This is a genomic window from Pseudomonas sp. NPDC086112 (genome assembly GCF_044746425.1).
Classification (GTDB): Bacteria; Pseudomonadota; Gammaproteobacteria; order Pseudomonadales; family Pseudomonadaceae; genus Aquipseudomonas.
Genome location: NZ_JBIVCD010000007.1, coordinates 132,858 through 182,851, shown reverse-complemented (window position 1 = coordinate 182,851; position 49,994 = coordinate 132,858). Strand labels below are relative to the sequence as shown.

The following is a 49,994-nucleotide window of genomic DNA, read 5'->3' as shown; positions in this document are numbered from 1 at the left end:
CGCCGAACTAAGTTTCAGCAATGCCTGCAAATTTCTCACGCAATTTGTCTAGAGCGCGTTTGTAACGCATTTTTGTTGCACTCAAACCCATGTGCATTATGTCTGCGATCTCCTGAAATTCCAGCTCTGCGACAAATCGTAGCACCAGAATTTCCCGGTCGATCGGGTTCACATACACCAGCCAGCGATCAAGTCCACCCTTTTCCTCGGGTTTCGGCATCTTTTCTTCAGATGCTTCCTCGAGGGGGTCCAGACTCAAAGCGTCCATCAAGCGACGCTTTCGCCGTTCTTTCCGATACTGCGTGATGCACTCGTTGTACGTGATGCTATATAGCCACGTCTTGAACTTCGATTTCCCCTCGAAGTTCTTCAGGCCGTAGAGCACCTTCAACATCACTTCCTGACAGACATCGTCTGCATCACGATCGTTCCCAAGATACCGTGCACAAACGTTAAATAATGTTCGCTGGTAACGCCGCATCAGTTCTTCATAAGCGCGCGTTACGTGAAACAGCTCGGTATGCGAGCGCGCGACCAACTCCTCATCAGAGAGCTCGCGGGGGTCGTAGCGCGTGGAGAGCGATTGAGCTTTATTCAAAACAAGTCTGGCCGACAGTCAGGTCAATGTCCGCCGCAGTCCTTCAGGACATTTTGCGGCGGCATACATTAGCAGGATTTGCCGGGTTAGCGGCTACTCACATGCTGCTCCAAGAGAATCCGATTCGAGAGAGAGACTAGCTCACCCTCGTCGGTCAGCACGGTGGTTTTAACCGTGCCGATCTCTTCGATCTGACCTTCGACCTCGCCAACTCGCACTTGTTGCCCAACCTGATACAACTCACGCACATAGATTCCCGCAAGAATCTGACCGGCAATTTCCCGGCTTCCCAACCCCATGGCCAGCGCAACCGCCAGACCAACGGTAATCAAGACGATCACGATCACATGGTTGAGCAGGTCAGTCTTGACCTCCAACTGGCTGATCGCAACCGAAATACTGATGATGATCACCAGGCCCTGGGCAATTCGCCCCAGGCCCGCGGCGTAATCAAGCCCTACGCCTTCAGCCGCGCCACGCACCAGCCCATTGGCCAGTTGCGCCAGCAAGACACCCACCAGCAGTACCAGCGCAGCGCCGAATACTTTCGGCAAATACAGCGCCAACATGTCCAGCGTAGCCGAAACTCGCTCAAGTCCAAGGGATTCTGCGGCCGAAACCAGAAAAATCAGCAGAACGAACCAATACACGATTTTGCCGATCAACGTCGAGATAGGTACCTGAAGGCCTGCTCGGGACAGCAATTTGGTCAGCCCGGTGCCGCCCATCAGGCGATCGAGGCCCAGTTTGGCAAGCAATTTGGAGAGCAGTGTGTCCAGCAGTTTGGCCACGACAAAACCCAGCAGCAGCACAACCAGTGCGCCAAACAGGTTCGGAATGAAGTTTGCAACCTTGGTCCATAACGCAGTCATTGCAGTGACGAGGCTCTGAGTCCAGAGATCAAGTTCCATATTCAATCAGCCTTATCAGCAGTGCGAGCGGTAGGTTTACGAAGACGGGAAACCGGCGAGATATGGGCCGATCCGTTATTCAGGGCGATCATCAGCGCGGGCAACCAGCGGCCCAGCAGGCTGAACAGATCGCCGGCACCGACCTGGCGGTTGGCGGTTTTCAGCACGCGGCCCAGGCAGGCATCGTCGTCACGGCTGGACGGCGAAGCTTTGAGCATGTCACGCAAAGACTGTTCGAACGGATCGTGCATACGCACCTCTCGTGATATCTGTGAAAGACGCGGTCAAATTTGGTCGGGTCACATGACTCATCATCAGAACCAGCGCAAACGTCGGAATAGCCACCACTGCCCCAGCGCTACCGAGCCTGCCAGCAAGCAGGCGATCAGGAAGCCATAAGGGCTGGTGGAGAACGGAATACCGCCGACGTTGATGCCCAAAAGACCGGTCAAAAAACTCATCGGCAAAAAGATCCCGGTGATGATCCCGAAGCGGTACATCGTGCGATTCATGCGCACGCTCAGACGCCGGTCTTCGGCCTCCAGGACCAGCCCCACGCGCTCTCGGGTCAATTCCAGCTCCTCGAGATAACGGGTCAGGCTGTTGTTCAATTCGTTCCAGTAATCGCCATCGTCTTCAACGAACCACGGTAGTTTTATTCGCGTCAACTGACCGAAAATATCCCGCTGCGGTGCCAGAAAACGTTTCAGTGCGGCCGCTCTGCGACGGATCTGCAAAACAGCCCCATGCTCTGGTGTATACCGTTCGTCGGTATCCAGCTTTTCTTCTTCCTCATCGACGATTTCCGAGAGGCAGCTGACCAGATCCTGCACTTTGTTGGTGAGGTACTGCGCCATATAAAGAATGAGTTCGGAGGCGGTTTTCGGCCCTTTGCCTTCAGCCAGTTGCGCCAGCAACTCATCGGTGGCGCGCAATGGCCGCAGACGCAGGGAGATCACTCGCTGGGCCGCCCCGAAGATCCGCACCGAGACCATGTCTTCCGGCTCGGCACCTGGATTGAGGTTGATTCCGCGCAGAAACAGCAACAGTTCGGAGTCCGGCAGCGGCAAAAGACGCGGCCGGGTGTTCTCTTCCAGCAACAAGTCGCAACTAAATTCACTCAGACCGCTGTATTTACGCAACCAGGTCTGGGTTTGAGGATGACTGCGATCCCAGTGCAGCCACAGGCTTTCATGGGCCTGCAGCTGCAAGTCATCGAGTTCAGTCCGGGCTATCGAACGCGCACCGCCTTTACCATCCAGCACCAGGGCATGCACCAGCCCCCACTGCGCGTTTTCTTCCTCGAACATCCTCACCCCTTTAATGAAACGCGCTTTATTCAGGCATCTTCAGCGGGCTTGGCGAAATGATCACGCCGTTGTTATCCGCATAAACATAGTGACCCGGGTGGAAAGTCACACCCGCGAAGGTCACGGCAATATTGAGTTCACCAACGCCGCGCCGGTCGGTTTTCATCGGGTGACTGGCCAGGGCTTGAACCCCCAGATCGGTTTGCGCTATGACGTCGACGTCGCGAATGCAACCGTAGATCACCAGCCCTTCCCAACCGTTACTGGCGGCTTTCTCGGCCAGCAGGTCACCCAACAGCGCGCGGCGCAGGGAACCTCCACCGTCGACCACCAGCACTTTACCGTTCCCATTGAGCGCTACTTGCTCCTTGACCAGCGAATTATCTTCGAAACATTTGATGGTCACGATTTCGCCGCCGAAAGAATCACGGCCACCGAAATTGCTGAACATCGGTTCCAGCACCTGCACCAGCTCCGGGTAGGCATCGCAAAGATCAGGCGTGAGGTAATGGTTCATCGAGAAACTCCTGTGAAAAGGAAGACAATCGAGTAGGCAGCATACGCGGACCAAGGCTCAACGGCTGCAAACGCGCCGATCGAGTCAATCACTAAAAGTGACCAGAACCGCTTAATGCGTCACATCTTAGCCGCAAGCCGTTCCGAGCGAAATGCCCTTGTTAGAGCATCAGGCTCAAATTGCCGCGGCCAAATCCGGCTTTCCACCCAGCAAAGGCGTCTGTTGATCTGCCAGCCAACGCGCCACCAAAGGCCAGACTTCCGTCTGCGCAGCCTTGCTGACAAGCATTTCCACATGACCGAAATTATCGCCAAAGCCTTGCTCGCGGCCAAGGGTGATGAATTGCTTGTGCTCGGAGCCGACCTGATCGAACAGCTTGCGGCAGGCCCAGGTCGGGTCCTGATGATCGCCCGCGGCGCTCACGGCCAACACCGGTAACTGAACCTCGGCCAAACCCGCCCACCAGTCCTTGTCGGCATCGCCAAAACGCCCGAACAGCCCGTACCAGCGCATGCTTTCCAGGGCCAGGCCAATCGGCTCGTCCTCCGGGCCGCGCTTGAGGCGTGAACCTGACAGTTGAGCAAACCGCTTGAGGATGAAGCGCCCGCTCCACTCCACCGGTGGAAACTTCAACGGCCAGTAGGTACGGCTGACCTGCGTACCGAAGAACGCCGCAGACGCGACGACAGGCTCGCCGATGTATTCCCCACCCAGCGCCGCCGCCAGCGTAATGCCACCCAGCGAGTGACCGATCCAGTGTGGGACCTGGCCGCTTTGCTCGCGAACGAATGCGCCAATGGCCGGCAAATCGTAACGCGCGTAGTCGGCGACGCGGTTTTTGCGATAGTCCTGATTGCGCTGAGACAGACCATGACCGCGCATTTCCGGAATCCATACATCGAACCCCAGGCGCGTCAGATAAGCCCCCAGCCCCAAACCTTTGGGAGAGAACCAGAACCGTCGATTGGAAAAGCTGCCGTGCAACAGAATCACCGGCACGCCACGCACCGCCGGCTCATCGGCCAGGCCGAGGCGCGTCACAGCCAGTTCGACGGTGCCGTCGGGGCTGTTGCCGGGTTTCAAACGATAGACGTCTTCGCTCAAATCACCGCGTCGTTCGGCGCTGATCAGGGCGACAGGAAATAGGTTGCTGCTGCTTTGCATAATGCTCTTGCACAAAAAAGGGCGGCATCCAGAGGAGCCCGCCCTACTTGAATATCTGAAAGAGCCGGCCAGCGTGGGAGCGAGCCTGCTCGCGAAGGACGCCAGAACAACGCGTTTATCCAGCAAGTACGCGTTATCGTTTACGACCATCGCGAGCAGGCTCGCTCCCACAGAGAGCGGCCCGTCCACACCATCAGGCCGAAGCCTGACCCTCAGCCAGGAAGAACCAGGTTTCCAGCACGGAATCGGGGTTCAGCGAAACGCTTTCGATGCCCTGCTCCATCAGCCATTTGGCCAGATCAGGGTGGTCCGAAGGGCCCTGACCGCAGATGCCGATGTACTTGCCCGCCTTGTTGCAGGCCTGAATAGCATTGGCCAGCAACTTCTTGACCGCAGGATTACGCTCGTCGAACAGGTGCGCGATGATCCCGGAGTCACGGTCCAGACCCAGTGTCAGCTGGGTCAGGTCGTTGGAGCCGATGGAAAAGCCGTCGAAGAACTCAAGGAATTCTTCAGCCAGGATCGCGTTGGACGGCAGCTCGCACATCATGATGATGCGCAGACCATTCTCGCCGCGAGCCAGGCCATTTTCGGCCAACAGATCGATCACTTGGCTGGCTTCGCCGAGGGTACGAACGAACGGAACCATGATTTCAACGTTGGTCAGGCCCATCTCGTTGCGCACGCGCTTAAGAGCACGGCACTCGAGTTCGAAGCAGTCACGGAACGATTCGCTGATGTAACGCGAAGCGCCACGGAAGCCCAGCATCGGGTTTTCTTCTTCCGGCTCGTAGAGCTTGCCACCGATCAGGTTGGCGTATTCGTTGGACTTGAAGTCCGACAGACGCACGATGACCTTTTTCGGGGTGAACGCAGCGGCCAGGGTGCTGATGCCTTCAACCAGTTTGTCGACATAGAAGCCAACAGGATCGTCATAACCGGCGATGCGCTTGTCGACACTGTCCTTGATTTCTTGCGGCAGGCCGTCGTAGTTCAACAGCGCCTTGGGGTGCACGCCGATCATGCGGTTGATGATGAATTCCAGACGGGCCAGGCCCACACCGGCGTTCGGCAGCTGCGCGAAGTCGAAGGCGCGGTCCGGGTTGCCGACGTTCATCATGATCTTGAACGGCAGATCCGGCATGGCATCCACGGAGTTTTTCTTGATGTCGAAGCCCAGCTCGCCTTCGAAGATGTAACCGGTGTCGCCTTCAGCGCAGGAAACGGTCACGCCCTGGCCGTCTTGCAACAGTTGGGTGGCGTTGCCGCAACCGACCACGGCCGGGATGCCCAGCTCACGGGCGATGATTGCCGCGTGGCAGGTACGACCGCCACGGTTGGTGACGATGGCGCTGGCGCGCTTCATCACCGGCTCCCAGTCCGGGTCGGTCATGTCGGAGACCAGTACGTCGCCGGGCTGGACTTTGTCCATCTCGGACACGTCCTTGATGATGCGGACCTTGCCGGCGCCGATGCGCTGGCCGATGGCGCGACCTTCCACCAGCACGGTGCCGGTTTCTTTCAACAGGTAGCGTTCCATGACATTGGCCGAAGTGCGGCTCTTCACGGTTTCAGGACGGGCCTGAACGATGTAGAGCTTGCCGTCGTCGCCGTCTTTGGCCCATTCGATGTCCATCGGGCACTTGTAGTGCTTCTCGATGATCATCGCTTGTTTGGCCAGCTCGCTGACTTCAGCGTCGCTCAGACAGAAACGGGCACGATCGGCCTTGTCCACGTCGATGGTCTTGACCGATTTACCGGCCGTGGCGACTTCGCCGTAGATCATCTTGATGGCTTTGCTGCCCAGATTGCGACGCAGGATGGCCGGACGACCGGCTTCCAGCGTGCCTTTGTGGACGTAGAACTCATCCGGGTTCACCGCGCCTTGCACGACGGTTTCACCCAGGCCGTAAGCGCCGGTGATGAACACCACGTCACGGAAGCCCGATTCGGTATCGAGGGTGAACATCACGCCGGCGGTGCCGGTTTCGGAGCGGACCATGCGCTGCACGCCGGCCGACAGGGCAACCAGCTTGTGGTCGAAGCCCTGGTGGACGCGGTAGGAAATCGCACGATCGTTGAACAGGGAAGCGAACACCTCTTTAGCGGCGCGAATAACGTTTTCGACACCACGGATGTTCAGGAAGGTTTCCTGCTGACCGGCGAAGGAAGCGTCCGGCAAGTCTTCGGCGGTAGCGGAAGAGCGCACGGCAACGGCCATGTCAGGGTTACCGGCCGACAGCGTGGCGAACGCGGTGCGGATCTCGGTATTGAGCTTCTCTGGGAATTCGGCTTCCATGATCCATTGACGGATCTGGGCGCCGGTTTTGGCCAGGGCGTTGACATCGTCGACATCCAGCGCGTCGAGGGCTGCGTGGATCTGATCGTTCAGACCGCTCAGTTCCAGGAAATCACGATACGCCTGAGCTGTCGTGGCGAAGCCACCGGGCACCGATACACCGGCACCTGCAAGGTTACTGATCATCTCGCCCAGGGATGCGTTCTTGCCCCCCACATGCTCTACATCATGGACGCCGAGCTTATCGAGGGAAACTACGTACTCTACCAAGGTGATCTCTCCACTAACTGTGTTGGAAAAGCTCAGAAGCCGGCGACTCGGGGGAGCATTTGCCGGCTGTATGGCCTGGACCTGGAAAATAAGTGAGAATGCTGGCCACTGGCGGCCGACAAATCGCGCCTACTATATCCAAGAATCGAAACTAGCTTAAGGCCCAAGGTGCAAATGAAACGATCTGCTTTCTTTATCTCCGATGGCACGGGCATTACGGCCGAAACCCTCGGTCAAAGCCTGTTGGCGCAGTTCGAAAACATTGCCTTCAGCAAAATCACGCGGCCCTACATCGACAACGCGGATAAAGCGCGGGCCATGGTACAACAAATCAACAAAGCCGCCGAAAACGATGGTTTTCGTCCGATTATTTTCGACACCATCGTCAATCAGGACATTCGTGAGATCCTCGCGACATCGAATGGTTTCATGATCGACATTTTCTCGACCTTCCTGGCGCCACTGGAACAGGAACTGACCGAGCATTCTTCCTACACCGTCGGCAAATCCCACTCCATCGGTGGCAACTCCAATTACATGGAGCGCATCGAGGCTGTGAACTTCGCCCTCGACAACGACGACGGCGCCCGCACCCACTATTACGACAAAGCTGACCTGATACTAGTGGGTGTGTCGCGCTGTGGTAAAACCCCGACGTGTTTGTACATGGCCATGCAATTCGGCATCCGCGCGGCCAATTACCCGCTGACCGAAGACGACATGGAGCGCCTGCAACTGCCAACCGCCCTGCGCGCCCATCATCACAAGTTGTTCGGCCTGACCATCGACCCGGACCGGCTTACAGCCATCCGCAATGAGCGCAAGCCCAACAGCCGCTATTCAAGCTACGCGCAGTGCGAATTCGAAGTGCGCGAGGTGGAGAATCTGTTTCGCCGCGAGAACATTGCCCACATCAATTCCACGCATTTCTCCGTGGAAGAAATCTCTGCGAAGATTCTGGTAGAGAAAGGTGTGGAGCGGCGGTTCAAGTAGATTTCGGCGGCAGTTACACCGTCTTCGCGGGCAAGCCTCGCTCCTACAGGTCATGTGATTCACACCGAACCCTGTAGGAGCGAGGCTTGCCCGCGAAGAACGATAACGCGGTCCTTTAAATCACAAACAAATCCACAAACCGGTTCACCGCCGTCTCCTCAAGCCGCGCCTGGTCCTTGCACAACGCAAAGATCTCGGCACTGCGCTGAGCCGTGAAGCGCGTCGCCAGATTGGCTTTGAACTTGTCTTCCAGCAGCGGAATACCATCGATGCGGCGACGGCGATGGCCGATCGGGTACTCCACTATCACGTTCTCGGTGCTGGAGCCGTCCTTGAAGAACACCTGCACCGCATTGGCGATGGAGCGTTTATCCGGTTCCAAGTATTCGCGGGTGAAACGCGGGTCTTCGACGATGACCATTTTGTCGCGCAGCACGTCGATGATCGGATGCACGGCGTGGAAATCGTCTTCGTATTGCTCGGCCACCAGATTACCGAACACCAAGGGTACGGCGATCATGTACTGGATGCAGTGGTCGCGGTCCGCGGCGTTGGCCAGCGGGCCGACCTTGGAGATGATGCGTATCGCCGATTCGTGGGTGGTGATAACGATCCTGTCGATTTCGTGCAGGCGATTCCTGACCAATGGGTGCAAGGTGACGGCGGCCTCGCAGGCCGTTTGCGCATGAAACTCGGCGGGAAAGCTGATCTTGAACAGCACGTTTTCCATCACGTAACTGCCGAACGGCCGGGAGAAGCTGAAGCCACGTTTGTCTTCAGGCTTGAGCGCCAGATCGTTGTTGGTGTGGCTGAACAACACGTCGTAGAACCCCCATTGTCTGGCGGTCAGCACACCGGGAATACCCATCTCCCCACGCATCGCAATGTCCGCCAGACGCACGCCACGACTGGACGCATCCCCCGCTGCCCAGGATTTACGCGACCCGGCATTGGGTGCATGCCGGTAAGTACGCAGCGCCTGGCCGTCGGCAAAGGCATGGGACAACGCCGACAGCAATTGCTCGCGATTGGCGCCCATGAGCTTGGCGGTGACGGCGGTCGAGGCGACCTTCACCAGGATGACGTGATCGATACCGACACGATTGAAGGAATTTTCCAGCGCAATCACGCCTTGAATCTCATGGGCCATGATCATCGCTTCCAACACCACACGAATGGTCAGCGGTGCATCGCCATTGGCCAGGCGTTTTTGCGACAGGTGGTCAGCCACCGCGAGAATGGCACCGAGGTTATCGGACGGATGACCCCATTCGGCGGCGAGCCAGGTGTCGTTGTAATCGAGCCAGCGAACGATGCAACCGATGTCCCACGCCGCTTTGACCGGATCGAGACGGTAACTGGTGCCCGGCACGCGAGCGCCAAAAGGGACGACCGTGCCTTCGACGATGGGTCCCAGGTGTTTGGTGCATTCGGGAAAACGCAGCGCCAGCAGACCGCAGCCGAGGGTGTCCATCAGGCAATTGCGGGCGGTATCAAGCGCCTCGGTAGAGTCGATTTTGAAGTTGAGGACGTAGTCAGCGATGTCCTGCAGGACCGTGTCGTAGTCGGGGCGGTTGTTCAGGTCGACGTTGGCGCTCATGTTCGATTCACTCGGTCAGTGGTTCGCTGATGGGACCTCGGTTCAGGATCAATCTTAGTTGGTGACGCCATTTTTGTTATTGAAATGCAATTAACTGTGGGAGCGGGCTTGCTCGCGAAGAGGGAATGTCAGTCGAAATCAATATTGCCTGATACACCGCCTTCGCGAGCAAGCCCGCTCCCACATTGGTTCAGTGTCGGGTTAGAAAGAATCCCCCGGCACGCGGACATAACCTTCCATCAACACCCGCGCACTGCGGCTCATGATGGCTTTTTTCACGCTCCATTCACCGTTGACCTGACCGGCCTCGGCGCCCACGCGCAAAGTGCCGGAGGGATGACCGAAGCGCACAGCGTTGCGTTCGATGCCGCCCGCCGCCAGGTTCACCAACGTGCCGGAAATTGCCGCCGCTGTGCCGATGGCCACCGCTGCCGTGCCCATCATCGCGTGGTGCAGTTTGCCCATGGACAGCGCGCGCACCAGCAAATCAATGTCGGTGGCGGCGATCTTTTTGCCGCTGGAGGCAATGTAATCCGCCGGTTTGGCGACGAACGCCACCTTCGGTGTGTGCTGACGCTTGGCCGCTTCGTCCAGATGCTCAATCAGCCCCATGCGCAACGCGCCGTAAGCGCGGATGGTTTCGAACATCGCCAGGGCCTTCAGGTCGCCGTTGATCGCGCCCTGCAACTCGGTGCCGGTGTAGCCGATGTCTTCAGCATTGATGAAAATGGTCGGGATGCCAGCGTTGATCAGGGTCGCCTTGAGCGTACCGACGCCCGGCACTTCGAGGTCATCCACCAGATTGCCGGTGGGGAACATCGAACCACCGCCACCCTCTTCTTCCGCCGCTGGGTCGATGAATTCGAGCTGCACTTCGGCCGCCGGAAAGGTCACGCCATCGAGTTCGAAATCACCTGTTTCCTGCACCTCACCGTTGGTGATCGGTACGTGGGCGATGATGGTCTTGCCGATATTGGCCTGCCACACGCGCACCACCGCCACGCCGTTGTGCGGAATGCGGCTGGCGTCCACCAGGCCATTGCTGACCGCGAACGAACCGACTGCCGCCGACAAGTTGCCGCAGTTGCCACTCCAGTCGACGAAAGGCTTGTCGATGGAGACCTGACCGAACAGGTAATCGACGTCATGGTCGGCCTTGAGGCTTTTCGACAGGATCACGGTTTTGCTGGTGCTGGACGTCGCACCGCCCATGCCGTCGATTTGCTTGTCGTATGGGTCGGGACTGCCGATCACTCGCAGCAATAACGCATCGCGAGCCGGGCCGGGAATCTGTGCCGCTTCGGGCAGGTCTTTCAGGCTGAAGAACACGCCTTTGCTGGTGCCGCCACGCATATAGGTGGCGGGGATTTTAATTTGAGGTGCGTGAGCCATTGGTGCTCCTACTCCTTATCGTAAAGGCAGGCGGACACAGGCCTGAAACCCCGTGTCCGCACTTCGTGATTTAGACGGCGACCGCCGATTCTTCGAGGAAGTCCTGGGCGAAACGCTGCAACACGCCGCCGGCCTCGTAGATCGACACTTCTTCGGCGGTGTCGAGGCGGCAGGTCACCGGCACTTCGACGCGTTCGCCATTCTTGCGATTGATCACCAGCGTCAGCGTCGCACGCGGAGTGCGGTCGCCGATCACGTCGTAGGTTTCGCTGCCGTCGATGGCCAGGGTGTGACGGTCGGTGCCCGACTGGAACTCCAGCGGCAACACGCCCATGCCCACCAGGTTGGTGCGGTGGATGCGCTCGAAACCTTCAGCGGCAATCGCTTCCACACCCGCCAGACGCACACCTTTGGCTGCCCAGTCCCGGGACGAACCCTGGCCGTAGTCGGCACCGGCGATGATGATCAGCGGCTGCTTGCGCTCCATGTAGGTTTCGATGGCTTCCCACATGCGCATCACCTGGCCTTCGGGCTCGACCCGCGCCAGGGAACCCTGCTTGACCTTGCCGTTTTCCCGGACCATTTCGTTGAACAGTTTCGGGTTGGCGAACGTCGCGCGCTGCGCGGTCAAGTGGTCGCCGCGGTGGGTGGCGTAGGAGTTGAAGTCTTCTTCCGGCAGGCCCATTTTCGCCAGGTATTCACCGGCGGCGCTGTCGAGCATGATCGCGTTGGAAGGCGACAGGTGATCGGTGGTGATGTTGTCCGGCAGCACCGCCAGCGGGCGCATGCCCTTGAGCGGACGCGCGCCGGCCAGCGCACCTTCCCAGTAAGGCGGACGACGGATGTAGGTGCTCATTTCGCGCCAGTCATACAGCGGCGCGACCTTCGGACCGGTGTCTTCGTGGATGGCGAACATCGGGATGTACACCTGACGGAACTGCTCCGGTTTCACCGAGGCCTTGACCACCGCGTCGATTTCTTCGTCGCTCGGCCAGATGTCTTTCAGACGGATTTCCTTGCCATCGACCACGCCCAACACATCTTTTTCGATGTCGAAACGGATGGTCCCGGCAATGGCGTAAGCCACCACCAATGGCGGCGAAGCCAGGAACGCGTTTTTCGCGTACGGGTGAATCCGCCCGTCGAAGTTACGGTTACCGGAGAGTACGGCCGTGGCGTACAGATCGCGGTCGATGATTTCCTGCTGGATCACTGGGTCCAGCGCGCCGGACATGCCGTTGCACGTGGTGCAGGCGAAGGCCACGACGCCGAAGCCCAGTTGCTCCAGTTCTGTAGTCAGCCCGGCTTCATCCAGATACAGCGCCACGGTCTTCGAACCCGGCGCCAGCGAGGATTTGACCCATGGCTTGCGGGTCAGCCCGAGCTTGTTGGCGTTGCGCGCCAGCAGGCCAGCGGCAATCACGTTGCGTGGATTGCTGGTGTTGGTGCAACTGGTGATGGCGGCGATGATCACCGCGCCATCCGGCATCTGGCCAGGCACGTCGTCCCACTGGCCGGAGATACCTTTGGCGGCCAGATCCGAAACCGCCACACGGGCATGCGGATTGCTCGGGCCGGCCATGTTGCGCACGACGGTGGACAGGTCAAACGTCAAGCCGCGCTCGTATTGCGCCCCCTTGAGGCTGTCAGCCCACAGGCCGGTGGTCTTGGCGTAATTCTCGACCAACTGCACTTGCTCGTCTTCACGGCCGGTGAGTTTCAGGTAGTCGATGGTCTGCTGGTCGATGTAGAACATTGCCGCCGTGGCGCCGTATTCCGGGGCCATGTTGGAAATGGTCGCGCGGTCGCCCAAGGTCAGAGCCGAAGCCCCTTCACCGAAGAATTCCAGCCACGCGCCGACAACTTTTTGTTTGCGCAGGTATTCGGTCAGCGCCAGCACCATGTCGGTGGCGGTGATGCCCGGTTGCAGCTTACCGGTCAGCTCGACACCGACGCTTTCCGGCAGACGCATCCACGATGCGCGACCCAGCATCACGCTCTCCGCTTCCAGGCCACCAACACCAATGGCGATCACGCCCAGCGCATCGACGTGTGGGGTGTGACTGTCGGTGCCGACACAGGTATCGGGGAAGGCCACGCCGTCGCGCACCTGAATCACCGGCGACATTTTCTCCAGGTTGATCTGGTGCATGATCCCGTTGCCCGGCGGGATCACGTCGACGTTCTTGAAGGCTTTTTTGGTCCAGTTGATGAAGTGGAAACGGTCTTCGTTGCGACGGTCTTCGATGGCGCGGTTCTTCTCGAACGCTTCCGGGTCGAAGCCGCCGCGCTCAACGGCCAGGGAGTGGTCAACGATCAACTGCGTCGGCACTACCGGGTTCACTTGCGCCGGGTCACCACCTTGCAGGGCGATGGCATCGCGCAGGCCGGCGAGGTCGACCAAGGCAGTCTGGCCAAGAATGTCATGGCACACCACGCGGGCGGGGAACCATGGGAAGTCGAGGTCGCGTTTGCGCTCGATGAATTGTTTGAGCGATTCGGTGAGCGTGGCCGGGTCGCAGCGACGCACAAGGTTTTCCGCCAGCACGCGGGAGGTGTACGGCAGGGTGTCATAGGCGCCAGGCGAAATGGCATCGACCGCCGCGCGGACGTCGAAATAATCCAGATGGCTGCCGGGCAGCGGTTTGCGGAATTTTGTGTTCATCGTCAGGACTCGGTCACGGTGGTTTCAAAGGGTGGGGCCTGGCGCGGCTACTGAACTGAACCCGATCCCCTGTAGGAGCGAAGCTTGCTCGCGAAAGCGGTCTGTCGGTCGACATTGATGTTGAATGTCAGTCCGTCTTCGCGAGCAAGCTTCGCTCCTACAGAGTCTCGGTTTCTTCAGTAGCCAGCGTCTGCGCCCTCCCGGTCAGCGTTGTTCGATTGGCACGAACTTGCGCTGTTCGACGCCGACGTATTCGGCGCTCGGGCGGATGATGCGGTTATTGGCGCGTTGTTCGAACACGTGCGCAGCCCAGCCGGTCAGGCGCGAGCAGACGAAGATTGGCGTGAACAACTTGGTCGGAATGCCCATGAAATGGTACGTCGACGCATGGTAGAAGTCGGCGTTCGGGAACAGTTTCTTCTGCTCCCACATGGTTGCGTCGATGGCTTCGGACACCGGGAACAACACCGTGTCGCCCACTTCGTCAGCGAGCTTTTTCGACCAGGCCTTGATCACCTCGTTGCGTGGATCGTTGTCCTTATAGATCGCGTGGCCGAAGCCCATGATCTTGTCCTTGCGCGCAAGCATGCCGAGGGTGCCTTCGACGGCCTCTTCCGGCGACGAAAAGCGCTCGATCATTTCCATCGCCGCTTCGTTGGCGCCGCCGTGCAGCGGGCCGCGCAGGGAGCCGATGGCCGCCGTGATGCAGGAATACAGATCCGACAGCGTCGAGGCGCACACCCGGGCGGTGAAGGTCGACGCATTGAACTCGTGTTCGGCGTAGAGGATTAGCGAAACGTTCATCACCTTGACGTGCAACTCGCTCGGCTTCTTGTCGTGCAGCAGGTGCAGGAAATGGCCGCCGATGCAGGCTTCGTCGGTCACGCAATTGATGCGTTTACCGTCGTGGCTGAAGCGATACCAGTAGCACATGATCGCCGGGAACGCGGCCAACAGGCGGTCGGTTTTGTCGTGCTGTTCGGAGAAGTCCTGCTCCGGCTCGATGTTGCCCAGAAACGAGCAACCGGTGCGCATCACGTCCATCGGATGAGCGTCGGCGGGGATGCGTTCCAGCACTTCTTTCAGCGCTTGCGGCAGGTCACGCAGCTTGCTCAGTTTTTGGGTATAGGCAGCGAGTTGTGCCTTGGTCGGCAGTTCGCCGTACAGCAGCAGGTAAGCCACTTCTTCGAATTGTGCGTCTGCCGCCAGTTCGCGAACGTCATAGCCGCGATAGGTCAAGCCTGCGCCCGACTGGCCCACGGTGGACAGTGCGGTTTGCCCGGCAACCTGGCCACGGAGCCCGGCGCCACTGAGTACTTTTGCTTCGGCCATTGCTGTCTCCAATTTTTTTGAATTTGTCAGGGAAACTTGTAGGAGCGGAGCTTGCTCGCGAAAGCGGTGTCTCAGACGACATTGATTTTGAATGTCAGTCCGTCTTCGCGAGCAAGCTTCGCTCCTACAGGGCTTTCATTACTTCTTCGCGGCAAACAACGCATCGAGCTTCTGCTCAAAGGTGTGGTAATCGATGCGATCGTAGAGCTCCATGCGCGTCTGCATGGTGTCGATCACGTTCTGTTGCGTGCCGTCGCGGCGGATCGCGGTGTAGACGTTTTCCGCGGCTTTGTTCATGGCGCGGAACGCCGACAGCGGGTACAGCACCAGCGACACGTCGGCGGCGGCGAGTTGCTCGGTGGTATACAGCGGCGTCGCGCCGAATTCGGTGATGTTGGCCAGGATCGGCGCTTTCACGCGGCTGGCGAACAGTTTGTACATCTCAAGCTCGGTGATCGCTTCCGGGAACACCATGTCGGCGCCAGCTTCGATGCACGCCGCGGCGCGATCCAGCGCAGATTCAAGACCTTCCACCGCCAGCGCATCAGTGCGCGCCATGATCACGAAGCTGTCATCGGTGCGGGCATCGACGGCCGCTTTGATGCGGTCGACCATTTCCTGCTGCGAGACGATCTCTTTATTAGGACGGTGACCGCAGCGCTTGGCGCCGACCTGGTCTTCGATGTGGATCGCCGCTGCGCCAAACTTGATCATCGACTTCACGGTACGGGCAACGTTGAACGCCGAGGAGCCGAAACCGGTGTCCACGTCCACCAACAGTGGCAAATCGCAAACGTCAGTGATGCGGCGCACGTCGGTCAGCACGTCATCCAGACCGGTAATCCCCAGGTCCGGCACGCCGAGGGAGCCGGCAGCCACCCCGCCACCCGACAGGTAAATAGCCTTGAAACCGGCGCGCTTGGCCAGCAATGCGTGGTTGGCGTTGATCGTGCCAACCACTTGCAGCGGATGTTCGCTGGCGACCGCATCGCGGAAACGCTGGCCTGGAGTGCTCTTGTTGGAACTCATGACTCACCTCGTTCAGTGGCTGTCGGGTTAGCGCCGTCCTGGTAGTGACGGGCGATATTGCGTTTGGAGGCGCCGATGTGACGGCGCATCAACAACTCGGCCAATTCACCGTCACGGTCGGCGATGGCATCGAGAATTCGGTGGTGTTCGGCAAACGCCTGGCGCGGCCGATTGGGCGTGGTGGAAAACTGGATGCGGTACATGCGCACCAGCTGATAGAGCTCACCGCAAAGCATCTGGGTCAGGGTGCGGTTGCCGCTGCCCTGGATGATCCGGTAATGAAAGTCGAAATCGCCTTCCTGCTGGTAGTAACCGACACCGGCCTGAAACGCCGCATCGCGCTCGTGGGTTTCGAGCACCCGGCGCAGTTCGTCGATTTCTTCGACCGTCATGCGTTCAGCCGCCAGACGGCACGCCATGCCTTCCAGGGATTCGCGAATTTCGTAGAGTTCCAGCAGTTCGGCGTGGCTCAGCGACACCACCCGCGCCCCGACGTGCGGCACGCGAACCAGCAGGCGCTGGCCTTCCAGACGGTGAATGGCCTCACGCAGCGGCCCGCGGCTAATGCCGTAGGTGCGCGCCAGCTCCGGCTCGGAGATCTTGCTGCCCGGGGCGATCTCGCCCTTGACGATGGCCGCCTGAATACGTCGGAAGACGTTTTCGGAAAGTGTTTCCGAGTCGTCCTGAATCGTGACCGGGGGATCGAGTTGATCCAGCATATTGTCGACACCTTGAAAACCAATGCCGCAAAAACTAGCGAATATGGCCGTTCACGTCAAAGGATAATTCGATATTGTCGACAATCGTCTAATAACCACGCTGCACCATAAGGAAGCAACACCTCAAGTTATAGCCGCCGGCCAGCGCTGGCGCCATAAACCCACCGTGCTAGAATGCCGCCCGCATTTGCTTGTCATCTGCATTGCCTGTCATAAAAAGCAGATAGGCATACGAGGGAGCTTGTGCAGCAATGCCAGGGCCTTGAATTGAAGAACGGACCGCTGCGCACCAGGATTTATGAGACTCAAGCCCTTCACCACATTCCTTTGTCTTTTTGGCCTGCCAGGTTTCGCCGCGGCAGGGGAAAAGACTGTGTACGGCCTCAATGAGTACGCTTCGCTGGACGGCATCAATCTGGAAGTCGCCGCCAAACTCGACACCGGGGCGAAAACCGCTTCGCTGAGTGCCCGCGACATCAAACGTTTCAAACGCAATGGCGAATCCTGGGTGCGCTTCTATCTGGCTATCGACGCCGCGCATTCGCACCCGATCGAACGACCGCTGGCCCGTGTCAGCAAGATCAAGCGCCGGGCCGGTGACTACGACCCGGAAGAAGGCAAAAAGTACACCGCCCGTCCGGTCATCGAGCTGGATATCTGCATGGGTTCGGCTTTACGCAGCATCGAAGTGAACTTGACCGACCGCAGTGCCTTCCAATACCCGCTCCTGATCGGCTCCGAAGCGCTCAAACGCTTCGATGCGCTGGTCGATCCCAGTCTTAAATACGCTGCTGGCAAACCCGCCTGCGCCACCGACGCACATACCGCAGAGTAATTCCAATGCGCTCTCTTACCCTCCATCTGAAACTGCTGATCGCCATCCTGGTGGTGCTGGGCATTTCAGTTACGGCCTATCAGATTTTCGTGCTCGGAATTCCGGTGACCGAAGACGCTACCGACGACTTGTGGAACATCGACGCCAAGGTCGAGTTCGTCGCCAATGCCAAGGATCCGATCAAGATTCAGATGTTCGTACCACCGTTGAGCCGCGACTACGTGAGCCTCAACGAGAGTTTCATTTCCAATAATTACGGCGTGGCGGTGAACCGTGTCGACGGCAACCGCAAGGTCACCTGGTCGGCGCGTCGGGCCAAGGGCAACCAGACCCTTTATTACCGACTGGTGCTGACCAAGCGCTACAGCGGCGAAAAGTCCAAGGTCAAAGGCCCGACCTTCCGCGACAGCATCGCCGTCGAAGGCCCGGAAAAAATCGCCGCCGAAGCCCTGCTCGCGCCGATCCGCCAACACTCGGCAGACGTTGAAACCTTCATCGGCGAAGCCATCAAGCGCGTCAACAACCTTAACGACGACAACGTGAAACTGCTGCTGGGCGGCGATCCGTCCACCGCGAACAAAGCCAAAATCGTCGAGTTGGTACTGTCCATCGCCCACGTGCCGATCGAAAAGGTCCACACCATCCGCCTGGTGGCCGACCAACCACAGATGCCTGAACTCTGGTTGCGCAGCTTCAACGGCACCGACTGGCTGTACTTCAACCCGGAAACCGGCGAACAGGGCCTGCCCACCGACCGCTTGCAGTGGTGGACCGGCGATGAAAACCTGATCACCGTCGATGGCGGCAAAAAAGCCACCGTCACCTTCAGCCTGAACAACAGCGAAATGAACGCCATTCGCCTGGCCAAGCTGACCGACGAAAATTCCGACGCCAACTTCCTCGAATACTCGCTGTACGGCTTGCCGCTGCAAACCCAACAGACGTTCATGATCATGGTGATGATCCCGATCGGCGTGCTGGTGATCCTGATTCTGCGCAACCTGATCGGCATTCAGACACTCGGCACCTTTACCCCGGTGCTGATCGCCCTCGCCTTCCGGGAAACCCAGCTCGGTTTCGGCATCGTGCTATTTACGATCATCACGACGCTGGGGCTGTCGCTGCGCTCCTACCTTGAACATTTGAAGCTGCAAATGCTGCCGAGGCTATCGGTGGTGCTGACCTTCGTGGTGGTGCTGATCGCGGCGATCAGCCTGTTCAGCCACAAACTCGGCCTGGAACGCGGCTTGTCGGTGGCGCTGTTCCCGATGGTGATTCTGACCATGACCATCGAACGCCTGTCGATCACTTGGGAAGAGCGCGGGGGCGGCCATGCCATGAAAGTGGCGATCGGTACCCTGTTCGCCGCCTCTTTGGCGCACCTGATCATGAGCGTGCCTGAGCTGGTGTACTTCGTGTTCACCTTCCCGGCGATCCTGCTGATTCTGGTGGGCTTCATGCTGGCCATGGGTCGCTATCGCGGTTACCGCCTGACCGAACTGGTGCGCTTCAAGGCTTTCCTCAAGAAGGCTGACGCCTGATGTTCGGTCTCTGGAAAACCTGGAAAGCCCTGGAGGCTCGGGGCATCATGGGGATCAATCGGCGCAACGCAGACTACGTGCTCAAGTACAACAAGCGCAGCCTGTACCCGATCGTCGATGACAAGATCATCACCAAGGAGCGCGCCATCGCCGCCGGCATCCACGTGCCGGAGTTGTACGGGGTGATCTCCACCGAGAAGGAAATCGACAACCTCAGCGAGATCATCGGCGGGCGCACCGATTTCGTGGTCAAACCAGCCCAGGGCGCCGGCGGTGACGGCATTCTGGTGATCGCAGACCGCTTCGAGGGCCGCTATCGCACGGTGTCGGGCAAGATCATCAGTCACGAGGAAATCGAGCATCAGATTTCCAGCATCCTGACCGGCCTGTATTCGCTCGGCGGTCACCGCGACCGCGCGCTGATCGAGTACCGCGTGACCCCGGACCAGATCTTCAAAAGCATCAGCTATGAAGGTGTGCCGGACATTCGCATCATCGTGCTGATGGGCTATCCGGTGATGGCCATGTTGCGCCTGCCGACTCGCCAGTCCGGCGGCAAGGCCAACCTGCACCAGGGCGCCATCGGCGTCGGTGTCGATCTGGCCACAGGCCTGACATTGCGCGGCACCTGGCTGAACAACATCATCAACAAACACCCGGACACCACCAACGCCGTGGACGGCGTGCAACTGCCCTACTGGGACGGTTTCATGAAGCTCGCGGCCGGCTGCTATGAGCTGTGCGGGTTGGGTTACATCGGTGTCGACATGGTGCTCGACCAGGAAAAAGGGCCGTTGATTCTTGAGCTTAACGCCCGGCCCGGGTTGAACATTCAGATCGCCAACGATTGCGGGCTGACGTTGCGTACCCACGCGGTCGAAGCACGGCTGGAAGAATTGAAGGCTCGTGGGGTTGTTGAGACGGTTCAGGAGCGGGTTGAGTTCGTTCAGGAAATGTTTGGGCATATTCCAGCGGTTGAGGGCTGATCCAAAACCGAGTCGCCCCCTTCGCGAGCAAGCCCGCTCCCACATTGGATCTTCGGCGTCACGTATATCCAATGTGGGAGCGGGCTTGCTCGCGAAGACTGACTCCCAAGCACCAAAGCCCTCAACCCTGTCGCCAATCTACCAATCCCCGACTTACCCTCTAGGAGCAAATCCTGCAGAGGACTACAATCGCTCCCCCGCCTCGATGGCTGATCTGCCCTGCCCATGCTGACCTGTTCCGTACACCCGCTGCCCTATCGCGCCAACCCCGCCGAATACTTCGCGGCGATTCGTCATGCCCCCGGTGCCGTGCTGCTCGACAGCGGCCGGCCGAGCGCCGAGCGTGGGCGTTTTGACCTGCTCAGCGCCTGGCCGCTGGAACAACTGGCTGTGTTACCGGATGAAAGCGGCAGCCATTTCCTGCAACGCCTTCGCGACACTCTGAAGCGACTCGGTAAAGCCTCTGCTCCTTTCGACCTGCCTTTCGCCGGTGGCCTGATCGGTTATCTGAGCTATGACTTCGGCCGGCATCTGGAAAACCTGCCGAGCCAGGCACGGGACGATCTGCAATTGCCCGACGCACGTTTCGGGCTGTACGACTGGGCTCTGATCAGTGATCACCACCTGGCCACCAGCCAACTGGTGTTCCACCCGGCGCTGATCGACAGCGAGCGGCAGCGGCTGCTCGAATTGTTCACGCAACCTGCACCTCAGAAAATCGAGCCTTTCAAACTGGACAGCCCGATGAGCGCCGACCTGAGCGCCGACGACTATCGACAAGCCTTCGAACGCATTCAACAGTACATTCAGGCCGGCGACTGCTATCAGGTCAACTTCGCCCAGCGCTTTCGTGCGCAATGCCAGGGCGATCCATGGGCTGCGTACTGCGCGCTGCGGGCGGCATGCCCGACACCTTTTTCCGGTTTCCAGAGCCTGCCCGACGGCGACGCCGTGCTGAGCCTGTCGCCAGAGCGTTTCGTCAAAGTCAGCGAACGCCACGTCGAAACCCGCCCGATCAAAGGCACCCGCCCCCGCGGTCTGACTGCAGTTGAAGATGCGGCGAACGCCGCCGAACTGCTGGCCAGCCCCAAGGACCGCGCGGAAAACCTGATGATCGTAGATTTGCTGCGCAACGACCTCGGTCGTACCTGCCGCATCGGCTCGGTGCGGGTGCCGGAGTTGTTCAGCCTGGAAAGCTACCCGAACGTGCATCACCTGGTGAGCAGCGTTACCGGCGAGCTTGCGGATAACAAGGATGCGCTGGACTTGATTGCCGGCAGCTTCCCCGGCGGCTCGATTACCGGAGCGCCAAAGATTCGCGCGATGCAGATTATTGATGAGCTGGAGCCGACCCGTCGTGGATTGTATTGCGGTTCATTGCTGTACCTGGACGTGCGCGGCGAGATGGACAGCTCCATCGCCATCCGTAGTTTGCTGGTCAAGGATGGACAGGTGTGCTGCTGGGGTGGCGGCGGGATCGTCGCGGATTCGGACTGGCAGGCGGAATATCAGGAATCGATAACCAAGGTGAAGGTGTTGCTGGATACTTTGCGAGGCCTTTAAAAGCTTCGCGGGCAAGCCTCGCTCCTACAGGATTTATGTCGTTCGCCGGAAATCCTGTAGGAGCGAGGCTTGCCCGCGAAGACGTCCTCGAAAACGACTACAAATTCAACGCCCGATTCGAAGCCTTGATGAACTCCTGCTTCAACTCCGCAAAGCTGTGCACCGCCGGGAACTGTGGAAACTCACGAATCACATTGTCCGGTGCATGGAACAGAATCCCCGCGTCCGCCTCGCCCAGCATCGTCGTATCGTTGTAGGAATCCCCCGCCGCGATCACCCGGTAGTAGAGGCTCTTGAACGCCAATACCGACTGCCGCTTTGGATCTTTCTGACGCAACTGATAGCCCGTGACCCGACCGGCATCGTCGGTAATCAGACGATGACAAAGCAAGGTCGGGAAGCCCAGCTGACGCATCAGCGGTTGGGAGAATTCGTAAAAAGTGTCCGACAGAATCACCACCTGAAAGCGCTCACGCAGCCAGTCGACGAATTCGCTGGCGCCTTCCAGAGGCTTTAGCGTGGCGATCACTTCCTGGATGTCGGAAAGCTTCAGGCCGTGCTCGTCGAGAATCCGCAAGCGCTGCTTCATCAACACGTCGTAGTCGGGAATGTCCCGAGTGGTGGCCCTGAGGGAGTCAATCCCGGTTTTTTCGGCAAAGGCGATCCAGATTTCCGGGACCAGCACACCTTCAAGATCCAGACAGGCAATTTCCACAAGACACTCCCATTTTGTACTGTTTATTGAGTCGAGCGAGCAAAAGGACTGCCGAACTCTAGCGACTCGCCCTGCTCTGTGCAACGCAGAGGGCGCACCAGCCACCGCAGGATTTTGTTACCATCAGGCATATATAGAGCGCCCAGCGCCACCGACCTGTAGGAAGCCGCCCTGATGAGCCCATCGTTCGATGTCGTGGAACTCGCCACGACCTATGCCAACAAATCCGCCCAGGACATCCTGAAACTCGCGTTCGCCGAGTTCGGCGATGACCTGTGGATATCTTTCAGCGGCGCCGAGGATGTGGTGCTGGTGGACATGGCCTGGAAGCTGAACAAGAACGTCAAGGTGTTCAGCCTCGACACCGGCCGCTTGCACCCCGAGACCTATCGCTTTATCGAACAGGTGCGCGAGCACTACAAGATCGATATCGAAGTGGTATCGCCGGACTACACCAAGCTCGAACCTTTCGTGAAGGAAAAGGGCCTGTTCAGTTTCTACAAGGACGGTCATGGCGAGTGCTGCGGCATCCGCAAGATCGAGCCGTTGCGTCGCAAGCTGTCGGGCGTGACCGCCTGGGCCACCGGCCAGCGTCGGGACCAGAGCCCGGGCACCCGCAGTGCGGTCGCGGTGCTGGAAATCGATACCGCGTTTTCTACCCCAGAACGCACTCTGTACAAATTCAACCCGCTGGCGCAAATGACCAGCGAAGAGATCTGGGGCTACATTCGCATGCTGGAACTGCCGTACAACAGCCTGCATGAGCGTGGCTTCATCAGCATCGGCTGCGAGCCTTGCACCCGTCCGGTGTTGCCGAACCAGCATGAGCGCGAAGGTCGTTGGTGGTGGGAAGAAGCCACGCAGAAAGAATGCGGGCTGCATGCCGGGAACATCATCAGCAAATCCAAGGCTTAAAAATCACAGTCTTAAACCGCGTTATCGTTCATCGCGGGCAAGCCTCGCTCCCACAGGTTTTGTGTCGTTCTGTGGAAGCGTGGCTTGCCCGCGATGGCCACACCTCGGTCCCAAGCCAAGCTCAAAGCGCACTGAACCGCTGCCCCAACCCCTGCTCCGCAAACTGCTCAATGATGAAATCGACAAACGCCCGGGTCTTGCCCGGTAGCAGTTTGTGTTCGGCGTAATAGATGGAGATGTTGCCGTCATCGACGTACCAGTCAGGCAACACCCGCTGCAACGTCCCCGCATCCAGATAACCCACGGCAAACGGCATGCTCACCAACGCAATGCCTAACCCCTGAGCCGCCGTGGCGCAGGCGGCTTCCGAATCGCTCATGGTCATCCGCGCCTTGAGCGTTAGCGGGCTGTGTTGCCGGGCGCGACTGGTCAACTGCCAGGAACGCACACGTCCCGTCTGCGGCGAGCGTATCAAGATGCCGTCGTGGTATTTGAGGTCGTCGGGCTCGACGATCGTTTCGTGCCCTGCGAGGTACTCGGCTGAAGCCACCAACACCCGATGGGCGGGCGTCAGCTTGCGCGCCACCACGCCTTGGGGCAGTTCGAATCCGCCACCAATCGCCGCATCGAAACCCTGGCCGATCAGGTCGACCTGGCGGTTATCGAAATGCCAGTCCGGGTTGATCGCCGGAAAGCGCCGCAGAAACTCGCCCAGCAACGGCACGATGTACAAGCGCCCGAACACTGTGCCCATGCTGACTTTCAATGTGCCGGCGGGACGTCCTTCGGCGCTGGCCAGGTTGGCCACGGCATTCTGGATCGTGTGCAGGCTGGCGCTGACTTCGCCGAGAAACAGCTGACCGGCCTCAGTCAGCGTCAGGCTGCGCGTACTGCGCTGGAAAAGCCGCACACCCAGTCGCGCCTCCAGCTTGGCAACGCTCTTGCCCACCGCCGCCGGCGTCAGGCTCAAGCGCCGCGCCGCTTCGGCGAAGCTGCCAACCTCGGCGCTACGCACGAAGCATTCGATACTGCTGAAGGTTTCCATAAGCGTCACTATAAACTTCTGGTTTACACAGACTATAGCAATGACGGTCTACCCGCGAAGTAGTGCGAAGCCGATACTCGACTCCGACAACAAGGCAGCCCGCCTTGAATTTCTGGAGATCGACATGACCACTCAACACCTCAGCGGTAAAGTAGCTCTGATTCAAGGCGGTTCACGCGGCATCGGTGCTGCCATCGTCAAACGCCTGGCCGCCGAAGGCGCTACCGTCGCCTTCACTTACGTCAGCTCTACCGCCAAAGCCGAAGAGTTGCAAAACAGCATCACCAGCGCAGGCGGCAAAGCCTTGGCCATCAAGGCCGACAGCGCCGATGCCGTCGCGATTCGCAATGCCGTTAAGGTCACCGTCGAAGCCTTCGGTGGCCTGGACATCCTGGTCAACAACGCAGGCGTTCTGGCCATCGCACCGCTGGAAGACTTCAAACTCGAAGACTTCGACCAGACCCTGGCGATCAATGTGCGCAGCGTGTTCATCGCCACTCAGGAAGCGGCCAAGCATATGACCGAAGGCGGTCGCATCATCAACATTGGCAGCACCAATGCCGAGCGCATGCCCTTCGCCGGTGGAGGCCCGTACGCCATGAGCAAATCGGCGCTGGTCGGCTTGACCAAAGGCCTGGCCCGCGACCTCGGCCCACGGGGTATCACCATCAACAACGTGCAACCGGGCCCGGTCGACACCGACATGAACCCCGCCAGCGGCGACTTTGCTGAAAGCCTGATCCCGCTGATGGCCGTGGGTCGTTACGGCAAAGTGGAAGAAATCGCCAGCTTCGTCGCTTATCTTGTCGGTCCCGAAGCCGGCTACATCACCGGTGCCAGCCTGACCATCGACGGCGGTTTCGGCGCCTGATACAGGTCACTGTGGGAGCGGGCTTGCTCGCGAAGGCGTCGTATCAGTCGACATTGATGTTGCCTGACACTCCCTCTTCGCGAGCAAGCCCGCTCCCACATCAGATAGGTGTCAAGCCCACTCAAGTGCCGGCAGGCCACATGCGCTGGGCTTGAACGCCTTCAATGTACGAAGAATGCCATCGGCGTGTGCGTACTTTTCGTCGGCCATCGCCGCATCCGGGATCGCAATCGCCGTCATCCCCGCCGCTTTCGCCGCCGTGACACCGAACGGCGAATCCTCGAACACCAGGCAATCCTCAGGCGCGACACCCAGGCGCCGCGCCGCCGTCAGGAAGATATCCGGCGCCGGTTTGGCCGCGCCCACTTCCGGGTCGTCAGCGGTGACGATGAAATCGAACAGCGCAAACCACTCACGGTGCAAGGTGGTTTTCTGGCCGAACGACTGACGTGAAGAACTGGTGCCCACCGCAATAGGAACGTTGTTGGCCTTCAAGTGCCTAACCAGCTCCTCTGCGCCAGGCATCGCCAGCGCCGTCGGAAAACGCTCGCGCATCAACGGTTCGCGGATCACCAGAAACTCTTCGGCTGTAATTGGCAGGTCCAGTGCCTCGACCACATAGCGCGCCAGATCACCCGCGCCACGACCGATGATGTTCTGTTTGACGCTCCAGTCGAAGGTCCGGCCATAACGCCCGGCAATAATGGACGTGACCTCGGTGTAAATGCCCTCGGTGTCCAGCAACAAGCCGTCCATGTCGAAAATCACGGCCTTGATCGGGCCGAACTCATCCAAGGGTGCATTCATCGCATCTGATCCGTTTTCTCATGACATCCCAGGAGCGGCTAAGGCACGCCGGGGCCGTGATGGATTAAAGGGTTCAGCAGCATAGCGAGCGCGGTTGGCAGAGAGCAACGGGCAATGTCTGGCGGACACAAAAAACTGTGTCGGGACGCCCGCGATGATTTAGCGATTTCCCCTACACCAAACACCTCCTTTCCCGACTTCTTTTCTCGTTGATCCCCCGCAAAGTCCTGCGCTCCAGATTAATCAGCGCGAGGGACTGCGAATGTTCGAACCTGACAAGGTCCTGGCCTTGAACAATGCCATCGGCTTACTGGTGGTCGCCGCCATGAACCCGGAGCAGCCGGACGTCGAAGCGTTGCTCGGTGATTTTCGACTCTGCCTCAACGACTACGAGGCCTGGGCGGAAAACTTCTGGACCGGTGGGGCGCTGAATGTCGAGCAGGTATTCAAGGTCGGCAACGAAGTCTGGCTCAGTGCTCCGAAGGACTCCACTACCCCTGTCAGTTCAACGCTCGCCATGTGCCCCGCCAGCGGTCCGTTGACCCTGGTTCATATGTTTGAGGCTGCGCGTTTCGTGCCGATCGGCGATACGCCGGTGATGCTCGAACCGGTTATCTCGCAGCGTAATGGTGAACTGACGTTCGGTGAGCCCGTCCACGAAACCATCGGCCCCAGCGGCATCCTCGAAATCCCCGACTGCTGGCGCGGCCAGCGTTATCGCATCACCTTCTTTCCCACTGTTTGCACTGATCACGTCAAAGCGCTCTATGCCTCCTATCAAGGCGTGATCAGCGAGCTGGAAGGCTGGTTGCGCAATGAATGGTCGAGCGAATTCGAGCCCTTATGGGCAGGTTTCTCCGAGGCAACCTTCACTCAGCGCTACGGCCTGCTGCAACAGGCCGACTGGCGCGGCCTTGAGCGTGCGCTGCAGGGTTTGTGGGATGACGTGAAGCAGGTCTACGCCCTGGTGGCAGATCTGCAAGCCAATAGCGAAAAACTCCTTGAGTACCTGACCCAAGGCGAGCTCGAGACGCTGCTGAATGCCTCGGCTGAAGCCATCGCCAATGTGTTGCTGATGTTGAGCGATGAGCCGTTGATGTTCATCCATCTCGCCGCCTTCATCAGTTGGATGAAGATGTTGCCGCCGCAGTACATCGCTGAAGTCGTGGCGCAAATTCGTACAGAACTGTTGATCAGTTTCCTGCTGGTGCGCCTCACCGGCCCTACGGGCCTGAAGCTCGGCATGAGCGCCAAAGTACTGGACAAGATCAAGTCCCGGCAGGCGCGACAGTGGTTGGCGGCGGCCAGTTTGCGCCTGGCCGAACTAACGGCCAAATCTGACCTGACAGCCCACGCTGGCGTGCTCAAACCGCTCGTGGTCAGCGCGCGGAATGCACCACTGAAACCGGCGCCGACGGTTCCGCTACAGATCCGTGCCGGCGACTCTCCTGTTGTACAGGTGAACAATCCGGTTGCCATCGCTCGCGACAAGTCCAACGCCATGACCCGGCTGGGGCGTCACGAACCTCACGACGATGCATCGAGTCAGGCGAAAAACCCCAACGGCGACAGCGCCGATTGCGCGGCACTGACCTGCACCAACGGCTGCCCGGTGTCGATGGTCACCGGTGAAGAGCTGCTGACCCTCACCGACGGTTCGCTGGATGGGCTTCTGCCGTTTGCCTTTACCCGGTTGTACCGCACCAGCGCGGCGGAGATCGATTGCGGGCTGGGCTGGGGCTGGAGCCATTCGCTGGCACAGCGGTTGGAGCTGAACGATGAACAGGTCGCCTGGATCGACCATGAAAACCGTCGCACCACCTTTCCGTTGCCGAGCGTCGAGCGCCCGGCGATTCATAACAGTCTGTCGCGGGCAGCGATTTTCCTTGGGAATGAGTCGGAAGAGTTGATTCTCGCGTTGGCCGGCGAGACGAGCCGGTTCTATCACTTTCGAGAGGGTCGCCTGACGGCGATCAGTGATGCCTACAACAACCGTATCCACATCACTCGCGACCGTCAGGATCGCATTCAACGCCTCGATAACGGCGCCGGTCGTTCCCTGCTGTTGCGCTACGAGCGCAGGCACCTCGTCGCCATTGAATATCAGTCGTTTCATCCCACCGATGCCGTGGGTGAAGCCTGGCATACAGAGCAGACGCTGGTTTTCTATCGCTACGACGCCCGCCAACGCTTGATCGAAGCGACCAATGCCGCCGGTGAAAGCGAGCGTTACGATTACGACGACCAGCACGTGATTCTGCAGCGGCAACTGGCCGGTGGCGCGAGTTTCTTCTGGGAGTGGGAAAGGTCTGGCAAGGCCGCGCGATGTGTGCGGCATTGGGCGTCGTTTTCCCAGATGGACACGCGTTATGTCTGGGACGACCAGGGCGGCGTCACCGTCCAGAACCTCGATGGCAGCCAAGAGGTTTATGTCCACGATGATCGGGCGCGGCTGGTGCGCCGGGTCGAGCTGGATGGCGGCGAACACCTTAAGGCCTACGATGACAATGGCCGGTTGGTAGCCGAACAGGATCCGCTCGGGGCGATCACTGAATACCGTTACGACGAAGTCGGACGGTTGGTCGCGCTGGTTCCGCCGCAAGACGAGCCAACATCCTACGAATACCGCAATGGTTTCCTGCACGCGCGCTATCGCGGCAAAGCGGTGTGGAAGTATCAACGCAATGCCCAGGGGGATGTTACCGAAGCCACCGATCCGGACGGCCAGGTCACTCACTACCACCACGACGCTCAGGGGCGTTTGCTGTCGATCCGCTTCCCGGACAACAGCCGGCATGTCTTCATCTGGAACGGGCTGGGACAACTACTCGAAGAGACCTTGCCGGACGGTAGTCAGCGGCGCTTTTCCTACGATGCGTTAGGCCGACAGACGACCCGTCAGGACGAACACGGTGCGCTCACCCGGTATCAATGGGATGCCGTCGGGCGACTGGTTCAGACGACCCGTCCCACCGGCGCCAGTCGCGCCTTCAGTTACAACGCCTATGGCAAGATCACCGCCGAGCGCGATGAGCTGGGCCGCGTCACTCGCTATGAATATGCCGACGATTTGCACCTGGTCAGCCGTCGGATCAACCCCGATGGCACGCAACTGCGTTATCGCTACGATAACGCGCAGCTGCTGCTCACAGAGATCGAAAACGAAGCCGGCGAAAAATATCGCCTGGACTACACGCCCAACGGCCTGATCCGACAAGAAACCGGCTTCGACGGCCGCCGCACCGCTTACAGCTACGATCTCAACGGCCACCTGCAGGAGAAAACCGAGTTCGGTGATGACGACTCGCAGCTGATCACCGGCTATCAGCGGGACTCGGCTGGACGTCTGTTGGTCAAGACCCTGCCCGATGGCGTCAAGGTCAAGTACCGCTATAACCGCCTCGGTCGACTGGTCAGTGTCGATGACGGCCACGACCATCCGCTGGAGTTCGAATACGACGCCCAGGACAGGCTGATCACCGAGCATCAAAGTTGGGGCACATTGCGTTATCGCTACGACGCGTGCGGCCGACTCAATCACCTGCGCCTGCCGGACAACAGCAAACTCGATTATCACCACGCCAAGGGTGGCGCGCTGACGGCCATTGACCTCAATGGCACACGACTCACCACCCACCAGTTTGCATTCGGCCGCGAGCAGCAACGCCAACAAGGTCAGCTCACCAGCGAATACTCCTACGACGATCAGGGCCGACTGAAAGCGCATGCCGTCAGCCAACAGCAACAAGCGCTCTACCGTCGCGACTATGCCTACAGCCCCAGCGGCAATCTCGACCATATTGCCGACACCCGCCATGGCCAACGCAGCTACCAGTACAACTCGCTCGATCGACTGATCCGCGTCCGCCACTCTCGCGACCAACTACCGGAAAGCTTCGCCCACGACCCGGCCGGCAACCTGCTGATGCAGGACCGGCCCGGCCCGGCCACCGTCAAAGGCAACCGCCTGTTGATGCAGGGCGACTGCTACTTCGATTACGACGCCTTCGGCAATCTGATCCGCGAACGCCGCGGCACCGCGCAAAAACTCGTCACCGAGTACCGCTACGACGGCCAGCACCGGCTGATCGGTGTCACCCTGCCGGATGGTCGATGCGTGAGTTATCGCTACGACGCCTTCGGTCGCCGCATCAGCAAAACTGTCGACGGCAAAACCACCGAGTTCTTCTGGCAAGGCGACCACCTCGTCGCCGAACACAGCCAGGATCACCATCGCAGCTATATCTACGAACCGGGCAGCTTCCGCCCACTGGCCATGCTCGACGGCAAAGGCCCGCGCCAGGCCTGCCCGTTCTACTACCAACTCGACCACCTCGGCACACCGCAAGAACTCACCGACTACAGCGGCGACATCATCTGGGCCGCCCGATACACCGCCTATGGCCGCCTCACCCGCCTCAACCGCGACACCCACCAGGTCCTCGATCAGCCGCTGCGCTTTCAAGGACAGTACTTCGATGCGGAAACCGGCCTGCATTACAACCGGCACCGCTACTACAATCCGGACATCGGACGGTACCTGACGCCGGACCCGAGCAAGTTGGCGGGTGGGTTAAACGGGTATCAGTACACGCGCAATCCGACGGGCTGGGTTGATCCGTTGGGGTTGAGTGATTGTCCTGGAGGGGATGGGTGTAAGAAGCCGTCGTTTGGGGATGAAGATCCGGCGGGTAAGGTGGGGGTTGATGAGGGGGAGCCCGGAACCCCAAATCCAAAACAAAAGAACTATTATTTATACCGTGGTGACGACCGAGAACCATGGGAAATTTTTGAGGCAGGATTTGAGCCCTTGGGAGACAGTACAGATCTGTTTCTGCATGCATCAGATAACAGAAGCCCTCCCAGTTATTTTGTCAGCACTACGACAAACGAAAAAGAGGCAAAAAAGTTTGCCACAGGCTACGGTCTTGCCGACGGCTATATATATGTTCTGAAAAACATTCGCGGCATCGATGTAAATAAAGAACTGGGCATGATGTCACCACATCGGCGTGAGGCTGAGATAGCAATCCCAGGAGGAATAAAAAATCACGACATTGTGGGCGCCACCCCCGTCTATGATGATGGTAGCTATAAGGGCTACTCGATACCCAACCCTTTCAGGAAGCAACCATGAAAACAATAGAGATTTTAATAAACAATCATGGCGTCATAGAAAGGGCCACAATCGAATGCGATAGAAAAAAACCGACACTCACATTCACGATGCAGAGTGGTTTAAAAAAAGTTTATACAGCCTCTGACCTTTACGTATGCTTTGGCATGTTAAGAGCCGACTATCCTGAGATAAAATTTCTGTGCAAAGGAGCCAAATTAAATGTTCACCCTTCACGAATGTCGTCCCAAATGTCTAGCGGTTTAGTCGCATACGAACTTAAACTTGGAAAACCTAGCGAAGAAGAGGACATAGTACGAATTTTCGACTACGAAGACGAAAATATTACTAGCAACATTGAAGAGCAAAGAACTTTCTATAAAAACTGGATCGAGTCACTACTTATTTCAACGCCAAAAAAATCTGAAGATAACACTCAATAAAACAACCAACAATATAGAATCATCAACTCACACAAGGCGCTCATCGAGCAAACGCGTCAAGCATCAGTGACGCCTGTGAAAAACATCCAAAGCCCAGCTCGACGCTGGGCTCAGTTGTACAGTAAAAAAACACTGACTTAGCCGCCAGAACCACCGGTTTTGCCTCCACTTTCCGCTCCACCACCGCCCTCATCAATTTCAAAATCACCTGACTCTCCAGACCCACTTCCAGAACCACTCCCCATCGAACTTCCACCGCTCATCGACCCACTTCCCTCCCCCGGGCTGGTGCTACTCCCGTTGGCATCACCACCATTCCCACCACCAATGGTGTCCGGTGGTGGCACCTTCCCATCCGAGACGCCCGCATTCATTTCCGAATATGGCGGCATCCCGCCCTTGTCGACCGGCGCATCGCGGCCAGAAGATTGAGCAAACGCCGCCAATGAACTGATCGACAATAAGCCAACCACCGTCAGGGTCGTCAGTTTTGACCTGATCATGGCGCACCTCCTTTAAAGAGTGCTTTACCTGATGTCTGGCAGCGGTCGCTTTTTAAAGGTGCCGCGCAATCGACGAGCGGCGATGGATCGCTGCACAGGTTTCAGCTCGGTTCTCCCGATAGATCGTCACCGGCAATGTCCGGGTCATCGGGATTGGCTTCCACATCCCCGCGCTTCACATCATCGGTATCGGTGGGCACCTGCTCCACGCCGGTGTCGTCATCGTCGGGCGGGCGCTGATCGCGACTCAGGGAGTCGGTGGGTGAAGGCAGCGGATATTCGGGGGTATCGTCGTCGATATCGGAGTCTTTTGGATCAGCGTTCATAACGCACCTCTCAATGGACCTGAAAAGCAGATCCTGATATTTCGAGGACAACACGATAGATGCGGTTCGATCAGAAGGACGATCGGTCGGCCGGACCGCAAAGCATGATCACTCGTCGTCTTCCTCGTCGTATTCGTCGTGTTCACAATTGCCCACATCGCCTGCGTCATCGGCATCGTTGAGCGGCACCGTGGCGTCGTCCATCAGAGACCCCGGATCTTCGTTGCCAGGATCATTGATTGGACCTTCATCTTCCATGCCTTCTGTTTCCGGAGTCATGACATGCCTCACAACGTTCAGGGGTGTATGAAGTTCGAGGCGCCCTATGGGCAAACGTTCCAGAGTCCTGGTGACAGAAACGAAAAACCCGGCACTGGGCCGGGTTTTTACTGTCACTCGATATCGAGTTAGCGATGCTTGTACTTATTTTTATGCTTGTGTTTGTGGTTGCCGCCACCGGAATGCGAGCTGCCGCTGTCATTACCCAGGTTGCTGCCCACCGCGCCACCGGCTGCACCGCCCACGCCAGCGCCAATGGTCGAACCGGTGGAGCCGCCCAGACTATTGCCGATCACCGAGCCGCCTGCCGCGCCGATACCGCCGCCAACAGCCGCTTCTGTTCGACTGCCCTTGCGCGCACCGACCGCGCTGCCCGCCGCACCACCGACGCCAGCGCCAACCGCTGCTCCTGTGCTGCCGCCTAGTTGACCGCCGACCACGTTACCCAACGCGCCGCCAAGACCACCGCCCACTGCAGCGGTGCCGTCGCCGGCAGCCATCGCACCCTGAGCAATCAAAAGTCCTAAAACCACCGTGGACAATGTCAAACGCATGATATGAACCTCTAATTTCCGCATCGGGGGAAGATCGTGCCGCGGATAGGCATCAGTCTGGCATCTGCGTCTGTTGAACAGCAAATCAGATGCCGGCTGTAAGAGATTTGAGCCACATACTGCAGAAACGTTCCAAAACGAAGAAGCCCGGCATTGAGCCGGGCTTCTTCAGCGGATCATCTTGGGATCAGTGGCCTTTTTTGGACAGATTGCTGCCCACGCCGCCGCCCAATGCACCGCCTAGGCCGGCACCGATGGTGGAGCCAGTCTTGCCGCCCAGGCTGTTGCCAATCACCGAACCGCCCGCCGCGCCGACACCGCCGCCGATGGCCGCTTTGGTGCGGCTGCCTTTGCGTGCTGCAACAGCACTGCCAGCTGCACCCGCTACGCCGGCACCAATCGCTGCACCTGTGCTGCCGCCCATTTTCTGACCGACCACATTACCCAGCGCGCCACCCAGACCACCACCGAGCGCAGCGGTGCCATCACCGGCAGCCATCGCACCTTGAGCAAACAAAAGGCCCAGAACCAGAGCAGGCAGTGTCAAACGCATAACGAGAACCTCAAAAAAGGGGGAAACCGAAAGGCCGGAGATTGAATGCTTTAGAGGAGGCAAAGTCCAGACACAAACACAGAACAACCTCGTCATTGGCGACGGTTGGACAGCATTTATGGAAAAGGTTTTATGACAGGCAAAAAAAAGCCCGCTGGGGAGACGGGCCAGGGTACTGCTTTCTAACGGATGAGCTGAGACTACGTAGGCAGGTGTGAAAAGTTTGTGAAAAAAACCACTAGTGCTCGCAATGTTGTAGGACATTTCCCCGCATTACCTCCAAGCATGCTTTTTTCCCTTCAAAAACAAGAAACCCCGCTCAATGGCGGGGCTCGTACGAGTCACTGTTTACTTCCTGGAAGGCGCACCCAGCTTGGGCATGAATTTCGACTTCGGCCCTCGAGTTCGAGGTACCGTAGATTTGATTTTGTTGATTTTGATACGGTCTTCACCGAAGCTCGGCACATAGTCCGTCTGACCACACTGCACGCAATTATTGATTGGAAACTCCGCCCCGTCGTCTTCGATATACGGCTCAGTCATATCTTCGCTCCTCTCAACGGGTCGATACCGGCAAGCCCTATTTGCCTGAAAAATATCGACCACCCAGGATTTTGAGACTAGTCGGTCATTCCCGGACTTGTGATTCAGATTGTTACGTGCCCGACGAATGGCCAGCGCGGCGTCCTACCTCAGCTTGACCGCCGTCCCGGTCACAAACACCACCACCATTCCACCTTTACCGGCCGGCATGCTGATCTCATAGTCGAGCCCTACCACCGCATCCGCCTGAAGCGCCCGCGCCCGCTCCTTGATCTCGTCGGTCGCCTGAATCCGCGCATCTTTCAATGCTCGCTCCAACGTTTGAGAGCGCCCACCGAAAAAATCCCGCATGCCAGCGAACAAATCGCGGATCACGTTGACGCCCTGCACCGACTCGGCGCTGACGATGTCCAGGTATGCGGTGATTTGCCGGCCTTCGATGGTGTGGGTTGTGGTGGTGATCATGAGATTTCCTTTTTCATAGAGGCATGCATCATTCCCCAGCGCGGAAATGATGAACACAAAAAGCTCGCCTAGAGCAGCTTGATCATCACAGCAGTAACGGTAGCTACCGTACCAATCAACCCAGTAGCAACCGCCACTGGATACCAAAAGGTTTCACGGGTCATCTTGCCGGCCTCGGCGTTCAGCTTGCGCTGTTCAGCGATCAGTTTGACGATCTCCACGTGAACCTTTTCCAGCTCCGCCTGTTTCATGGTCATTTCCTGCATAACGTGCGAATGTCCCTTCTGGATAATGGGGGTGGCGTCATTTGCGCTGCCCTTTGATTCATTTTGCACTTTGGATGAGCAAAACAAATATCCCTTCCCAAGATGGCCCAGATGAGGTGCTGGAACCAATGGAAGCACCTAACCGCTTGGCTTTCCAGCATTACTTCCCACACGTTTGGCACTTGTCCTACATCATTTTCGGATGCGTCTTTGCTGATACATCCGGGGCAATTCCGTCGCGAGGCATGAAATCGAGACACCAGAAACCACAAAACCCCTGACTTCTCTCGAAATCAGGGGTTTTGTGTACATCGAATTTGGCGGTGAAGGAGAGATTCGAACTCTCGATACAGTTTCCTGTATACACACTTTCCAGGCGTGCTCCTTAAGCCACTCGGACACTTCACCGTATCTCGTCAAACATGTTCTGTCTGTCGAGGCGCGCTAATGTAGTCGAAAGCTTTTCTGATGGCAAACTTTTTTTGCAGAATTTTCATGCGGTTAGCGATTTAGTCGTTCCGCTGGGTGCCGTGCCATGGCAAACCCGCCAATCTCCGGCTTCGCGCCCTCTTCTATATAGAGGGGAATGCGCGGCTGGCGTGGCCGGCAACGCTTCCCGGGAGGGGAAAAGGGTGACCGGGTGGTCAGTCACGGCGCTTTACCTGGCCTACGGCGGTGGGTAACGTCTGCCCTACTTTATTAGAAGGATTGGCGTCATGAGTGAGTTGATTTCTTATCAACTTCTCTTTCCAACATCCATCGCCGCAAGGCAAATTTATTAGGGATTTCCGGGACATTTTCGATCATATTCCGAATACATCCCCCGGCACCGTGGACACAATGTGGACACTTTGCTCCCTAATGGCCCTCTCTCTGCGTCACTCCAGCGCTTGCATTCAGCCAAATGCGGATGCCTCCGGCTCTAAAGCGTCTAACATTTCTAAACCCTCGATTAGGATGTTTCCATATGACCGTCTCCCGCGAACGTCTAGCCGACCTGCTGATTGATACTCGAGAAGCTCTCGAATGCGAGGTCAAAAACTGGCTTGATTTGCAAGGCTCTAACGAAGACAAAGCCACCTTCGCAAAAGCGGTTCTCGCCCTTGCTAACCATGGAGGTGGCTTTATCATTCTTGGGCTTGCTGAAACTGATGTCGGCATATTGGAGGCGGGGGAACGGCCAGCCACCCTCGATAGCTACAACCAGGATCTGGTCAACGGCATCGTGCAAAATTACTGCGATCCACCGTTCCACTGTGCCGTGCACATCGTTGCAAACCCTCTTGGCGCAGTATTTCCTGTAGTGCAAGTTCCAGGCGGACATCGTGTTCCTGTAAGAGCACGCCGAGCGGGGCCAAATGGAAACACCGTCCACCTCAACGCAATCTATGTTCGCAAGCCAGGACCGCGAAGCGAGACGCCTCAAAGCGCTCAGGACTGGGATGACCTTCTAGCTAGGTGCCTTCGCAATCGACGCGACGAAATGTTCGATCAGATCAGAGATTTGATCTCTGGTGCCGTTCCGCAGGTAGAACGGCCACCAGAGCCAGCTCGGCTCGACGAATGGATAAGATCAAACCGTGAGCGCTGGACGCTCCTTACTGAAGCACTTCCTGAAGGCGATGGGCCTCGCATGCCCCATGGACGCTTTTTTATCGCTTACGAAGTAATCGGCGAACGTAGGCAAATCCCCCTGGCACAATTCCCCGATGTCCTTAGAGCGAGCGTTGTTAGACATACAGGCTGGCCACCGTTCTGGTACCCGACACGGGCCGGAATCGTACCTTATCCAATTGATGGCGCTGTCGAGTGCTGGATGGGAAATGATCGCGAAGCTGAGCTGGCATTTCGAGATCCTTCGCACTCTGATTTCTGGCGCATCCACCCTGATGGCTTAGCTTTTCTCCTTCGAGGCTATCAGGAAGATGATTCGGATGCGCAACGGCTGGGGCGCATTCCAGTTCCACCAGCAACAATTTTCGACATCACCCTGCCAGTCTGGAGGATTGGCGAAGCGCTGCTCCAAGCCCGGTGTCTCGCAGCTAATCTCTTTGAGGGGCCGACAACGATCAAGTTCGTTGCCACCTATGAAGGGCTGGCCGGTCGATCATTGGTAAGCATGGATGGCAGTCGCCACATGTGGGATGGCCGTGTCTCGCGTCAGGATACGATCACATTGAGTACGCATATTGATGCCCAGACGATAGATGCAAATTTACCGGAGATCGTTCACCCTCTCTTATCACCGCTGTACGCACTATTCGATTTCTTTGAATTACCAATGCAATTAGTCGTAGACGAACTTGCCCGCATGCGGGGGGGGAACTTCTAATCGCCCATCGCGCACCATTTTGATGAATTCTCCCTTGGTCGAATGTGGTCATTCGACCAAGCATCCAACCATAGCCCCTCGCATACTATCTCGGCCCGCTTTACGGGCCCCATAGATAGCTTCCCCCATTGTCACAAACTGAAATGGAGTAATACGCTGAAATGCCCAGTGCACAGGCCTTTGCGCCACATTGGAAATTATCAATCAAACACTCCAACGAAGGCTGGTGCGAGCCGATCAGAACTCGAAAAGCCCCCCAAATAGCCCGTTTCATAAGCTATAGCCCTTTTAAACAGGGCATTCGCAACCTAGCGCCTGAACCCGCAAGCCTTTGAAGCTAGGAAAGAAACTCTTCATTTCTTTGCAAAATCTCACACTTAGTGAAATAGCCAACCATCTCGCAGCCCCCACAGCGGGCCTACACCAGACGACCAATTGCACCACATGCCCGTTTTGCACAAAAAACGGACCCAAAGCCCGTCGGCGGGAGGGGGATAAGTGCTTTTTCGAACGTTTTTTTTCTGCCGTCGGCATTTTTTGAGTCGCTAGGTCGTATCGGTGCGCGTTGAGATAACATCAGGCACGCCGATGACAACTCGGCATCACATGGGTGGCTTCAGGCAACGGAGCGGGAGGGAATTCGAATGACGGAAATAGCCAAAGCAGCTGAAGACGAGGGGTGTCTGCTCTTTATTATGATCGATACCTGTGTGTGGCTAGATCTCGCTAAGGACTATCGGCAACGGGCCACGATTGGAGCACTCGAGGAGTTAATCAAGGCTGGTGTAGTAGAGCTACTAGTGCCACAGCTGGTGGTCGACGAATTCGAACGTAATAAAGATCGTGTCATTAAGGAGAGTGGACAGAGCTTAGCGAGCACCTTTCGGCGAGTTCGAGAAGCCGTGCATCAGTTTGGCAAACCTGAAGGACGTAAAGAGGCTCTTGCGCAACTCGGTGATGTAGACCATCGGATCGCCGTTCTCGGCGAAGCAGTGAATGATTCAATTGGGCGCATCGAAAAGCTATTCGCAGGCTCGAAGAAAATAGTGACCAGTGACGCGGCGTTACTTGGCGCGGCTTTGCGAGCCGTTGACAAGCGAGCCCCATTCCACAAAGCGAAGAATAGCGTTGGCGATGCGATTCTGATCGAGCTATACGCAGCTGCAGTAGAAGATGATAAGGGCGATGGGAACAATTACGCCTTCGTCACCCACAACAAGCATGACTTCAGCTCGGCTACAGGCGACGAGCGTATGCCTCACCCCGACATAGCCGATCTGTTCAGAGAAAATTCTAGTTACTCGATCAATCTCAATGCCTATCTCAACGAGATGGCCCCGGAATGGATTGAAGAACTCCAGGCGGAGTACGAATTTGAGGACGAACCTCGGCGGTTGTCCGAGCTGCTTGAGGAGGAGCAAAAATTGTCCCGCCAGGTCTGGTACAACCGACACTGGGGGCGACGAATTGCAATTGAGGAAGGGCGCATCAAAGTGCTTCCCGAAGCACAATACTCCAGGTCACCTTACAAACCGGACGAAATACTTGACACCATCTGGAAAGGTGCGCTGGAAGCCGCCAAGCGAACAGAGGATGAGCTTGGTCTAGAAAATCTAGGACCGTGGGATGACTTCGAATGGGGAATGATCAACGGTAAGTTGAGTGCTATTCGCTGGATGCTTGGATTCGAATGGGACATGCTCGACACGTGACTCTTCTGACGATTTTCGCGGCCCCTGAGTGGCTACGCTTTACGCTCAGTCCTTTTGGTCCATGCTGTAGTTATAAGCGCGGCTGAAAGAAAACAGGGACCGAAGTCCCTGTTTAATCACACTATGGTTGCAAGAGGACTCTGACCAAGCGAATCGACCAGTAAGCGGCTTGCAAAGCCCGGATCAATTCCTCGGGGAGGTAGCGCTCAATGAATAGCTTCATTGGATAAGCTCCGTGGAGTTCGTACTAACCTGCACCAAAAGTAGAAATGATGCAGAGTATCCCACTCGCGCTGACAACCTATTTAGGTAACTACGAATGACTTTACCTAACGAACAACGTTAGCCAACAAGTATTCCTACCAGTTAAATAACGTAACTACGCCCGTTTTGACAATCTAATTAGGTTGACGTTAGCGCCACCGAACCATAGTCTTTGAGATTCCGGTAACAAAGATGTTTGATGTTTAGTGGTTGAGCGAGATCGTAACACAGGTCCGCAGAAACAAAACGACGTACAGGTAGTACCTTGAAGCCCGCCCCGTGCGGGCTTCCTCGTTTTCGGGTATTGAAAACTATACGGACCTAAAGGCTATTTTTGAGCAAGGGCCTATCCTGCGTGGGCTTGGCGGGTGAGGTTTTTTTTTATCTATAGATTGACTTTTTTTGGGTTGCACGAACGCGCAACCCAAAAATCCGACGAGCGGTCATTTGAACTTAGGCACATGTGCCTACTTCGTCTGAAGTTGGTACATCGAAACATAAAAACGCTAATGAGTTCGAACACGAAAACAATCATGCCAGAGCGAAAAATGTATAGCGCCGAATAGAAAACCTATAGCTGACGTACAAACAACCGGTAAATTGGCGCATGTTTCCCAGCAGTTCATGCGTCGTAAAAACTACCGATCAATCACAATGTGATCGGTTTTAGCTTCGCGGATAGTGCCAACGCTGCCGCAGCCTTAGCATTGAATGCAGTCGCGTCACTGGGATTCGGCGTTGGGCCTGGTAAGTGAGTGTGCGCTGCCAACTGCGCATTCATCTGCTGCAACAGATCGAGCATGTCGCACACCACCTGAAACAAATTCACACCACTGGACCCGATCCAGCTCTTCGGCGCCTGGAGCTGCTGGCTGATCCCGGCTACGCTTTTGCGCAACCCTTGGACTTTCTCCTGCATGTCCCCACCCACCATGGTGTTGTGCTTTTGCCCTACCACCAGGTTCAAATCTCGGCCGGTGGCCTGATGCAGATCATCTACCGCCGCCAGGCTCGCGGACCCACCTGACAGCAGCTTGAGCGCGCCCAGCGCCTCGATCGTCTTTACGCCTCCCACGGACTCGGTCGAATGATCGTCAATCGTCTGCGTGTGGCTTTGGAACTGCTCACGGTTCTCCAGGGCTTCCACTTCGCGCTCGATTGCCTTGTCCTGGATCTTGCCATCAGTCTGGCGCAGCCAGTTGCCGTCGGCATCCACCCGCTGCTGGGCGGCCTCGCTGTGCTGCCACACCTGGTCGCCTTTCGGCACCCTGGGCATGCTCAGGCCGTGTGGGAGAATCGTCTGGATGTAGGGCTTGTTCGGCAAGCCATAGGCAAAGCACACCACCACTTGGGTGCCCTCCTCCGGAAAGGCATAGATGCCCATTTCCTCGCCACCGGTGGGCAGTGGCAACGGCACCCCGGCCAATGGGGGCATGGCTGGATCAGCCTCACCGTCCGAGCCGAGGACAACAATGTCCACGGCATAACGCGGGCGGAAGTCGTCGCAGATCCCGGCACCGGCCGGGGCATCGGCCACGGCGACAACCCGGGCAAAGCGCGGTAGGTGATAGCCACCGGTGAGTTCAGGGAATTGCCGCTCTACGCTGCGGCGGATTGCGTCTTCCATCGGATGGCCATCTGGTTATCGGCAAGGGCCACACTGGTGATGCGCTCGCCGTGGTTGATCGTTGCACCTGGTCGCAACCCGGGAAGGGCGGCGACCATGGCGCTTTGGTTGCCCTGGTAGCCGTCGAACAGCTCCATGGGGATCTGAAGCGGCGCACGGGCGCCGAAAAAACAGTCGGCCCAGCTGCCCACGAACACTTCGCCATTGCCCTGTTGGTGCCAGGTGAAGTCGGGAATGCTGAACACCCGGGCCAGACTGTCCATCGCCTGATAGCCGGCGGCCAGGCTGTAGAAGAACGGCGCCTTAACACTGGCGTAGGGCCGATCGGGCACGCGAAAGCGCAGTCCGGTCTGTTCGCTGACCTCGGCCAGCACGGCGCGCAAATCGACGTGACGCAAGTTCAGCGGTAGCGGGTTGGCCAGGACGGCGGCCAGCTCGCGGCAGAACAGCACCTGCTCGACAGCGTTGGCGGCGGTGCAGCGCTCAACGTAGCCAATGAAGTGCCGTTGCAACGTGCCTTCGTTGTAGCCGATGTCCAGCGTCACCAGGCCTTTCACCGGCACCGCGGATTGGATGGTGAAGGTCGCCCGGCCGGGACTGGTGGCGTCCAGCCGAACGTCGTCTTTCACCAGGGCGATCGGCGCGCCATTGATCGCCAGAATCTTGTGCAGCTTCACGTCGGCTCACTCCCGCCCAGCCACTTATCCACGCGGCCCAGCACCTTTTCAAAACCGCTCAGCGCCGGGTTGTCGTTTGATGTTCCACCGGCACCGCCTTCGCCGACCGCACTGCCCGGGGCCCCTTGGGCGTTGACCTTGTTGCCGGCGCGTCGGCCTTCGACCTTTTCCGGGTTCGACTCGCGTTCGCTCAGCGTGAACTGGACCAGCCAGGCGCGCAGTGAATCGTCCTCGCGGGCGCTGATGCCGTCGGAAAACTCGACCTGGCGGACGCCGAAGACCTCGGCCGAATCGTTGACGATGCGGTACAGATGCAACTGGCCGCCGCCGGCAGTGGCTTCGGCCAGGCGCATCAGATCGACCAGTTGGGACTTATCCACAAACGGAATCACCAACGAGACGGTCAGCGTCTTGGGCTTGAAGCCTTTGTGGGCCTTGTCGGTGTTGCTCGTCTGGCCGGACATGTCGCCGCTTTCAATCCGCAGATTGGCCGTCACCTTGAGGTTCTTGCCCTGGACTTTGTGGCCATCGAGTAGCAGCGTCATAGGCCGACCAGCTCCTGGACAAAACTCAGCCCTTCCTTCGAGCCGACCAGCATCAGGCCGGCGCACAGCACCCATTCGTGCCCCGGGGCATCGCCGGCCAGCAGCTCGCGCCGCAACTCGCTGGTGTTGCCGGGGCCGATCAGGCGGGCCTGCATGCTGACGTCAAGGTTTCCCCCAGCCAGCAGCTCTTTCAGGTCAGCCAACTGCTGATCCCGGCCCTGTTGCTGGGCGGCTTTGCGGCTCGCCAGCGCGGCCAGATCGCCCAGCGGCGAACTGTCGGCCGCGTAGCTCTCCAGCACCGCCAGTTGGCCGGCCATGGATTGCTTGGCAGCCTTGACCACCGTGCAACGCTCCAGGGGTAGCGCTTGCCAGCGCGGCAATGGTCCGGCGCCGGGGATCTCCCACTTTTCGGTTTCCAGCTTCACCAGGTGCTGGGCGCGGCGCTCCGTGCGCACCAGATCGGGGATCGGCAGCAACGCGTTGAACCGCGACAGGCTGCTGGCCAGCTGTTCCAGGCGCGTGCCCAGGAACAGAATCGACAGCGCGTATTGCGGCCCGGCGGGGCGCCCGGTGTCGGTGACGTCGTCCAGTTTCTTCGCCAGGTGTTCCAGCAGATTGGGCGCTGACAGAAAACGTTGATAGCCCGTCCCCTGGCCGATTCCGCTTTGAAACGGCGTCACCACCAGACACGCCGGCGCCTGGCCCAGCTGTTCGGCCAAGGCCGCACGGCCGGTGGCGATCGCATCTTTGGCCGCATCACCGACCGGCCCCGGGTTGGTGCTGGCCAAGCCCTCGAGGCCGGCCAGGCGCTGGGCCGTGCTGGCCAGCTCGCCGCCGGCCAGATCCTTGGCGGCCGACAGCCCTCCCATCCACTGCGTGGCCTGCTCTGGCCAGCGCATGGTCACCGGTGCCCAGGTCATGCCGGCGGCGTCCAGGTAATGGCTTTCATGGCCTGCAGATCCTTATCGTCCAGGGCATTGGCCAAGGCCTGCCTGAGGCTATCGGCGTGTTGCATGGCGGCCTGTTTGAAGCGCACCAGGTCCTGGCTGACCTTCTGTAGCTGGGCGATGGTATGCGCTCGAAAGGCTTTCACCTGGTCAACGTCATAGCAGGGGTAAACGTCATCCATACCCAGCAGCACCTGGCCGTTTAGATCCACCTGGTCATCGATCGCGCTGCTGTAGCGGTGCAACTCTCCCAGCGCATTCGAGTTGAAGCCGCCGGCGACGTACTGGCTGTACGCGGCGTCGATCGCCTGCTGCTTGTTGTCATGCAGTACGGCCAGCACGGCGTCGATATCGTCGATCCATTCGCCGTCCTGCCAGATCTGGTTCGGCCCCGGTTTTTTCAGGGTGTAGCCGGCCGGAAGCGGTTCAAACCCTTCAAGGGTTCGCGCTTTGCCGGTGTCGATGCTGTAGACGACCACGCCGCCGAGGTAGTCCACCAGTTGCCAGGCCTGGCCATTCCACCAGGCGACTTTGTGTTCAGGAATCGCTGGCGGCGGGGTTTCCACACAGCCGCCAGGAATCAGATACACCCCCGGCTCCAAGGGCGATTCGCAAGCCTCCACCGCGCCGATGTAAACGCCCAGATGATCCGTCTGGTAGACGAGTTTGTCAGTCATGATCGATCTCAATACTTGATGCAGAAAAGAAGGGCCAAGTTCTTCGGACGTGTTTCGGTACCGCCGGCAGCGACGACCGTCAGGGCGTGGGTGTGGTGACCGCCACCGCCCACGCCGATGTGGTGCGTGTGGTTACCGGCGGCGCCGATGCCGACGTTATGCGCGTGCGCGCCGTCCACCGAGGTCGGGACGGTAAAGGTTGCTCCAATGGGGTTGCCATCCACCGAGACGCCACCGCCGCTTGAGTGCACAGAACCCGGTATGTTGTGAGCGTGTGCACCTTGGGCATCAGTCCAGGCGCTGTGAGCATGGTTACCTTGCGCATCGGTCCATGCTGAGTGAACGTGATCACCAACAGCGGCGGCCGAGGCCGTGTGCGCGTGGGAATGCAGCATCATGTCTTCAAACGAGCCGAATGCACGGCTCGGGTCCAGCCCGCGACCATCGTCCCAGCCTCGCGGAAACAGGCCGCGCATATCGGGCAAGGTGAAGGTAGTCACACCGTCGCCGGCGCCGAATGTCGTACCGATGCGGGCAAAGAGGCTGGCGAAGCTGGTGCGAGACACCACCGCGCCGTTACAGGTCAACCAGCCCGTGGGCGCTACTTTCATCGCGAAAGCGGAAACCATCCCGGTCATCGAATCGCCGACCTGCTGTTGCAGCTTGTTCAGCGCGGCGGTGGTGGCCAGGATCTCGCTGCTGTTGGTCGCCGGATCGTCGCTCTTGGCGTTGGGCAAGTTACCCAGCTCCACGTCTTCTTTCGTCGTCGCCCGGGCGCGCAGTTGCTCATAGTCACCGTTGCGCGCGGCCAGGTACTGGATCAATGCGCCCGGAATAGGCTCAGCCGCCCGCAGATCAATGATGGTGGTCGAGGAAACAAAGTCAGCGATCGGCACACAGTAATGGCGGACGCCGGCAGCGTCGGTGTAGTCCACCTGGTCGCCGAAAACCACTTTCCAGCTGGCCACTCGATCATTGAGCTGGCGTTCCAGGCAGACGTCCAACCAGACTTTGCCCACAGGGATAACCCCGGTGACCGGCAACGGTACGCCCAAGGCCACCCGGATGCCCTCGATGTAGGCAGTCCCCGGTCGCAGCTGAAAGCCGGTCGCGGTCTTCTCAAAGATCAGCGAACCACCGAAGAAGCAGGCGCGGCCATACAGGTTGCGATTGCTCATGCGCTCACGCTCATCGATGCCGGCCAGGCGCACGGTAAAGTCATGCTGCCAGGTGCTGGCGTCGATGGTGACGCCGGTCAGCTCCAGGGCACCGTCGAACGCCACCAGGAAGTTGCGCGTGACGTTGTTGCCGATCTGGAGCGGTGGAATGTTCTTGCGCTTCTGCTGCAAAGGCACGGACGACACGGCGAACAGCACGCCCTCTTCGTCCTCGAGGCCGACCCAGTTGAAATCCCAGTCGCCAATGTCCGATCCCAGCTGGGCGCTGTAGACCACCTGGTTGGGGTTCACGTAGCCGGCGTTTTGCGCCGGGATGCTGTAGACATGGACGATTTGCTCAGCCGGCGGTTTGCCGGCAGCGCGATCGAGCGGCGCCACAGGGTCCAGCCCGGGCACGTTGGCGAAAATGAACTTGCTGATAATCAGCGGCTTTTTCTGGCCTTGCTTCAGGGCAATCTGGCTTTCGCCGGCCAAGGTGATATTGGCGCTCACGGTGCGCTCCTACAGGCTGGCAATCAGCGTTTGCTGGTCGTCGTTAAAGTCGATCAAGGCGATTTGCAGTGCCACGGGGGTGATGGTCACGAAGTCATAGCGCCGGCAGGTCCGGCCGTATTGCTGGATCAACACGCGCAGCAATTCCGGGTTCAGTGACAGTTGGGCATTACTGAATTTGAGCAGGACCACGTCCCAATCCCGATCGGGTTGGCGTTCCTCGATCTCGACGTAACCCACGCCCAAACGCTCGAATATGCGTTTCATGCCGGCGGTGCTGCCGGCGTCCACGGAGTTGATAAAGGCGTATTTCACCCGCAGCCGGAATAAGGCTTCGGGCTCGCCTTTGAAGCGCGTGACGTCGCGCTGCCAGGCCCACAATTCGAGGATGGCCAGGTGGCAGGTGTCCGGGTCAATTTGCTGGTAGGGCCAACGCATCCAGCCGGTGACGGTTTCCCACCAGGCCTGTGCAGCGGCGGTCAGCTTGGACAGTTCGGTCCCTTCCAGCCAGAACGGCAATTTGAGCTTGATCACTTCATCAGCACCGTCAGTTTGTCGATCCGGGGAATGGTCAGCGCGCTGACGATGTCCACCATCGGGGTAATCCTCAGCGATTCGATGCCGGGAAACTGGCCGTGCAGTTCCTCGGTCAATCGGCTGAAACTGAACCGCGACTGCGGATAAGTGAGCGTCGGTTGATAGTCGCGGGGTGTGCTTTCACGGAACGCGGCTCGCACGAACAACTTGATTTCATGTTGCAGATCGATCACCTGGGCAGGCGTCAGATTGGCCCGTGGCCAGACGTTGAACAGCAGGACCACCGGCACTTCGGGCATGACCATGGCCAGCAGGTCATCGCCGTGGCCATGGTTGCCCTGGTCGCGGATGTGCGCGTTGATTTGCTCCAGATAACTGTCCGCCGGCACACCGGCATCAAACAGCACATAGGCGTTCGCACTGCCCGGCCCCCGGGGCGCTCCGTGTTCGAAGTACACACCATCTGGCCGCACGCCCGGGAAGGCGGAAATCATGGCGCGATACACCGCGTCGGTGTGCCACTGGTTGACCGCCGAGAACTGGTTGCGCACACGCAGGCGCAACTGGTCGTTGGGCTCCGGATCCGCGCCAGGTGATTCCAGCCAGCCGTCCCGGTTCGCCACCTGGGCAATGCCCGGTACCGGAACCGGCAGGATCGCGTAGTAACCCGGCGCCAGGTTGTAGCCGCTGCCGGCCTCGCTGGCTTCCACCGGCACTTCCAGCTGCAACTGCCCTTGCTGAAAGGTCGCGGCAGCCGTCGTGGTCAGCTGGTAGACGTTGCCGTTGATCGCAGCAGATTGCACCGCGATACCTTTTTCCAGCTCCATCACGCCGTCCGGCGTCGCCCGGGTAAACAGCAACGTGCCCCGGGCTTTGGTGGCGCCCTTGCGCTCGACGTTGACCGCCCAAGCGAGCATGTCCAGCCAGGCGTCCACCGCCGTTTTCACAAAGAAGTTCGGCAGCACGGTCAGGCACAGGAAATCCAGCAGCCACAGCACCGGCTTGGTGACTAGCGCCGTCATCACCCGCCAGAACGGCGAATAGCTGCTGGTGTTGGCCACCTTGGCGCCTTGGGCTTCGACCTCCTTTTCCCAGGCGGCTTTCAAACCGGCCTCGGTGGTTGGGATGCCGGCGTCGGCGATCACCTGTTTAAAATCGACCTCACTCACAGGTTTACCTCGATCAATCCGAATTTCAGGGTTTTGGCGGTGACCAGGTACTGACCTGGCTCCAGCTGCGTGATGTGCGCCGTCCCGGGCACCAGGCGCTCGTCGGCTTCCACCAGCAGTTCCATCTGCTGGATGCAGTCGCGTTGCCGCAGCCGATCGCGCTCGGCCACCAGCGTGACCAGTAGCCCGCTGTCGCGGATCATGTGCGCGATGTCCTGGGCGATGCAGGCGCGGTCATCGATCAGCCGCGGCTGATGCGAAGGGTCCAGCGTCAGGTCGTTGTTGACGATCAACAGGTCCACGTATTCGCTCATCCGCCCACCGCCATGGCGACCATGTTTTCCATCTCCAGCGGGGTCATGGTCTTGCCGGTGTGAATGTTCACGTTCTCCACATGGGTGCCCTTGTTCTGGCTGCTGCTGTTGTTCTGAATGCTGGTCAGCAGGCCGCCAGGCGGCACCGCTGTCGGTCGTGTGGGGGAAAGGCTGGGGATGGCCGCATTGATGGTCTGCTGGGCTTTCTGCGCGGCGTTGGCGGTGTCGGCGGCGTTGGTGGCCGCCTCGATGCCGGGCACCTCGGGCATGCCGCCCAAGCGCGCTTCGATGTTCACGCCGGGGATGCTGTTGATCATCTCGATCAGGCTATTGATGGCCTTGTAAAAGACACCGACGATGCTGTCCCAGGCGGCCTTGGCCATGCCTGACCAGCCGCCCATGGAGTTGAACCAGTCGGACAACGCCTGGAACTGCTCGCTGACCCACCGGAATGCCTCGCTGTTGAGCAGCGCACTGGTCCACTCGTCCCAGTAGTAAATGGCCGCGACGACGATCGCGACCAAGGCCACGATGGCGACGATGATCCACACCACCGGGTTGGCCAGCAGTGCGGCGTTCACCAGCCAGATCGCACCTTGCCAAAGCAGCATGCCCACCCGAACCAAGCCCATCCAGGTGTACATCAGGGCGAGCCCAGCCACGAACGCAATGACCATCACCGTGTGATAGAGGAACATCGCCACACTGCGCAGGCCGGTCATGGTGAGGATCTTCCAGACCGTCAGCAGGCCCAGCCAGGTCATCTTCGCGACGCCCACTGTCAGGGTCAGCAGCGACATGCTGGCAATGATCGTCATGATGGTCAGCGCGGTGATGCCGATCACGCGGGTGATGTTGGGGAACAGCTGCGACCAGCGCACCAGCGTCTTGCCGATGTCGACCATCTTGTTCATGAACGGCGACAGCACCGGGATCAGCACCTGGCCAAATACCACGCGCATGACCTCGACCAGGGACGCCCATTGCTTCCACGGATCGACCATCGCCTGGGCCATGCGCTCGGCATTCTCCAGGCCGCGCACCTTGCCCAGCTGCGCGATGCCGTCACGCAAGCGCCCGGTGTCCTTGGCCAGTGCGCCGATTACCTGGGCGCCTTCGCCGCCGAAGGCCTCCATCAGCTTGGCCCCGGCCGAGGCGCTGGTCAGGTCGCCGAACTTGCCCTGGAGCTTGTCCAGGATGGTCATGATCGGCAGGATCTTGCCCTGCTGGTCGGTGAACTTCATGCCAAGCTTTTCCGACGCGGCACCGATGTTTTCGAAGAACGCCTTGTAGCGCCCGCCGGCATCGCCGCCTTCCATGGTGCTACTCAGGGTGCCGATCACCGCCATCTGTTCGGCCAAGTCCACTCCCGCCGTCGTCGCGATCGCGCCGGCCTCCTTGAAGGCGTCCTTCATGGCAGAGCCGCTGGTGCGGAACAACTGAACCGCCAAAGCCGTCTGGCCGCCCAGTCGTTCGACCCACGCGCCTTTGCCCATGGCGTCGGCCTGGGATTTCTGCAAGTTGTAGAGGGTGCCGACGTATTCGCCCATGGTCGCGGCGTCGGTCTTGGTGGCCTTGGCCACCAGGTTGCTGGTATTGGTAAAGATCGCCAGTTGATTGCCGGCCAGCCCTTTAATCGCACCATCGATCTGGTACGCCGAGGCGACGAATTCCCGGGCGTTCTCGCCGTAGTTCACCGCGAACTCCAGCGACTTATTGTTGAGTGCGGTCAGCGCATCCTCGGCCACGCCCAGCGATCGAACGTCGCCCAGGGCGCGATTGACCTCCAGCGCTGGCGCCATGGATTGCTGAATCCCGATCACCGCCGCCGTCAGACCGCCCAGGCCCAGGCCCATCGTCTTGATGTGCTTTTCGCTCTGCTCGGCAAGGTCGGAAAAACCCATTTTCACCTTGCCCAGGGGCGCGGTGACCTTGTCGGTCAGGCTCAGGATGAAAGCCAGGCTGGCGCTACGGTCTGCCAATGTCGTTACCCGTTCAGCGCAAGGGCGATGCCGTTTGCCACGGCCATCTCCATGCGTCTCCAGTGTTCATCCTCCAGCCACTTGGCCGTGCCCATCGCCTCTGGCGTGAGCTCGGCTCCCGGAAGCCAGCGGTTCGTCAGGGCCATCAGCTGGCCCAAGCCGTTTTCGGTCAGGCGCTCAGCGTGGCCGAGCGCTTTTTTACGATCACCTCAACGTTCGGCGCGTATTCCTCCAGCAGTGCGCCGGCGATTTGCATCACCATCACCGGGTTGCCCAACAGCGGTTTCAACGTGGCTTTTTCTTCCTGCTTGACGGTGGTCATCAACAGGTTGTTGCCCGGTGCGACCTTGTTGGTTTGCGTCAGCGCGTTGAAGTATTTGGTCACGTCCGCCGGGGTCAGGTTGAAGGTGAATTCC

At 58.8% G+C, this 49,994-nt stretch carries 47 protein-coding genes and 1 tRNA gene (1 of these 48 only partly in view); 11 read left to right on the top strand and 37 right to left on the bottom strand.

The genetic code is table 11. From position 1 onward, the window contains the following. Positions 1 to 7: 7 nt before the first annotated feature. The 7 genes from sigX to ppsA form a co-directional block, all read right to left on the bottom strand. Positions 8 to 598 carry an RNA polymerase sigma factor SigX gene (gene sigX / locus ACIPLA_RS08155; RefSeq protein ID WP_032830573.1) on the bottom strand — a complete coding sequence of 197 codons (591 nt, stop codon included), beginning with the start codon at positions 596 to 598 and terminating at the stop codon, positions 8 to 10. A gap of 86 nt (positions 599 to 684) precedes the next feature. Further along, positions 685 to 1,509 (bottom strand): mechanosensitive ion channel family protein, encoded by an 825-nt coding sequence (locus tag ACIPLA_RS08150; RefSeq protein WP_007902078.1) that lies wholly within the window; start codon positions 1,507 to 1,509, stop codon positions 685 to 687. A gap of 2 nt (positions 1,510 to 1,511) precedes the next feature. Further along, a complete protein-coding gene (locus tag ACIPLA_RS08145) occupies positions 1,512 to 1,760 on the bottom strand; it encodes a hypothetical protein (RefSeq protein ID WP_007902080.1) in 249 nt (82 codons plus the stop codon). Positions 1,761 to 1,823: 63 nt separating this feature from the next. Next, on the bottom strand, positions 1,824 to 2,819 hold the full coding sequence (locus ACIPLA_RS08140) for a zinc transporter ZntB (protein ID WP_401172876.1): 996 nt from the start codon (positions 2,817 to 2,819) through the stop codon (positions 1,824 to 1,826). Between the two features lie 25 nt (positions 2,820 to 2,844). Continuing rightward, positions 2,845 to 3,336 carry a ribonuclease E activity regulator RraA gene (gene rraA, locus ACIPLA_RS08135; protein WP_401172875.1) on the bottom strand — a complete coding sequence of 164 codons (492 nt, stop codon included), beginning with the start codon at positions 3,334 to 3,336 and terminating at the stop codon, positions 2,845 to 2,847. A 174-nt stretch (positions 3,337 to 3,510) separates the two neighbouring features. Next, positions 3,511 to 4,500 (bottom strand): alpha/beta fold hydrolase, encoded by a 990-nt coding sequence (locus ACIPLA_RS08130; protein ID WP_192342513.1) that lies wholly within the window; start codon positions 4,498 to 4,500, stop codon positions 3,511 to 3,513. 193 nt (positions 4,501 to 4,693) lie between these two features. Continuing rightward, on the bottom strand, positions 4,694 to 7,069 hold the full coding sequence (gene ppsA, locus ACIPLA_RS08125) for a phosphoenolpyruvate synthase (RefSeq protein WP_401172874.1): 2,376 nt from the start codon (positions 7,067 to 7,069) through the stop codon (positions 4,694 to 4,696). A 174-nt stretch (positions 7,070 to 7,243) separates the two neighbouring features. Between ppsA and ACIPLA_RS08120 the strand changes: the two genes are divergently transcribed. Continuing rightward, positions 7,244 to 8,062, top strand: a complete 819-nt coding sequence (locus tag ACIPLA_RS08120) for a pyruvate, water dikinase regulatory protein (RefSeq protein WP_123496393.1) — start codon at positions 7,244 to 7,246, stop codon at positions 8,060 to 8,062. A 115-nt stretch (positions 8,063 to 8,177) separates the two neighbouring features. Here ACIPLA_RS08120 and prpD read toward each other — a convergent pair whose 3' ends face one another. The 6 genes from prpD to ACIPLA_RS08090 all read right to left on the bottom strand — a co-directional run bounded on the left by prpD (position 8,178) and on the right by ACIPLA_RS08090 (position 16,796). Beyond that, positions 8,178 to 9,662, bottom strand: a complete 1,485-nt coding sequence (gene prpD, locus ACIPLA_RS08115) for a 2-methylcitrate dehydratase (protein WP_401172873.1) — start codon at positions 9,660 to 9,662, stop codon at positions 8,178 to 8,180. Positions 9,663 to 9,863: 201 nt separating this feature from the next. Continuing rightward, a complete protein-coding gene (gene prpF / locus ACIPLA_RS08110; protein WP_218394327.1) occupies positions 9,864 to 11,054 on the bottom strand; it encodes a 2-methylaconitate cis-trans isomerase PrpF in 1,191 nt (396 codons plus the stop codon). Between the two features lie 70 nt (positions 11,055 to 11,124). Beyond that, the gene (gene acnD, locus ACIPLA_RS08105) at positions 11,125 to 13,719 is read right to left on the bottom strand and encodes a Fe/S-dependent 2-methylisocitrate dehydratase AcnD (RefSeq protein WP_401172872.1); all 2,595 of its coding nucleotides are present in this window, start codon (positions 13,717 to 13,719) and stop codon (positions 11,125 to 11,127) included. Between the two features lie 204 nt (positions 13,720 to 13,923). Beyond that, the gene (gene prpC, locus ACIPLA_RS08100; protein ID WP_218394326.1) at positions 13,924 to 15,051 is read right to left on the bottom strand and encodes a 2-methylcitrate synthase; all 1,128 of its coding nucleotides are present in this window, start codon (positions 15,049 to 15,051) and stop codon (positions 13,924 to 13,926) included. A 138-nt stretch (positions 15,052 to 15,189) separates the two neighbouring features. Beyond that, positions 15,190 to 16,080, bottom strand: a complete 891-nt coding sequence (prpB, locus tag ACIPLA_RS08095) for a methylisocitrate lyase (RefSeq protein ID WP_007902093.1) — start codon at positions 16,078 to 16,080, stop codon at positions 15,190 to 15,192. Next, the gene (locus tag ACIPLA_RS08090) at positions 16,077 to 16,796 is read right to left on the bottom strand and encodes a GntR family transcriptional regulator (protein ID WP_177319500.1); all 720 of its coding nucleotides are present in this window, start codon (positions 16,794 to 16,796) and stop codon (positions 16,077 to 16,079) included. Before ACIPLA_RS08090 ends, prpB begins: the two co-directional genes overlap by 4 nt. Before the next feature lie 301 nt (positions 16,797 to 17,097). Between ACIPLA_RS08090 and ACIPLA_RS08085 the strand changes: the two genes are divergently transcribed. The 4 genes from ACIPLA_RS08085 (at position 17,098) to pabB (ending at position 21,724) form a co-directional block, all read left to right on the top strand. After that, a complete protein-coding gene (locus tag ACIPLA_RS08085) occupies positions 17,098 to 17,634 on the top strand; it encodes an ATP-dependent zinc protease (protein ID WP_007902103.1) in 537 nt (178 codons plus the stop codon). Positions 17,635 to 17,639: 5 nt separating this feature from the next. After that, complete coding sequence (locus tag ACIPLA_RS08080; RefSeq protein WP_123496383.1) at positions 17,640 to 19,175, top strand: inactive transglutaminase family protein; 1,536 nt, start codon at positions 17,640 to 17,642, stop codon at positions 19,173 to 19,175. Continuing rightward, positions 19,175 to 20,161: an alpha-L-glutamate ligase-like protein gene (locus tag ACIPLA_RS08075; RefSeq protein ID WP_218394325.1), complete on the top strand. Its 987-nt coding sequence runs from the start codon at positions 19,175 to 19,177 to the stop codon at positions 20,159 to 20,161. The genes ACIPLA_RS08080 and ACIPLA_RS08075 overlap by 1 nt, the downstream gene beginning before the upstream one ends. Positions 20,162 to 20,386: 225 nt before the next feature. After that, on the top strand, positions 20,387 to 21,724 hold the full coding sequence (pabB, locus tag ACIPLA_RS08070) for an aminodeoxychorismate synthase component I (protein ID WP_218394324.1): 1,338 nt from the start codon (positions 20,387 to 20,389) through the stop codon (positions 21,722 to 21,724). 97 nt (positions 21,725 to 21,821) lie between these two features. Here the strand turns inward: pabB and thrH are convergent, their stop codons facing one another. Further along, entirely contained in the window at positions 21,822 to 22,439 is a 618-nt protein-coding gene (thrH, locus tag ACIPLA_RS08065; RefSeq protein WP_401172871.1) for a bifunctional phosphoserine phosphatase/homoserine phosphotransferase ThrH, read from the bottom strand. A 174-nt stretch (positions 22,440 to 22,613) separates the two neighbouring features. On the opposite strand from thrH, the gene ACIPLA_RS08060 reads away from it, so the two are divergent. Next, positions 22,614 to 23,354 (top strand): phosphoadenylyl-sulfate reductase, encoded by a 741-nt coding sequence (locus tag ACIPLA_RS08060; RefSeq protein WP_008074131.1) that lies wholly within the window; start codon positions 22,614 to 22,616, stop codon positions 23,352 to 23,354. 121 nt (positions 23,355 to 23,475) lie between these two features. On the opposite strand, the gene ACIPLA_RS08055 is transcribed toward ACIPLA_RS08060, so the two are convergent. After that, positions 23,476 to 24,399: a LysR family transcriptional regulator gene (locus tag ACIPLA_RS08055; protein WP_401172882.1), complete on the bottom strand. Its 924-nt coding sequence runs from the start codon at positions 24,397 to 24,399 to the stop codon at positions 23,476 to 23,478. Between the two features lie 124 nt (positions 24,400 to 24,523). Here ACIPLA_RS08055 and ACIPLA_RS08050 point away from each other — a divergent pair, with 124 nt between their 5' ends. After that, positions 24,524 to 25,270, top strand: a complete 747-nt coding sequence (locus tag ACIPLA_RS08050; RefSeq protein ID WP_123496375.1) for a 3-oxoacyl-ACP reductase family protein — start codon at positions 24,524 to 24,526, stop codon at positions 25,268 to 25,270. A gap of 111 nt (positions 25,271 to 25,381) precedes the next feature. Here ACIPLA_RS08050 and ACIPLA_RS08045 read toward each other — a convergent pair whose 3' ends face one another. Further along, on the bottom strand, positions 25,382 to 26,077 hold the full coding sequence (locus ACIPLA_RS08045) for an HAD-IA family hydrolase (RefSeq protein WP_218394320.1): 696 nt from the start codon (positions 26,075 to 26,077) through the stop codon (positions 25,382 to 25,384). A 262-nt stretch (positions 26,078 to 26,339) separates the two neighbouring features. Here ACIPLA_RS08045 and ACIPLA_RS08040 point away from each other — a divergent pair, with 262 nt between their 5' ends. Both ACIPLA_RS08040 and ACIPLA_RS08035 read left to right on the top strand, forming a co-directional pair. Beyond that, entirely contained in the window at positions 26,340 to 31,214 is a 4,875-nt protein-coding gene (locus ACIPLA_RS08040) for an RHS repeat-associated core domain-containing protein (RefSeq protein ID WP_401172870.1), read from the top strand. Beyond that, on the top strand, positions 31,211 to 31,636 hold the full coding sequence (locus ACIPLA_RS08035) for a hypothetical protein (protein ID WP_401172869.1): 426 nt from the start codon (positions 31,211 to 31,213) through the stop codon (positions 31,634 to 31,636). The genes ACIPLA_RS08040 and ACIPLA_RS08035 overlap by 4 nt, the downstream gene beginning before the upstream one ends. Before the next feature lie 137 nt (positions 31,637 to 31,773). Here the strand turns inward: ACIPLA_RS08035 and ACIPLA_RS08030 are convergent, their stop codons facing one another. From ACIPLA_RS08030 to ACIPLA_RS07990, 9 genes are all read right to left on the bottom strand, one after another. Then, the gene (locus ACIPLA_RS08030) at positions 31,774 to 32,139 is read right to left on the bottom strand and encodes a hypothetical protein (RefSeq protein WP_401172868.1); all 366 of its coding nucleotides are present in this window, start codon (positions 32,137 to 32,139) and stop codon (positions 31,774 to 31,776) included. 101 nt (positions 32,140 to 32,240) lie between these two features. Further along, entirely contained in the window at positions 32,241 to 32,465 is a 225-nt protein-coding gene (locus ACIPLA_RS08025; protein WP_123360066.1) for a hypothetical protein, read from the bottom strand. A 108-nt stretch (positions 32,466 to 32,573) separates the two neighbouring features. Next, positions 32,574 to 32,744, bottom strand: a complete 171-nt coding sequence (locus ACIPLA_RS08020; protein ID WP_401172866.1) for a hypothetical protein — start codon at positions 32,742 to 32,744, stop codon at positions 32,574 to 32,576. Between the two features lie 128 nt (positions 32,745 to 32,872). Then, positions 32,873 to 33,298: a glycine zipper domain-containing protein gene (locus ACIPLA_RS08015; protein WP_123496365.1), complete on the bottom strand. Its 426-nt coding sequence runs from the start codon at positions 33,296 to 33,298 to the stop codon at positions 32,873 to 32,875. Between the two features lie 187 nt (positions 33,299 to 33,485). Next, positions 33,486 to 33,851 carry a bacteriocin gene (locus ACIPLA_RS08010; protein ID WP_192346936.1) on the bottom strand — a complete coding sequence of 122 codons (366 nt, stop codon included), beginning with the start codon at positions 33,849 to 33,851 and terminating at the stop codon, positions 33,486 to 33,488. Positions 33,852 to 34,199: 348 nt separating this feature from the next. Beyond that, entirely contained in the window at positions 34,200 to 34,394 is a 195-nt protein-coding gene (locus ACIPLA_RS08005; protein ID WP_008072999.1) for a hypothetical protein, read from the bottom strand. 144 nt (positions 34,395 to 34,538) lie between these two features. Beyond that, entirely contained in the window at positions 34,539 to 34,859 is a 321-nt protein-coding gene (locus ACIPLA_RS08000) for a YbjQ family protein (RefSeq protein ID WP_007902143.1), read from the bottom strand. A 68-nt stretch (positions 34,860 to 34,927) separates the two neighbouring features. Continuing rightward, a complete protein-coding gene (locus tag ACIPLA_RS07995; RefSeq protein WP_008073001.1) occupies positions 34,928 to 35,110 on the bottom strand; it encodes a hypothetical protein in 183 nt (60 codons plus the stop codon). Positions 35,111 to 35,443: 333 nt separating this feature from the next. Next, positions 35,444 to 35,533: transfer RNA gene (locus ACIPLA_RS07990), tRNA-Ser, on the bottom strand. 559 nt (positions 35,534 to 36,092) lie between these two features. On the opposite strand from ACIPLA_RS07990, the gene ACIPLA_RS07985 reads away from it, so the two are divergent. Together ACIPLA_RS07985 and ACIPLA_RS07980 are read left to right on the top strand one after the other, a co-directional pair. Next, positions 36,093 to 37,457: a helix-turn-helix domain-containing protein gene (locus tag ACIPLA_RS07985; RefSeq protein ID WP_401172862.1), complete on the top strand. Its 1,365-nt coding sequence runs from the start codon at positions 36,093 to 36,095 to the stop codon at positions 37,455 to 37,457. Between the two features lie 644 nt (positions 37,458 to 38,101). Next, complete coding sequence (locus ACIPLA_RS07980; RefSeq protein WP_401172860.1) at positions 38,102 to 39,169, top strand: PIN domain-containing protein; 1,068 nt, start codon at positions 38,102 to 38,104, stop codon at positions 39,167 to 39,169. Positions 39,170 to 40,082: 913 nt separating this feature from the next. Here ACIPLA_RS07980 and ACIPLA_RS07975 read toward each other — a convergent pair. The 12 genes in view from ACIPLA_RS07975 to ACIPLA_RS07920 are tightly spaced (at most 23 nt apart) and all read right to left on the bottom strand, a layout consistent with a single transcriptional unit that may run on beyond the window. Next, on the bottom strand, positions 40,083 to 41,060 hold the full coding sequence (locus ACIPLA_RS07975) for a hypothetical protein (protein WP_401172858.1): 978 nt from the start codon (positions 41,058 to 41,060) through the stop codon (positions 40,083 to 40,085). Further along, positions 41,033 to 41,737 (bottom strand): hypothetical protein, encoded by a 705-nt coding sequence (locus ACIPLA_RS07970; RefSeq protein ID WP_401172856.1) that lies wholly within the window; start codon positions 41,735 to 41,737, stop codon positions 41,033 to 41,035. The genes ACIPLA_RS07975 and ACIPLA_RS07970 overlap by 28 nt, the downstream gene beginning before the upstream one ends. Further along, positions 41,734 to 42,282, bottom strand: coding sequence for a DNA-binding protein (locus ACIPLA_RS07965; protein ID WP_401172854.1), 549 nt, complete (start codon positions 42,280 to 42,282; stop codon positions 41,734 to 41,736). The genes ACIPLA_RS07970 and ACIPLA_RS07965 overlap by 4 nt, the downstream gene beginning before the upstream one ends. Beyond that, positions 42,279 to 43,202, bottom strand: coding sequence for a hypothetical protein (locus ACIPLA_RS07960; protein WP_401172852.1), 924 nt, complete (start codon positions 43,200 to 43,202; stop codon positions 42,279 to 42,281). The genes ACIPLA_RS07965 and ACIPLA_RS07960 overlap by 4 nt, the downstream gene beginning before the upstream one ends. Then, positions 43,199 to 43,906, bottom strand: a complete 708-nt coding sequence (locus tag ACIPLA_RS07955; RefSeq protein WP_401172850.1) for a hypothetical protein — start codon at positions 43,904 to 43,906, stop codon at positions 43,199 to 43,201. The genes ACIPLA_RS07960 and ACIPLA_RS07955 overlap by 4 nt, the downstream gene beginning before the upstream one ends. An 8-nt stretch (positions 43,907 to 43,914) precedes the next feature. Continuing rightward, positions 43,915 to 45,576 (bottom strand): phage tail protein, encoded by a 1,662-nt coding sequence (locus tag ACIPLA_RS07950; RefSeq protein WP_401172848.1) that lies wholly within the window; start codon positions 45,574 to 45,576, stop codon positions 43,915 to 43,917. A 9-nt stretch (positions 45,577 to 45,585) separates the two neighbouring features. After that, the gene (locus ACIPLA_RS07945) at positions 45,586 to 46,110 is read right to left on the bottom strand and encodes a phage tail protein (RefSeq protein WP_401172846.1); all 525 of its coding nucleotides are present in this window, start codon (positions 46,108 to 46,110) and stop codon (positions 45,586 to 45,588) included. Then, on the bottom strand, positions 46,107 to 47,282 hold the full coding sequence (locus tag ACIPLA_RS07940; RefSeq protein ID WP_401172844.1) for a baseplate J/gp47 family protein: 1,176 nt from the start codon (positions 47,280 to 47,282) through the stop codon (positions 46,107 to 46,109). Before ACIPLA_RS07940 ends, ACIPLA_RS07945 begins: the two co-directional genes overlap by 4 nt. Beyond that, the gene (locus ACIPLA_RS07935) at positions 47,279 to 47,596 is read right to left on the bottom strand and encodes a DUF2590 family protein (protein WP_401172842.1); all 318 of its coding nucleotides are present in this window, start codon (positions 47,594 to 47,596) and stop codon (positions 47,279 to 47,281) included. Before ACIPLA_RS07935 ends, ACIPLA_RS07940 begins: the two co-directional genes overlap by 4 nt. Continuing rightward, positions 47,593 to 49,578 (bottom strand): phage tail tape measure protein, encoded by a 1,986-nt coding sequence (locus ACIPLA_RS07930; protein ID WP_401172840.1) that lies wholly within the window; start codon positions 49,576 to 49,578, stop codon positions 47,593 to 47,595. Before ACIPLA_RS07930 ends, ACIPLA_RS07935 begins: the two co-directional genes overlap by 4 nt. Before the next feature lie 5 nt (positions 49,579 to 49,583). Further along, complete coding sequence (locus ACIPLA_RS07925; RefSeq protein WP_401172881.1) at positions 49,584 to 49,724, bottom strand: DUF6890 family protein; 141 nt, start codon at positions 49,722 to 49,724, stop codon at positions 49,584 to 49,586. Between the two features lie 23 nt (positions 49,725 to 49,747). Continuing rightward, positions 49,748 to 49,994: the 3' portion of a putative phage tail assembly chaperone gene (locus ACIPLA_RS07920; RefSeq protein WP_401172838.1), read on the bottom strand. The gene runs 44 nt beyond the window's last position; only the last 247 of its 291 coding nucleotides appear in the window; the start codon falls outside the window, past its right edge; the stop codon is at positions 49,748 to 49,750.

Bases quoted from the DNA above. Each gene is read 5' to 3' on its own strand.
- ACIPLA_RS08120 (WP_123496393.1), top strand. From the start codon at position 7,244: ATGAAACGATCTGCTTTCTTTATCTCCGATGGCACGGGCATTACGGCC.
- ACIPLA_RS07995 (WP_008073001.1), bottom strand. From the start codon at position 35,110: ATGAAACAGGCGGAGCTGGAAAAGGTTCACGTGGAGATCGTCAAACTG.
- ACIPLA_RS08075 (WP_218394325.1), top strand. From the start codon at position 19,175: ATGTTCGGTCTCTGGAAAACCTGGAAAGCCCTGGAGGCTCGGGGCATC.
- ACIPLA_RS08060 (WP_008074131.1), top strand. From the start codon at position 22,614: ATGAGCCCATCGTTCGATGTCGTGGAACTCGCCACGACCTATGCCAAC.
- prpC (WP_218394326.1), bottom strand. From the start codon at position 15,051: ATGGCCGAAGCAAAAGTACTCAGTGGCGCCGGGCTCCGTGGCCAGGTT.
- ACIPLA_RS08140 (WP_401172876.1), bottom strand. From the start codon at position 2,819: ATGTTCGAGGAAGAAAACGCGCAGTGGGGGCTGGTGCATGCCCTGGTG.
- ACIPLA_RS07965 (WP_401172854.1), bottom strand. From the start codon at position 42,282: ATGACGCTGCTACTCGATGGCCACAAAGTCCAGGGCAAGAACCTCAAG.
- ACIPLA_RS08030 (WP_401172868.1), bottom strand. From the start codon at position 32,139: ATGATCAGGTCAAAACTGACGACCCTGACGGTGGTTGGCTTATTGTCG.
- ACIPLA_RS07985 (WP_401172862.1), top strand. From the start codon at position 36,093: ATGACCGTCTCCCGCGAACGTCTAGCCGACCTGCTGATTGATACTCGA.
- ACIPLA_RS08035 (WP_401172869.1), top strand. From the start codon at position 31,211: ATGAAAACAATAGAGATTTTAATAAACAATCATGGCGTCATAGAAAGG.
- ACIPLA_RS07935 (WP_401172842.1), bottom strand. From the start codon at position 47,596: ATGAGCGAATACGTGGACCTGTTGATCGTCAACAACGACCTGACGCTG.
- ACIPLA_RS08045 (WP_218394320.1), bottom strand. From the start codon at position 26,077: ATGAATGCACCCTTGGATGAGTTCGGCCCGATCAAGGCCGTGATTTTC.
- pabB (WP_218394324.1), top strand. From the start codon at position 20,387: ATGCTGACCTGTTCCGTACACCCGCTGCCCTATCGCGCCAACCCCGCC.
- ACIPLA_RS08085 (WP_007902103.1), top strand. From the start codon at position 17,098: ATGAGACTCAAGCCCTTCACCACATTCCTTTGTCTTTTTGGCCTGCCA.
- ACIPLA_RS07960 (WP_401172852.1), bottom strand. From the start codon at position 43,202: ATGACCTGGGCACCGGTGACCATGCGCTGGCCAGAGCAGGCCACGCAG.
- ACIPLA_RS08000 (WP_007902143.1), bottom strand. From the start codon at position 34,859: ATGATCACCACCACAACCCACACCATCGAAGGCCGGCAAATCACCGCA.
- ACIPLA_RS08130 (WP_192342513.1), bottom strand. From the start codon at position 4,500: ATGCAAAGCAGCAGCAACCTATTTCCTGTCGCCCTGATCAGCGCCGAA.
- ACIPLA_RS08150 (WP_007902078.1), bottom strand. From the start codon at position 1,509: ATGGAACTTGATCTCTGGACTCAGAGCCTCGTCACTGCAATGACTGCG.
- prpF (WP_218394327.1), bottom strand. From the start codon at position 11,054: ATGGCTCACGCACCTCAAATTAAAATCCCCGCCACCTATATGCGTGGC.
- acnD (WP_401172872.1), bottom strand. From the start codon at position 13,719: ATGAACACAAAATTCCGCAAACCGCTGCCCGGCAGCCATCTGGATTAT.
- ACIPLA_RS08080 (WP_123496383.1), top strand. From the start codon at position 17,640: ATGCGCTCTCTTACCCTCCATCTGAAACTGCTGATCGCCATCCTGGTG.
- prpD (WP_401172873.1), bottom strand. From the start codon at position 9,662: ATGAGCGCCAACGTCGACCTGAACAACCGCCCCGACTACGACACGGTC.
- rraA (WP_401172875.1), bottom strand. From the start codon at position 3,336: ATGAACCATTACCTCACGCCTGATCTTTGCGATGCCTACCCGGAGCTG.
- ACIPLA_RS08055 (WP_401172882.1), bottom strand. From the start codon at position 24,399: ATGGAAACCTTCAGCAGTATCGAATGCTTCGTGCGTAGCGCCGAGGTT.
- ACIPLA_RS08010 (WP_192346936.1), bottom strand. From the start codon at position 33,851: ATGCGTTTGACACTGCCTGCTCTGGTTCTGGGCCTTTTGTTTGCTCAA.
- ACIPLA_RS07955 (WP_401172850.1), bottom strand. From the start codon at position 43,906: ATGACTGACAAACTCGTCTACCAGACGGATCATCTGGGCGTTTACATC.
- ACIPLA_RS08050 (WP_123496375.1), top strand. From the start codon at position 24,524: ATGACCACTCAACACCTCAGCGGTAAAGTAGCTCTGATTCAAGGCGGT.
- ACIPLA_RS08020 (WP_401172866.1), bottom strand. From the start codon at position 32,744: ATGACTCCGGAAACAGAAGGCATGGAAGATGAAGGTCCAATCAATGAT.
- ACIPLA_RS08040 (WP_401172870.1), top strand. From the start codon at position 26,340: ATGTTCGAACCTGACAAGGTCCTGGCCTTGAACAATGCCATCGGCTTA.
- ACIPLA_RS08145 (WP_007902080.1), bottom strand. From the start codon at position 1,760: ATGCACGATCCGTTCGAACAGTCTTTGCGTGACATGCTCAAAGCTTCG.
- ACIPLA_RS07980 (WP_401172860.1), top strand. From the start codon at position 38,102: ATGACGGAAATAGCCAAAGCAGCTGAAGACGAGGGGTGTCTGCTCTTT.
- ACIPLA_RS07975 (WP_401172858.1), bottom strand. From the start codon at position 41,060: ATGGAAGACGCAATCCGCCGCAGCGTAGAGCGGCAATTCCCTGAACTC.
- ACIPLA_RS07925 (WP_401172881.1), bottom strand. From the start codon at position 49,724: ATGGCCCTGACGAACCGCTGGCTTCCGGGAGCCGAGCTCACGCCAGAG.
- prpB (WP_007902093.1), bottom strand. From the start codon at position 16,080: ATGAGTTCCAACAAGAGCACTCCAGGCCAGCGTTTCCGCGATGCGGTC.
- ACIPLA_RS08015 (WP_123496365.1), bottom strand. From the start codon at position 33,298: ATGCGTTTGACATTGTCCACGGTGGTTTTAGGACTTTTGATTGCTCAG.
- ACIPLA_RS08025 (WP_123360066.1), bottom strand. From the start codon at position 32,465: ATGAACGCTGATCCAAAAGACTCCGATATCGACGACGATACCCCCGAA.
- ACIPLA_RS08005 (WP_008072999.1), bottom strand. From the start codon at position 34,394: ATGACTGAGCCGTATATCGAAGACGACGGGGCGGAGTTTCCAATCAAT.